This window comes from Methylobacterium sp. 092160098-2 (genome assembly GCF_028920805.1).
Taxonomy (GTDB): domain Bacteria; phylum Pseudomonadota; class Alphaproteobacteria; order Rhizobiales; family Beijerinckiaceae; genus Methylobacterium; species Methylobacterium fujisawaense.
This window is the reverse complement of record NZ_JAQPZJ010000004.1, coordinates 1-55,975: the sequence shown is the minus strand read 5'-3', so window position 1 is coordinate 55,975 and position 55,975 is coordinate 1. Positions and strand designations below refer to the sequence as shown.

The following is a 55,975-nucleotide window of genomic DNA, read 5'->3' as shown; positions in this document are numbered from 1 at the left end:
TGGGACGTCACCGTGTCGGGCGACATGGAGATCGACAGCTACGACGCCGAAGAGGCGACCTACCTGCTCGTCGTCGCGGACGGACGCGAAGTCGTCGGACACGTCCGGTTACTGCCGACGCTCGGCCCGAACATGCTCGCCGACACCTTCCCCTTCCTGGTCGCCGATGGCGCGGTGCCTTGCAGCCCCGCAATCGTCGAGAGCTCCCGCTTCTGCGTCGACACGAGCCGGGTGACGGATGTGACGGGAAGCGGAACGCGGCGCGCGACGACGCTCCTGTTTGCCGGCATCCTCGAGTGGTGCTTGTCTCACGGACAGCACACTCTCGCCACCGTCACCGACACGCGCATGGAGCGGATCCTGCGCCGGTCCGGATGGCCCCTGCAACGCCTCGGCTCGCCCCGCCGGATCGGCTCGACCGACGCAGTGGCCGGGCTGCTTCCAATCACGCGCGAGCATCTCAGCGCGTTTCGCGAAGTGGCACGTGAGCCGGTCCGTCCGGCCACGATCCCTGGGTCATTGAAGCTGGCTGCGTGAGATCGAGAAGGACGTGCGCCATGCTGGACGCCCTCGCCCTCAGCGCGCTTATCGGGCAATGCGCGCCCGGTCAGGTATCTGCTCCCCTCGTTGCGATCGTGCGCGAGGCGAGCGGGTTCGAACCGCTGGTCCTCTCAACGATCCAAAGCGGCCGCCTGCTCTCGGTTCAAGCCTTCTCGAAGGACGAAGCCGTTGCGCTGGCCATGGAAATGCGGGTCGCGGGCCAGCGCACGCGGCTCGGACTCGCCGGGCTCGACAGCCGTACGGTCGAGCGGCTCGGTCTGCCGCTCAGTGACGTCTTCGAGCCCTGCACCAACCTGCGCGTAGCGGCGCGCCTGTTGAAAGAGGACCCAGGCGCGCTCCAGCCTTTCGGCAGGAAGGCCGGCGTCCCCTCCCCGCCGGTGGGCGCGAAATTTCCACGTGAGGCGCAGCCGACCGCTCTGCCCTCCCCTCCACCGGATCCGGAGCCGACAGGAGACCAGCCTCCGGTCGCCAGGGCCTGGGACGTCTACGGACAGGGCAAGGCCAGCGCCACGCTCGTCTACCCGATGCCCGAGTAGCGGCGGCGACGCCGTGTCGCCACGGGCCCGAGCGCCCATTCACCCCCGACGAGGACTCCCATGACACACGCACATCGCCACGCCGTCTGCCTCGGACTCACCGCTGCCCTGCTCGTCCTGGCTTGGGCCGAACCTGCATCCGCGCAGTCGCTCGGCGGCGTCGAGAAGGTCTTGCAGAACATCGTCGACACGCTGACCGGCAATGTCGCCAAGCTGCTCGCGACGCTGGCCGTCATCGTCACCGGCATGGCCTGGATGTTCGGCTACCTCGACCTGCGCAAGGCCGGATACGTCGTCTTCGGGGTCGCGATCCTGTTCGGCGCGTCCGAGATCGTCTCGACCGTCACCGGCAAATAGACCGCTTCGCGCCGCGCGAGGCGGCGCTGCGATCGGATCCCCCGCCCTCCCCGAATCCGGAATCCGCCATGTCCGACGAACGCCTCGTCGAGGACACCCTGTTCCTCGCCTGCACGCGGCCCGCGATGCTGCTGGGGGTCACCATGGAAGCCATGGGCCTGAACATGATCTTCTCCTCGGTCCTGTTCATCCTCGCCGGCTCGCTGCTCTACGGCCTCGTGGCGCTGCCGATCCACTTCGCCTGCCGGCTCGTGTGCCGGCACGACCCGAACCAGTTCCGCATCCTGTTCGCCTGGTTCGAGACGCGCGGTCGACACCGCAACGCGGGCCTCTGGGGTGGCGCCTCTTGCACGCCGCTCCGACTCGTCCGCCGTTACCGGCTGGAGGAGCTCGCTCATGGGTAGCCTTGCCACACAGCGCCTGAAGCTGCGCGAGGTGGGCCCGGCAGCCCACCTCCCCTATCTGCGCCACGCGACCGAGCATGCGGTGACACTCGCGACGCGCGCCTTTATCACCTGCGTGCGGATCGAGGGCGTCTCGTTCGAAACGGCAGATGCGGCCGAGCTCAACGACCTGCATGCCAAGCTCAACCTGGCGCTGCGCAACGTCGCCGACGAGCGCCTCGCGCTCTGGACCCACGTCGTTCGCCGGCGCGCTCAGGACTATCCGACCGGGCGCTTTCGCTCGGGCTTCGCCCGCGATCTCGATTCGACCTACCGGGCGCGTCTCACCGCGCAGGATCTCTACCGCAACGAGCTGACGCTCACCCTCTGCTGGCATACTGGCCGGGATCGGGCCGAGCGCGCTGTGGGGCTGCTGTCCCGCCTCGGCCGCGCACAGGCCGCCAACAACGAACTCGACCATGGGGCGCTGAAGAAGCTCGAAGATGCGACGCGCGACGTCGTGGCGGCACTCGCTGCCTACGGACCCTCCCGGCTCGGTCTCTACGAGCGCGATGGCGTCGTCTTCTCGCAGGTCAGCGAGTTCCTGCACGAGCTCGTCTCCGGCGAACCCCTCCCCGTCCCGCTTGTTCACGGCCCGATCGGTCCGGCCCTCTACACCAACCGCCTGATTTTCGGCCGCGAGGCGGTGGAAATCCGCGGCGCCGGCAGGTCAAACTTCGCTGGGATGTTCGGCCTCAAGGAGTACCCGGCGACGACCAAGCCTGGCCTCCTCAACGGCCTGCTCGCAGCGCCGATGGAGCTCGTCGTCACCCACTCCTTCGCCTTCCTCTCGAAACACGAGGCGAAGGCGGTGATGACGCGCAAGCAGAACCAGTTGCTCTCCTCGAACGACCCGGCGGCCAGCCAGATCGTGGATCTCGACACGGCGCTCGACGATCTCGAATCCGGCCGCTTCGTCATGGGCGACCACCATGTCTCGGTGCTGGTCCGGGCCGACAGCCCGTCAACACTTCTCGAGACGATGGCGCGCAGCCGACGCATTCTCGCCGACGCCGGCGCCGTCGTCGCGCGCGAGGATCTCGGCCTTGAGGCGGCCTACTGGGCGCAATGCCCGGGGCTGTTCCGTTACCGCGCCCGGGCCGGCGCGATCACCTCGCGCAACTTCGCCGCCCTGTCTCCCTTCCACACCTACCCATCAGGACAGGCGGACGGGAACCACTGGGGTGCCGCGGTCGCCTGCCTCAAGACCGCATCGGGCGCGCCCTACCACTTCTCGTTCCATGTCGGTGATCTCGGCAACACCTTCGTCTGCGGCCCGTCGGGATCAGGCAAGACGGTGTTCATCGCCTTCGCCCTGGCGCAGGCCGAGAAGCTCGGCTGTCAGTTGGTCCTGTTCGACAAGGACCGCGGCGCCGAGATCGCGATCCGGGCGCTCGGCGGCACCTATCTTTCCCTTCGCAGCGGACGGTCGACCGGCTGCGCGCCCCTGAAGCGGCTCGAGCTGACGCCGGAGAACCTCGCCTTCCTCGGCCGGCTCGTTCGGCAGCTCGTCTCGGCCGAGGACCGGCCGCTCTCCACCGTCGACGAGAGCCGGATCGATGCGGGGCTCCTTGCGCTGCGCGACCTTCCACGCGAGGAGCGTTCCTTCTCGGCCCTGCGGGTCTTCCTCGGTCAGCGCGATCCCGAGGGAATCGGCGCACGCCTCGAGCGCTGGTGCCAGGGTGGTCCACTCGGCTGGGTCCTCGACAACGACACCGACGCGATCAGCCTCGATGCGGAAGCGCTCGGCTTCGACATGACGGAGGTGCTCGACGATCCCCAGGTCCGCACGCCGCTGATGATGGTGCTGTTTCACCGGGTCGAGGAACTCATCGACGGGCGCCGCATCCTGATCGCGATCGACGAGTTCTGGAAGGCGCTCGGCGACGAGGCCTTCCGGGCGCTCGCCAACGACGGTCTGAAAACCATTCGGAAGAAGAACGGCGCGATGCTGTTCGGCACGCAATCACCGCGTGACGCCCTGGCGAGCCCGATCGCGCACACCATCGTCGAGCAATGCCCGACGCAGGTTTTCTTCCCGAACCCCCGCGGCCAGGCGGCGGACTACGTCGACGGGTTTCACCTGAGCCGGCGCGAGTACCGCTTGATCAAGGAAGAGCTCTCCAACGAGAGCCGGCGCTTCCTGGTCAAGCAAGGGCGGCACGCCGTCGTCGCCGAGCTCGATCTCTCGGGAATGGCCGACCACCTCGCCGTACTGTCGGGCGCACAGTGACGGTCGAACTTCTCGACCGCCTTCGCGCCGAGATGGGCGATGACCCTGCAACCTGGCTTCCCGCCTTCCACGAGCAACGGAGGACCCTGCCATGACTCGTCTCGCGCGACTGGCGGTATCGCTGGCCCTAGTCTTCGTCGCTGGTCCAGCCCCGGCCTTCGACATCGTCTACGACCCGACCGCGGTCGCCAAGCTCGTCGACCAAGTCCAGCAGATGGAGAAGCAGCTTACCGCGCTGAACGATCAGCTCAATCAGGCCAAGCGCCTCTACGACAGCTTCAATAAGGTGACCAATGCCGGAGACGTGGCGGGCCTCCTGAACTCGACGCAGTTCCGCAAATACCTGCCTGCAGAGTTTTCACAGATCGAGAGCCTCGTGAACGGATCGGGCTCCGGATCCTTCGCGTCCTCGCTCGACAGCTACCTGACCCAGAACCGGGTTTACACGGCCAATCCCGGCAACGCCTTCTACGCCACCGAGCTCGATCGCATCGCGCGTCAGACCGGGACGAGCCACTCGATCGGCCAAGCCGTCTACGATACCGCGGCCAAGCGCGTCGACGAGCTCGACAAGCTGCGCCAGCAGATCGGGCAGGCGCGCGACGTCAAGGACGTCCTCGACCTCTCCGCCCGCGTGCAGGTCGAATCGACGCTCCTCCAGAACGACGTGCTGCGCATGCAGGGCCTTGCCATGGTCCAGCGGGCGCAAGGCGACATGAACGGCCAGCGCGAGCGGGAGCGCGGCCGCCAGCTCATCGACGAGATGAAGGCGGCGGTCCGATGATCCGCCCTGCCTTCGCCTTGACCCTGTTCGTCAGCCTCGCCGCCTGCAACGACGCCGGGCCGCCCGCTCAACCGACGGCCGGCGAGGCTAGCCAGAAGCCGAAGAGCCGAACCGTGCTGCAGTTTCTCGAAGATCCTGCAGCCCTCGACGAGGCCTGGGCGCGCTGCCGCAACGATCCAGGCGGGATCGGTGACACGCCCGATTGCCGCAATGCCGGCCACGCCAAGGAGCGGATCATGATGGTGGGGCGCGAGCACGCCATCGAAGTCCTGAAACGATAAGCGGGGAGGCCGTTGTGGCGATCCAGGTCTTCGACGAGTTCCTGCGCGAGTTCGAGCAGCCGATCACGCGCTTCGTCTCGGAATCCGTGACGAACCTGACTTCGGCGGTCAGCGGGCCGCTGCGGGTCGGGCTGATGCTCTACATCGTGCTCTACGGCATCGCAATCATCCGCGGCGGCGTGCGCGAGCCGGTCATGGACTTCGCTTGGCGCTCCGTGCGGCTGGTGGCCATCGTGATGCTCGCCACCAACGCCGGCACGTTCCAGCAATACGTCACCGACCTGTTCACTGACGCGCTGCCGCGCGAGATCGGCAACGCGATCGCGGGATCCGGCCTAAACATGAAGTCCGGCCAGCCCTTCGATCAGCTCCTGAACAAGGGCATCGAGGTCGCGACGAAAATCTACGATCAGGCGGGACTGACCAACATCGCCCCGGCGCTCGTCGCGGCCATCCTGATGGTGTTCACTGCCGCGGCTGGATTCCTGCAGTTCGCGATCATGCTCTACGCCAAGGTCGGCATGGCGCTGGTGATCGCGCTCGGACCGATCTTCATCGCGCTGGCCCTGTTCGAGGCGACGCGGCCCTTCGCCGAGGCCTGGACCCGCCAGCTCGCCAACTTCGTGGTGCTGCAGGTCATCGTCATCGCGCTGGTCGGGTTGATGCTGACCACCGTCGTGCAGTTCGTGGACAAATACGGCGCCAACGCCGCGACTGGCGGCCAGCTCATCGTCGGGGCCGTCGCGATCAGCGCGATTCTCGGGCTGGCCGCCTACGTCGCCCTGCAGCTCCCTGAGATCGCGGGAGCGCTCGCCGGTGGCGGGGCGTCGCTGGCCGGTCGCGCCATGAGCCGGAGCCTGACCGCGGCCGCGTTGACGGGCGCGACCGCTGCGGCGGCCGGCGCCTTTGCAGGCTCCCGGGCCGCCGCGAGGCAATCGACGGCGGCGATCCGGACCGCCCGATCCGGCGGCAGCATCGAACGGAGCCGGGCCGGGTAGCGAAGGAACTCGGCGTCGACCGCAAACCAGGAGCCCGCCGCAGAGCCGGGCCCGGCAACAGGGGACAATCTATGCATCGGATCATGATGGCGAGCTTGGTCGTGGTTGCGACCGGGCTGGGAGGATGCGCGAGCGTGATGGGGCCGACACCGGCGCCGAGTTGCGACGGCGGGGCCCGCCGCCCTCTCAACCGCTCCATGTGGGATTGGGAAGAGACGAGGCCGGTGGCACCGGTCGCGAGTGCAATCACGCCGGCCCCGAGCCAGGCACCGATATCGGCGCCGGCCGCTTCGGGGGAGCCTGTGGTTCGCAAGGGCGAAACGGGCACGCCCGAGCGCATCGGCGCAATTCCTAAGTGGCGACTGCCGGGCTTCGACGTCGCCGCTTCCCTGCAGCCCTGCACCAGTGAGGTCGGCCATGGTTGAGTCAGGCGATCTCAAGACCTACTTCGCGCGCGCCCGGCTCTGGGAACAGGATCAGCTCACGGCAGCCTACCGCTCGAAGCGCCTCGCCTGGGGCGTCGCCGCCGGCGCCTGCCTGCTCTCGGTCGTCTCCGTCGGCGCGGTCGCTGCGCTGAGTCCCCTCAAGAGCGTCGAGCCTTTCGTCGTGCGCGTCGACAATGCCACCGGCATCGTCGACGTCGTCTCGGGGCTGAATGCCGGACCGGCCTCCTACGACGAGGCCGTGATGAAATACTTCCTCGGCCAGTACGTACGGATGCGCGAGGGCTACAGCTTCATCGAGGCGCCGGTGAACTTCCGCACCGTCTCGTTGCTCTCCAACGGACCCGAGCAGGTCCGGTTCGCGACGCTCTACAAGGGCTCGAATCCGGAGAGTCCGCAGGTCGCCTTCGGCCGTTCCGGCATCGCCGAGATTCGGATCAAGGCGATCTCCCTGCTCGGGCCGCACCTGGCCTCGGTCCGTTACCTGCGTGAGAGCCGGCGCGGCGACGAGACCAAGGTCTCGCACTGGATCGCCACTCTCGCCTTCGGGTTCGAGCCCAGGGCGAAGATGTCGACGAGCGACCGCCTCGTGAACCCGCTCGGCTTCCTCGTCTCCGAGTATCGCTCCGACCCGGAGGTGGCGCCATGAACCGCCTCACCCTCCTCCCGATTGTGCTGCTTACCGGTACGACGCTGGCCGCGCTCACGGCCCCGGTCTCGGCCCTGCAACATCCGCAGGCCGGGAGCCATGACGCACGTGTGCGGAATGTCGTCTACGATCCGTCCAATGTCGTGAAGGTCAACGGCGTCATTCGTGCCTCGACGCAGGTGATGTTCGCAGAGGGCGAGGAGATTGCCCACGTCGCCATCGGCGACTCCGTCTCCTGGGAGATCGCGCCGGCCGGCAACATCCTGTTCCTGAAACCGCGGGAACGGCATCCGGCCACCAACCTGCAGGTGGTGACCACGCGGCGCGATGGGCGCAAGCGCTCCTACCAGTTCGAGCTCTCGATCAACGAGGGCTCACTCGCCGAGAGCTACTTCGTTGTCAGATTCTCTTATCCGGAGGACGAGGCGGAGGTCCGCCGCGCCGAGGCCTCGCTCCGCCGCTCGGCGGCAGAGGCCGGAGCCGTGGACCAGACCTTCGCACTCTCGGATGCGACTGGCCCGCGCAACTGGCGCTACTCGGCGCAGGGCGCCCCCGCGCTCGAGCCGGACGGCGTCTACGACGACGGACGCGAGACCTACCTGCGCTTCGAGGGCAACCGCGAGACACCGGCCGTCTACCTCGTCGCCAGCGACGGCACCGAGAGCTTGGTGCCCAAGGATGTCCGGGGAGAGCTCGTGGTCGTCCACGCGATCGGCCGCGAGCTGCGCCTGCGCCAGGGCGCGCAGGTCACCTGCCTGTTCAACGAGGCCTTCGACGCGATCGGGGTGAACTACGGCACCCGCACCACGAGCCCGGCCGTCACGCGCACGACACGGCGCCCGAACCGCAGCCAGGGAGCAGCCCGATGACCGATTCAAACGATGCGCAGTCCCTGGACGTCCTGGACCGGGCGATCACGCCCGTCGCCGGTGCCACCACCGCTCGTCCGGGAAGCAGTCGCAAGGTCGTCGGAACCGTAGCGCTCATTGCCTTGTGCGGCGGCCTGCTCTGGGCGAGCTGGAAGCGGGCACCCACGGAGGCCGAGGCCCGCACGAATCCGACGATTTCCGTCGGCAGCAGCTTCGAGCGCCTTCGCGATCCGCCGAGCGAGCCCGCGCAGACGGCAGCCCTCCCGGTCACCGTGCTGCCTCCTGCACAGCCGCAGCGGGTCGAACGCTCGCAGGCCGACGATCTCCTGGAGAGCAGCCGCCGCGCGCCGGTGCTGGTCTACAACCGGCCGCCGCAGGCAAGACCCGGATCGGCATCGACGGGCTATCCGAACGATCCGGCGGGGGCCCTGCCCTACGGACCGGGCTACGGCGCTCCGGAGCCGCGCAACGAGTTGTCCGACAAGCTCCGGCCCACCCCGATCGAGGGCGTCCGGGCGGCGCGCCTGCCGAATCGCAACCTCCTCGTTGCACAGGGCACCGCGATCCCCTGCGTGCTCGAGACGGCGATGTCCTCGGATGTGGCCGGCTTCGTCTCCTGCGTCATCAATCGCGATGTCATGAGCGACAACGGCCACGTCGTGCTCATGGAGAAAGGCACCCAGGTGGTCGGCGAGTATCGTGGCAATGTCCGCCGCGGCTCTTCTCGGATGTTCGTGCTCTGGAGCCGAGCGAAGACCCCGACCGGCGTCATCGTCAACCTGGCATCGCCGGCGACCGACGCGCTCGGCCGGGCGGGATTCGACGGCGAGATCGACAACCACTTCCTCGAACGGTTCGGGGGCGCCCTCCTCCTCTCCATCGTCGGCGATGCCGGCCAGATCGCCGGACGCCAGCTCTCGGAGGGCGGCCTGCAGATCAATACCGCCCAGAGCGGCAGCCAGTCCGCCGCTGCGATCGCCACGGAGAACTCGATCAACATCCCGCCGACGCTGAACAAGAACCAGGGCGAGCTGGTCTCGATCTTCGTCGCCCGCGATCTCGACTTCTCCTCGGTCTATTCGTTGCGGGTGACGGGAAGTCGGACGGACCTTCTGGATCGGGCCGCCGGCTTGGCCCCCGGTCGCCCGGTGTTCAAGCCATGACGGCCGATGTGAGCGACCTGTCGAAGTCCCCTCCCCTGCTGGGAGACCTCCTCGGTCCGGAGCTACAGGCCGAGGCGCTGACCCCGCAGCGGCGAGTGCTGGAGCGCTACCTCGATCCTTTACGGCCCTACCTCGCCGATGAACGACTGACCGAAGTGGTCGTGAACCGGCCCGGCGAGGTGTTCGTCGAGGGCGCCCACGGATGGTCCCGGCACGAGGCCCCTGCCCTCACGTCTCACCATCTCCGCAACCTCGCCCTCGCCGCCGCGGCCTACACCCGCCAGGACATCGCGCCCGATCATCCGATCGTCTCGACGACGCTGCCCGGCGGCGAGCGCTGCCAGGTCGTGGTGTCGCCCGCGGTCCCAGCAGGGACGGTCAGCCTCACGATCCGCAAGGTCGCCCGGCTCACGATGACCCTCGACGAGTTCGAACGGCGCGACCTCTTCCGTGAGGTCCGTGCCGCGACCGAGACGCTCTCGGCCGAGGAGCAGGAACTCGTGCGCTTACGCGACTCGGGGGCTTGGCGCGCCTTCTTCGAGCTCGCGGTGCGCGCCAAGCGCAACATCATCATCTCGGGCGCGACGGGCTCGGGCAAGACCACGCTCGCCAAGGGCCTCGTCGCCTGCATCCCGGCCGAGGAGCGCATCCTCACCATCGAGGACACCCCCGAGCTGAGCATCCCGCACGCCAATCACGTCCGGCTGCTCTATTCCAAGGACGGCCTCGGCATCGCGCGGATCGGCCCCCGCGAGCTGCTCGAATCCTCACTGCGGATGCGCCCCGACCGCATCCTGCTCCAGGAGCTGCGCGACGGCACCGCCTTCTACTACCTGCGCAATGTGAACTCTGGCCACCCCGGTTCGATCACCACGGTCCATGCCGATTCCGCCCGCCTCGCCTTCGAGCAGTTGACCCTTCTTGTGAAGGAGAGCGCCGAGGGTCGTGAGCTCGCCCGCGACGACATCCGTGACCTCCTGAAGCTGACCGTCGACGTCGTCGTGCAGATGACCCGTCACGAGGGTCGCTATCGAATCTCGGAGATCTACTATGAGCCTGACGCCAAAAGGCGATTGGCGGCTTAAGCTCGCCCTCACCCTGCTGGCCGCCGTTCTCGCGGTCGCGCTCTACCTGTTCATCGCTTCGAACGTGATGCTCCTGGGGCTTCGCCGGCACGATGGCGGCCTGCACCTCTGGTCGGTCGTCGAGTACGGCTGGTTCTACGGTCACGAGCCGAAGGTCGCGCGCTGGGTGCGCCTGAGCCTTGCCGGCACCGGACTCCTCCTCCTGTTCGGGATCGGCGCTATCGTGCGTGCGCGACCTCGTCCGCTGCACGGTCGGGCGCGCTTTGCAACCGACCGCGAGATTCAACGCGCTGATCTGCGCGCCAAAACCGGAATTCTGCTCGGCCGCAAAGGCGGCCATCTTCTGACCTTTCCGGGCTCCGAGCATGTCGTCGTCTACGCCCCCACCCGGTCCGGCAAGGGGGTCGCGGTCGTGATCCCGAACCTGCTGAATTGGCCGGGCTCGGTCGTGGTGCTCGACATCAAGAAGGAGAACTTCCTGCGCACCGCCGGCTTCCGGGCCGCGCACGGACAGGAGGTGTTCATCCTCGATCCGCTCGATGCTGATGGACGCACGGCCCGGTACAATCCCCTGACCTACGTGCGACGCAACCCGATCGACCTCTACGACGATCTCCAGCGGGTCGCTGCCATGCTCTATCCCGCGAGCGCGCAGGAAGATCCGTTCTGGGCAAAGTCGGCGCGTGCGGCCTTCGTCGGCATCGGCGGCTACATCGCCGAGACGGAAGCTCTGCCCTTCACCGTGGGTGAGATTTTGCGCCAGCTTACCGCGGAAGCCGACCCGAAGAAGCATTTCACGGAGCTAATCAAGAAGCGGAAGAACGGAGACGCGCCACTCTCCACATCGTGCGTGACGGCGCTCAACGACTTTCTCGCGACCTCCGACAACACCTTCTCGTCAATTCGAAAGAGTGTCACCGCCTCCCTCGAGATCTGGCTCAATCCCCGCATCGACCTCGCAACGGCCGAGAGCGACTTCGACCTGCGACAGCTCGGCAAACGGCCGATGTCGATCTATCTCGCCGTGACGCCGGACAATTTGGCGCGTCTTGCGCCGCTCCTGAATCTGTTCTTCCAACAGGTGATCGACCTTCATACCCGCGAGCTTCCGAAATCGGCCGTCCATGAGCGCGATCCTGCCCGGCAGCTCCTGCTCCTTCTCGACGAGTTCCCGGCGCTCGGAAACGTCGCTGTGCTGGCCAACGCTGTCCCCTTCCTCGCCGGCTACGGCATTCGTCTGCTCACCATCCTTCAGAGTCCGTCGCAGTTGCGGTCGATCTACGGCCCCGACGCGACCAAGACGCTGATGACGAACCACGCCGTCGAGATCGTCTTCCGGCCGAAGGAACAGGATGTCGCCGAGGAGCTCTCACGCCGTTTCGGGGTCGATACCGTCGAGGGCCGAACGCGCAGCCGCCCTTGGGGCTTGCACGGCGGCCGGCATGGCCGGAGCGAGACGCTGTCCGACCAGCCGCGACCGCTGATGCTCCCGCAGGAGCTCAAGCTCGCCGATGCGAACACGGCGTTCATCCTGATGGGCGGCCTCGCACCGATCCGGGCCGAGAAGATCGTGTACCACGCCGATCCCGCCTTCACGGCGCGCCTCCTGGCGCCGCCGGACGTGAAGCCCTTCGTCTCCGGTTCGGCACCCGAGATGATCCATCTTCATCGCCAGGTGCGCCGGCTCTCGGCGACGGTCGCCGAACTCTCGGCCACGATCCGGATGCGGCCGCTCACAGACGAGGAAATCTTCGATCCCGATCAGATCCCCGTGGAGGCGCTGACGATCGATTTCACGGAGGTCGCGATCGAGCGCGAGCACCTGTCCGACGCGGATCTCGAGGCCTTCGCACGGGGGCTGATCGATGGCGCTGTCGATCGACCTGCGGCGGCGTGAGTGGAAGGAGCCTGATCACATGTCGGACGACGTCGCAGAGTTCACGGTGGAACGTGGTGCGAGAACCAAGAGCGCGTCCGCTCAGCCCCGGTCAGAACGACAGGCCGAGGGCAGCTCTGGAATCGAGCAGGAGGATCGGAACGGCTTTCCCGACCGGGTCCGGCGCAAGTACTACGTCGTCGCGGCGAAGGCCGGACCCGACGGGGAAGCGATCCATGCTCGGGTCTACACCGACCGACAGGGCGAGTACCTCGCCTTCAAGGATGCGGGCGATCGTCTATCGACCCGGAATGGGGCGCCGGGGGTTATTCGCGACATGGTCGCGGTCGCGGAGCATCGCGGCTGGGAAGCGGTCAGCGTGCGCGGTCCGGTCGAGTTCCGACGCGAGGCATGGCTGGAGGCGGCGGCCCGTGGGCTCCCCGTGCGCGGCTTCGAGCCGGCGGAGCTCGACCATGAAACCTTGCGAAAGCGTCTTGCCGATCGGGTCCCCCAGAGGGGCGATGCAGCTCGCCCCGCGCCCGATCTCGATGCCCCGTCGACGACGAAAGGTGACGGGCCGTCACCGCGGGCGAATCTCGATGTCGGAGTGACGGGCCGTCTTGTCGAGGTTGGCCGAGCCCCCTATCCCGGTCGCGAGCGGGCGGAGCCGTCCGCCTATGTCGATCTGGCGCTGGCCGATGGGAGCTCCCGGCGGATCTGGGGAGCGGCCCTGCCGAAAGCCATCGAGGCTGCGAACATCGAAGTTGGAGACGGGGTACGGATCCAGCGCGATGGCGTGGAACGGGTGGCGAAGGAGGTCAGAGCCGTCGACGGCCGCACCGGTACGACCTCCGTTGAACGGCAAGATGTGGTGCGCAACCGTTGGACGGTCACGGCGGAACAGTTCCGGTCCTTGGATCGGCAAGATGCCATCCGCGATCCGGTGCTCGCCGCAGCGCATTCGAATGTTGCGATGCTGGAACGCGCTCTGAAGACGCGGTTCCCGCAGGATGAGCGAGCGCGGCAAATTATGCTGGACGCGGCCCGCCAGCGCGTCGCGGAGCATCTGGAACAGGGGCAGACCTTTCGCCGAGCCGAAATCCGAGTCTCCGAGCGTACGGCAGTGAGAGAAGCCGTCGAGCCAGCATTGCGCGCAAATCATCGACGGGAGGAACGCCTGCAGACTCGCGAGCGAGGCCGAGACCGCTGAACCCCGCCGAGAGATTACACCGTTGGCCGTTGATTGATTACCGCCTCGATCGCAAGAAGCGAGTCGTGAATGGCGTCGAATGTCGGCGGGGTCCCGAAGATCATGGCAACCGTGTTGTCGTAGTCTCGCCGCAACAGGTCGATCATTCCGGCCGATGGGACGAGCGCGAACGAACCTTGTCGGGCAGAGGCGAGATCGTAGTCCGGACGATCGAAGAACATGCGCGCGTGCCGGACGCAGTCGAGACCGAGTGACTGATCCGCCATGGCGGCACGCCCCATCTCCGAGCAGCCTAAACAATGCAGGTCGTAGTAGTGACGGGATACGCGCTGGCCCTCCTGCCGCAGGATGCCCCGTCGTTCGTGCCAGCGCCGCAGACCGTGGGCGATGACGACCTTGTCCCAGAAGGTTCGGCCGGGCTCGATCGTGACGACATCGGGAACGGAGAGTTCGAGGCCAGCGACGTCGTCGGCGACGTAGGGTCGTATGGTCGCGAGCCTGTTAGGATCGAGCGCGGATTTGGCACCCGACTCGATGCGAACGACCGGACGGACGTAGGTGTCGTCCCGCGGCTCCGCTTCCGGGTACCACAACAGCAAGGTCTGGCCGTCGGGGTCGGCCGCGTCCACCTCGACCCGTCCGGCCCCATCCGTCGCCTCGGCAACCAGCATGCTGAGCGCCTCCCGCAAGGGACCGACGATATAGGCCCGGCATGCATCTCGGATCGCGTCGAGCTTGGCCCTGCGCTTTTTGTTTGAGAGCGCTTCGAGTTCCTCGACCGAAGCTGCCTCATCGAGATCGTCGCGAAAGACCGTCACGTCGATATCTTCGGAGAAGCGCTGAATCAGACCGTAGGCTTTGGACAGCGACGTGCCGCCCTTGAACAGGAGGCGCGGCCCGCCTGGTGGAAGCCTGTGATAGAGAGCATCCAGAGTCCAGCAGACCCAGAAATCCTTCTCGATATTGCCCACCGGGGCTCCGAGCCGGTTCGCGGTGGCGAGGAACAGGTTGAGGCGCTCGCGGGACGGCGCACGGATCACCTGAGCGTAAGCGGTGTGGCTCACCGTGTCGCCTCGCTCTCGTCGATCAGGAGGGGACGCAGGAACTCTTGCATCCAGATCGGCAGCGCGGAGAGACCGGCTCGGAGATCGTCCCGGATGGCGATGCCGTGCTCCGGGTCGGCAAACAGGCGGCGTAGCGTGTCCGCCACCCGCCCCCGATCCTCGGGGGCGGTCAACATGTCCTGAAGCCAGTGGAGCGCCTGGACGACGCGCATGGCTGGACGGCCCGCCCAGAACAGGCGGCTCGGCGCCGCCGTCTTGAAGTGGACGACTTGATTGCCAAGCTTGATCGGCTTCAGCCGGGCGTCGACGAGCACCTCGATACGGGCTGGAACCGCCGTGGTCAGACCGAGGTCATTGGCGGCGGTCATACCGTCGATCACGAATCGAGCGTTGTCCCGCCGCGCCACGGCGCGGATGACGGCGCGGTAATCGGGAACGACGGGCCGCTTGGTCAAGCTGTTGATCGTTGGTCGGTCATAGAGGCCTCGGTCGATCCGCCGAACTTCGCCGGCGGCCTCGAGCCGCTGGAGCGTCTTGTCGACTGCAGCGCGGTTACCGAGATCGGCGAAGTCGCCGGGCGTCCAGACCGATTCGGGATCGCTGGCGATGCGGTCGAGCAAGCGGGTTCGCAGTTCGGGGGCGGTGGTCAGGACTGCGACGGTCATGTCCGAACGATGTCACATGATTCGGACATCAGGAAGGCTGTCCGAAGAGAGCTGCATTTTTCGGACAACGCCCGACTCGATCCTCGTGACCAGCTACAACTAGGTGTATGGTCCCGGGATGAGGTGTGACGGGTCGATCCTGAAGCGATTAGGCTCTTTCGTCCAGGCGTTCAGGATGAACTCGATGGGTGTCAGGCCCCGCAGGGTCTTGAGCCTACGAGCGTGATTGTAGGCATCGACGAACAGGTGCAGATGCGTTCGAAGCTGGTCGTGGCTGTCGTAGTGGTAGCGCTTGACCGTCGCATCCTTGATCGTGCGGTTCATTCGCTCGACCTGTCCGTTGGTCCAAGGATGGTTCACCTTGGTCAGCCGATGCTCGATGCCGTGCTCGTTGCAGACGCGGTCGAAGATGTGCTGGCTATCGTAGATGTCCTGCCGGCGTGATGTGAACTGAACGCCGTTGTCTGTGAGTACGGTGTGGATGCGGTAAGGCACCGCCTCGATGAAGTCGCGCAAAAACTGGGCAGCTTCCATCTTGCCAGCGCTCTCCACGAGCCGAACGAAGGCAAACTTACTGGTTCGATCAATGGCCACGAACAGCCTGAGCTTGCCTTCTGCCGTACTCACCTCGGCGATGTCGACGTGCACGTAGCCGATAGCGTAGGTCGCAAAGCGCTGCTTCTTGGGTTTGTCGCCGTCGATCTCGGGTAGTCGGCTGATGCCATGCCGTTCCAGGCAGCGATGCAGCGAGGATCGCGTTAGATGCGGGATCGTCGGCTGCAAGCCGTAGAGGCAGTCGTCTAGCGGCAGCAGGGTATGCCGGCGGAAGGCGACAACGATCGCTTCCTCCTCAACGGTGAGCACGGTGGAGCGCGGTTCCTTGGGGCCCATCCGGGCATCCGCTGTGCTCGTCCGTTTGCGCCACTTCTGCACCGTCGTCGGACTGACGCCGTAGCGCTTGGCCAGCGACCTTACGCTCTCTTCACGTAACTGGATCGCGCGACGGACTGCCTCCGTCGTGGTGGCGCTTCCATGGAGAACCTGGCCCATAGCGCATCTCTCGCAGCATGGTGGTCAACCGTACCACCACACCGCGAGATCAAACACCTAGTGTCCTGTCTCTGAAGTGTCTATGCTTGTGTGAGCATGCGTGTCGAGGGTGCGACGGCAGAACCGCTCGACGGCTTTGAGGATGTCGTCGGCGGACTTGGTCCAGCGGAAGGGTTTGGGATCAGCGTTGCGGGATTTGATGTAGGCGGTGATGGCCGCTTCCAGATCATCGGTGGACAGATGGACACCGCGACGGATCTGCTGTTGCATCAGTAGGGCGAAGAAGCGCTCGACCTGATTGATCCAGGAGGCCGAGGTCGGGGTAAAGTGCCGATGCCAGCGCGGTCTCTTGGCGAACCAGTCCTTGATGAGCTTCGTCTTGTGGCTCGAGGCGTTGTCCAGAACCACGTGAATGTCGAGGTCGACAGGGACTGCAGCCTCGACCGCGTCGAGGAACTTGCGGAACTCACCGGCCCGGTGCCGTGGCATGCAGCGCCCGATGAGGGTGCCAGCCTTCACGTCGAGGGCGGCAAACAGGCTCGTGGTGCCGTGGCGCTCGTAGTCGTGGGTGTGTCGCTCGGCCTGGCCCGGGCGCATCGGCAGCACGGGCTGCGTCCGGTCCAGCGCCTGGATCTGGGTTTTCTCATCGACGCACAACACCAGGGCCCTGTCGGGTGGGTCGAGGTAGAGGCCGACGATATCCCGCACCTTCTCGACGAAGAGCGGGTCGCTCGAGAGCTTGAAGGTCTCGCTCCTGTGTGGCTGCAGGGAGAAGGCGCGCCAGATCCGATGCACGGTCGAGGTCGAGACGCCCGTGGCCCGTGCCATCGAGCGCGTGCTCCAGTGCGTCGCATCCTGCGGCAGGCTCTCCAACGTCGTCGTCACGATCTCCGCGATCCGGTCGTCATCGATCTGGCGGGGTGCTCCCGAGCGCGGCTCGTCCGACAAGCCTTCCAAGCGCGCCTCGGCGAAGCGCCGCCGCCACAGCGCCACCGTCAGTCGGGTGACCCCGACGCGCTCGGCGATGGCGATGTTGCTCAACCCGTCGGCGGTGCCCAGGACGATCTGCGCCCGCATCGCATCGGCCCGACCGATCTTCCGGCGGCGCGAGCGCGTCTCAAGCTCGTGACGCTCAGCGTCCGTCAGGTCGATCCGGACCGCTTTTCCCCACGCCATCGCAGCCTCCGTCCGCACAACGGCTGGAGGGAATCACATCGCATCTATCGTGCATAGACACTTCAGAGACAGGACACTAGTCCAGGTGCTGCGGCCTCGGCCGCCGCCCACAGACCCCACACAGGCACGCTCCCGAGGCCACATCTCGAGGCCACATCTCTCAGCACTGCCGTCCCTCAGCGCGACCGATCCTCTCGTGATCCACGGTCTCCACGGCCTTCATCCCGCAGGAGCGGCTCACGCTGCGACCTTCGCAGCGCGCTCATCCGCGCGAGTTCCCCACGCAGGGCATGCCGGCGCGTTTCCAACGGCGGCATCTCCTCCACGAAGCCACGAATACGCACGCTCAAGGCCCTGTCGGCCGGGTCGTCTGAGCGGCCGATCTCTTCGGCGAAAGCGAGATAGCGGGTCCGGATGTCGGCCTGCCGCTCCCGGATCCGCGTCTCCCAGGGACGCTCGGCTATATCCCGGGACTGCACCCGCGCCACCTCCTCGCGGGCTTGGCGCTCCACCCGGGGCTGCTCGCCGCGTTCCTTGATCGCCCGGACATTTCCCCGATCGGCCTTGCGCACCTGGCCGCGCGTGCGCCGTGGGGTGGCCTCCGCTGCGACCCCGCGCGACCGGAGCTCTTGCGCAAACTGCTCGCGCCATTGGTGCAGGTCGGCTTTGCGCGGATTGAGCCGGCGACCGTCATAGCCGGCCGCGCGCACGGTCAGGTGGACATGCGGATGCACGTCGTCCTGATGAAGCACGAAGGCGTAATCGTGCCGGCCCTCGAAGGTGTCGATTGCGAAAGCCCGGACCGAGTCGCGCACCTTCGTTCCATCGGTTCCCGGCGGCATCGACAAGATCATGTTGACCGACAGCGTCCGGTTTGCCCGACGCGTGTCGAGGGCAACATCCTCGGACCATCTTTCCTGGAGATCGCGCAACCCCTCACGCCCCTCCATGACGACACCGGTCTCCGTCTCGGCTGCCAGATCGCCGTTGCGCGTGATGTAGGCCAGATGCGAACAAAGGTGCGCGATACCCTTTGTGCGTCCGGTGATCTTGACCATAACCTCGGGCACGCGCGCGACGATCCGCTCGAGACGGCCTCGCATCGCGGGGGTGACCGCCTTCCCGCCGGCGGGGTCCGGCATGTCCCAGGGTTGCCGCTTGGGACGACGGATCGGCGTCTGCCAGACATAGGTGATCGGCGGCAGGTCGCCCGACTTTCCTCCGTTCACGCTTCGGTATCCCAATAGCCGGCGCTACGCCCCAGCGCTTGGCGGAGCGCGTTCGCGAGGTCGTCTACCGCCGCACTCATCTCCGCCAGCAGACGAACATCGACCGAGACGGGCCGGTTCGATCGAGCATCAGTGTTCGCCGCGCGGGCGATCTGATTGACGTTGCCGCCGATGCGGTTGAGCTCGCGGGCGATCCCGCGCAAGACGACACGCTCGTCTCCGGTCTGCGGGTGCTCCACGCCGAGCCGAGCCCGTACCAAGGAGGTGATCCACTGGGTACGGCTCATCCCCCGCGCCTCGGCGAGCGCGATGATGCGGCCAACCTCCTCCGCGCGCAAACGCAACGTTACCTTGGTCGACGGTGTCAGTGCTGCCGTGACCGACGGCAGCGCCGAAGGGGCACCATCAACTTCTGCTGCTTGTCGCGCACCGACGGCCTCGTCCACCAGCCGCCGGAGAACGACCGACCTCCCGCCCTCACGTTTAGCGTGGGCCGCGAAGCGCGTGGCGACCTCGTCCGGCACCCGGAAGGTCAGCGTCGCCATGGGGCCTCGATGGTCGAACACCCCCGTAATACGATGCTGGCGGCAAGCCTATCCTGCACTAGACCTTGCACACCCCTCATAACTCCTTCCATCGAGGTGAGCGCGCTGCAGGTCCGATGAAGCTGACGGCGATGTCGAGAATGCGGGTCTCCGATACGGACACGGTTCGGGACGAGCCCCATCGCTCCGCAGGCTCCGCGAACGGAAGCCGCTTTACGCACAGCCTCCGGCCTCTCTACGGCGCTATGGGGAAGCGCGTTCGGCCTCCGGCTGCTCCGCGTTCCGCTCCGCCCTGAGGGTGGAAAAGCGGCTCGGATCCTGGATGGGAAGGCGGATGCGGCTAGGGAGCAGGCTCCAGACAGAGGAGCGGTGTTGCCCGGGCAAACATGCAGGAAGCGGCTCACGAGGACCGCCGATCGCGCACCGCCACGAGGCGAAGGTCGCTCACGGCAACCTCCGCAATCGCTCCATCGTCATAGTGGACACGGGCATGGTCGGCACCCAGGTCGGCCTGACGGTCGAGCAGGAGCCGTCCCTCCCGCTGGCCAACGCGGACGAGGACTGTGGCTCCCGCACCGGGTGCCTTCGGGATCGATGCAAGATCGCCAGAGCGATCGAGACCAGGTTTCGCGCCGGCTGCACGAGGATGCGCCGGGGGATGCTCGGCGCGAAGGTCCATCGGCGTAGGACACGGTCGCGCAGCGTCCGATGATGCAGCGCTCACCGGATCAACCCCTGAGGGATCTTTCAGGCTCTCGACGAAGGCGTTCGCCTCGGCGCGTGTGAACCGGTCCCGTGATCGACAGAAGGCGAGGACCGGCTCGGGATGGCTGCGCCAACATTGATAGAGCTCGTACACGCCGCGGATGGGCGAGGTCTCGAGCATGTTCCGTAGTGCGTCCGGCATGTGAGCCACGGCTGCATGCATGGCGACGAAGGCGCGATCCTTGCCCAGGCGACGCCCGATCTCGACCTGCTTCTCGCCGAGCGCGATACGGCGCGACACGAACGCCGCGATCTCCGCCGAGGTCAGATCGTCACGCTGGATGTTCTCGATCATCTGATCGTAGGCGTCGTCGGGCGACGATCTTCGAATGACGGCCGGAATCGTCGAGAGACCCGCGCGCTGCGCGGCCCGGAACCGGCGGGCACCATACAGGATGCGGTGACGACCCCCCTCCCCTCTCGGCGTGACGGTGATGGCCTGTCGGACGCCGCGCTCGACGATCGAGGCCGCGAGTTCGGTGAGTTCGAGTTCCGAGAAGCGGGTGCGGGGTTGGTTGGGGTCTTCCTCGATGGCGTCGAGCGCGATCTCGAGGGGTGCACCGGTCGCGGAGACGGCACCCGTGACGTCGTCGAGGCCCTCGAACAGGTTCGACAGGCCCTCGACCTTCCGGGCGTAACTCATGCCGTGATCTCCATCCGGGCCGCCACCTTCGCGAACACCGCCCGGATCTCGCGGCCGGCTTCCCGTGCCGAGGTCTTGGTCAGGGCCCAGACCGGCTTCTTCTCGGACAGGGCTTCGCCGAAGGCCGAGCGTTGCGGGATGACGCCGTCGAACAGGTAGCGGGGGCCGACGTTGCGCACGAGCGTTTCGAGATTCGCGCGCTGGCGCGGCGAGGTCGCCTGCAGTCGGTTCGGCATCAATCCGAGGAAGATGAGTTCGGGATTGAAGCGCTGTCTTACGCCGGTGACGTTCTTGAGGAGCGCTTCGATGCCATCGATCGCGTATTCGTCGAGGTCGATCGGAGCGAGGACGTAGTGGGCGCCGATGAGCGCCGCGAGGTTGCGCACGCTGAAGGTTGGCGGGGTATCGATCACCGCCACGTCGAAGCCGCCGGCGGCCGCGATCAGATTCGCCTTGTACCGGTTGATGACCTTGGCCTCGACATCGTTGATGCCTTGAAGTTTTGGGTCGGCTGGGAGGACGCGAATGCTCGGTTCCGAGAGTGGCTCGATCTGCACCGTGTCGAGGAACAGTGCGGAGGCCGGCAGCGCTCCGGCATGGGCATCGAGGGTCGAGGTGCCGTTGCGCTGGGGGTCGAGGTCCACGAACAGCACCCGCTGGCCGAGCTCTGCGAAATACCAGGCGAGGTGAACGGCGATCGTGCTTTTGCCGACCCCGCCCTTCTGGTTGTTGACGACAAGCACTTTCATGGCACGGTCCGGCTTGCGTCGTCGTTCCTGTGGTCAACCATCGCTAGGCTCACGATCGTCGGCGGCTCGAAGCGAATCTATCGGCGGCTGCGCACGCGAGACAGGCTGGTAAAAATCGCAGGTGTTTGTCCGGGCAAGCACGGACCGGCCGGTCGGAACGTGCTCAGGCGTGGCCCGCACACGGCACACGTATCGGGCCGATCACGCAGGAGGCCAGGAGGCGGACGCACCGCCCCCTGTATCGACGCTCAAAAGCGTGCGGCGCCGTCGAGCTCTGTGCGTGGCATGGATGGTGTCGGGATCCGCCCGTCGCTCGAAGCCCGAGCCGCCAGAGCCTTCCTCAACTCCGCTTCGAGTTGGGCGCGCTCGCGCTTGGTCAGCAGGCAGTGGGCGAGTTCGGCGCGCAGTTCCGCGATGTGGTCGACGTGCGACATCTCGTGTTCCTCTCGTCATGTGAAGACGAGAGCGCGCACGGGGTCGTGTCGGGCCGGGTCAAGGAGCGCGGCAGCGACCGGCGGAGCCGGCGAGTTGGGGGAGCCGAAATGCGCGAGCATTTTGGGGGAACCGCTCGTCCTTGAGGCGGATCGATCCGGGCCGGTATCCTGGGCGGACTGAGCAGACCCCCCGGTTCAGGATGTGGCTCCCGCGCGAAGGATCGTAACCGCGTGAGCGGCCGAAACGCGACGCGGTTCGGGGAGGGGCGCAGGCCCCGAGTAGAGCCTGACCGCCTGGCCGAAGGCCAGACGGACGCGCTCCCACGACTTCTTGCAGCCTCGCTCACCGCCACAGTGCTGAAAGGGGCGCTGCCACCATTCGATCGCCGAACGGTAGAAGCCGGCCGCCGTCGTAGAGGACGACGCCACGCCGAAAGCGGTCTCCCAGATGGGCCTGCAGCCGGCGCAGGCCCCTGAAGTCGCTGTCCCAAACGGTGGCGGTCGCCTTGACCTCGATTCCGACGACGCCTCTCCGCGCATCCTCCAGCACGAAGTCGACCTCCACCTGATCCTTGTCGCGGTAGTGGTAGATCGCGGGCCGCACCTCGCTCCAGCTGGAGAGCTTCGTCAGCTCCCCGAAGACGAAAGCCTCGAGCACGGGTCCGAGCGGCTGCCGATCGACACGCAACCGACCGGCCTCGAGGCCAAGAAGCCCGGCGAGCAGGCCCGAATCCAGGAAGTGCAGCTTCGGTGTCGAGACCACGCGCTTGAGGTCGTTGCCGCTGTAGGCGCGCACACGGCGCACAAGAAACAGGTGTTCGAGCAACGTGACGTAGCGCTGCACGGTCGCGGCATCGAGGGCGAGCTTTCCGCCCAGACTCGCCCAGTTCACGAGGTCCCCAGCATGATGGGCCAACACCTCGACGAGGTTCGGTACACGGTTGATCTTGTCGAGCGCGGCGAGATCGGTGAGATCGCGCGTCAGGATCGCGGAAACGTAGGCGCGATACCAATCCGCCCTTCGGCGCTCGCTGCGGCGCGCGACGGCGTCGGGATAGCCGCCGGCGAGAACCGCTGCGACTGCATCATCGGCGCCGTTTCGATCGAAGCTCTCGGCGTCGAGAGGATGAAAGACGTCTCCGCCGAAGACCGCATCGATGAAGCGGGGCGGGTGCAATCGTCCGCGGATTTCCGCCTGTGCCAGGGGAAGGAGCGGCACCACCTCGATGCGTCCGGCCAGCGAGTCCTGCGTGCGCGGGATCGCCTGGAGGTCGGCCGAACCCGTGATGAGGAAGCGTCCGGGACGGGGATCTTCATCGACCGACAGCTTGATGGCGAGGAGCAGCTCGGGCGCGCGCTGGATCTCGTCGATGACCGCCGTGTCGAGACTCCGCACGAGTCCATTCGGATCTCGGCGGGCGGATGCCAGCACCGCAGCATCGTCGAGGGTGAGGAATGTCCGTTCTCGCCCAGCGATCTTGCGCGCCAGGGTGGTCTTGCCGGCCTGACGTGGTCCACTGATCGCCACCACTCGAGTGTCGGCCAAGGCCTCGCGGATTGCGCCTTCGGCGTAACGGGGAAACATCGAACCTGCCGAGGTGTGAGCTGTCTCACCAGCATACCGTCCAATCGCGAATCGACAATCGTCTAATCGGGATTTTGTTACCGTCTGATCCTGAGCGAGGCGCGGATAAAATGGGTCGAATGCTAGGAGAATAGACCCGCGAGCTCGCTCGGCCGACAGACGTTCGTCATTCTCGCTTCGCGAGACCCTGGCTGACACGCCACAGTGCCATCACCATGGGCCAGGCTGAAAACTTGCCGCCCTTCGCTTTACCGGTCAGGTTTCGCAGATAGCCGCAGGCCGAGTTGATCATCGATCCGCGCTGGAGAATCGCGGCGATCACCACCGAAGCTTCTTGCTCACCCATGGCATCGATCGCTGCCTCCCAAGCACTTGATGAGATGCCGAGCGATCCGCTCCCGAGTGCCGTGACTGTCAGAAACTCACGCCAACTCCCAATGTCGCTGCGAGCAAACATCCTGATGTCGGGACAAGCCTCCAGCACTATTTTCAGAGGGAATGCTTTTGGCGATCGCTCCGATTACGAAAGAGGCAGGCCGGTCTTGCACTGGCTTCCTTGGAAGCTCGGCTCAAGATTCTCAGGACTATCTGGTTTTAATTCTGATGGTGGCGCCCATCCTGAGACTCATTGCCAGCCATATTTCGAGAATTGAGCGTTTCCCAAAGATGCTTATCGACATCGAGCCGAAGCCGTTGACCTGACCGGTCTTTTGGACCGAGCCGAGTGAGCGACTGTCTTGCCGGTCAAGCGGTTTGCCATGGCGTTCCGTCCCTTAGGATGGCGTTGAGGATGGTGATCAGCTTCCGAGCAGTGGCAATCAGAGAAACGAGCTTGGGCTTGCCGGCCGCGATGAGCCGGTCACGGAAGGTTTTCAGCGCGGCGTTGTGACGGCTGGCCACGAGGGCGCCCATGAATAGCGCCGTGCGGACAGGCGCGCGACCGCCCGCGATAAAGCTCCTTGAACCGCGCCGAGTTTCCCGGAGGCCCCAACTCTTGCGAGGATGGAGCCATGACGAAGCGAACCCCAGCGTTTTCCCCTGAGGTCCGCGAGCGTGCGGTGCGGATGGTGCTGGAACACCAGGATGAGCACGACTCACAGTACGGCGCGATCCGCTCGATCGCGGCCAAGATCGGTTTCTCGGGCGAGACGCTGCGCAACTGGGTCCGACAGGCCGAGCGCGACAAAGGCGGTCGGGCCGGGCCGACCACGGACGAGCGCGAGCGGATCAAGGCCCTGGAGCGGGAGGTGCGCGAACTCCGGCAAGCCAACGAGATCCTGAGAAAGGCGTCGGCGTATTTTGCCCAGGCGGAGCTCGACCGCCGGTTCCGGTCAGATCACCCTCGAGCCGGACGATCATGTGCCGCATCGCGATTTTGAGATCGGCGACGCCTGACGGAGCAGCGCGAGCATCATCGGCCAGGGCGAGAACTGCCCTGCTCTGCTCTTCTCCGTCAGGCCGCGCAGGTAGCCGCCGGGGCTTTTGATTGCCTCGGCCCGTTGCAATATTCCGGCGACGACGGCCGCCGCGTTCTCCGGCCCCATGGCGTCCTTGGCGTCCTCCCACGCCGACGCGCTGACCCCGAGCATCCCCCGGACCAGCCCGGCGGTCGAGATCAGCTCGCGCCAGGTCACGACGCCGCCGCGATCGTACATGACGATGTCGGGACAAGCCTGCCGCACCAGCGCCAGTGGCAGGTCGCGCACTACCTTGCCCGGTCCCTCCTGCTCGAAGGATGGTTCAGGATCAATAATGGTATCTGGATTTGAACTCTCGAAATGCGCGCCGGATTGGCTGTCATTGCCGTCCAGAATTTGTGTTTCGAGCAATCCTTCCAGTGCTTTCCTCAGCTCACCCGCGAGGCTGTGGAGATCTGCCAGCAGCGGGGCGACGCTCGTCGACGTGACCCTCCTTGGCAGGCGGTAGCATAGCGCGGCGAACGCCTCCCGGTACGACCGCCAGTCGGCGCCAGCCGCTGACCCGGCCTCAATCATCTTGGCGATATCGCGACGGTATATCGTTACTCGGCCCCGGGCGAGCGTGGATGCCCGCCGTTCCGCTGCTGCCTCGGCCGCCAGCCGCTCAAACTCTTCGGCACGCGCCAGCACCGGTGAGAGATCAAAGCCGTAGGCCTCCTCGACTCCCTCCCCTCCCCTCAGCGCGTACCGCTTGCCGTTCGGGCTATCCCGCCGGACGATCAGCCCGGCCTGCACCAGCGCGCCGAGATGGCGGCGCAGGGTTGTCTCCGCCATGCCGTGGGCGCGCAGCGCAAGGGCTCGGTTCGACGGGAAGACGACAAGCTCGCGCGCCGTCATGGCCGTCTCCGGCAGGCACGTCAGCAGCGCATTCAGCACCACCAGCGACCGGTCCGAGACGCCAAGCGCCTCCTTGGCCTCCGCGATCGCGCGGAAGGTCTTCCATTTATGCGCGACCTTGCCCTCGGTCGCTCGCGCGCCGATCTGCGTTGCCACCATGCCAAGCGACAGCGTTCGCCGCCCGAAGGGCGTCGTTATGTGATCCATCTTCCCTGCCTTCGTCAGGGCAAAGGAAATCCGCTCACCAAAACGGCGTCCGAGCGTTGACAGCGATGTGCGGAAGTGCGATTTCTCAGCTCGCCAAAGACAGAGAAGGGCTTCCGGGACGGTGACGTTCTGGGGGCCTTTTTCTTTTGCCGGTTGCTCCGCGTTAAGGGGTAGTGGCGATCAAGACCGGGTGGCCTCGAATTCCTGGTAGAGATCGCGCAGCCGGGTCAGGACGAAGTCCGCGAACTCAGGCGACTTCTTCCGGTCGATCGACAGCGCGACCTTGTTCCCGCCAAGGGTGACCTTGGCGAGCGGTTTGCCCTTCGACATCCAGACCTCGGTGCTCGCCTTGTCGGGCGCGGCCTTGGTCGCGGTCAGGACGGCCTTGAAGCGGCTGTCACTGTCCATGTTGACGAAGTCGGCATTCTGGATGGCTCGGTTGATCGCGACGGTGTGGTCGTCGACGAGACCGGCCAATTCGATCCACCCGCGCCGGCCTGTGCCGGGCGCCGGGCCTATCGCCTCGATGATCCCGTCCGGGATCTTGGCGACGGAAAGCATGGTTGAGAGGTCGCTCTTATGGAGCGACAGGGCGGATATGATCGTCGCCCGCGTGAACCCGCGCTGCTCGAGACGGGCCGCGAACACGCACTTCTCGATGTAGGAAAGGTCTTCGCGCTCGTGGTTCTCCTGTCCCTGCGCGATGACCAGCTCCTCGTCCGTCATCTCGCGGACGACGGCGCGGACCGGGCGGCCGATCTCCTTCACCGCGCGCAGACGGCGATGGCCGAACGCGACCTGGTACCGGCCCGGCGTCTCGGGGTGCGGCCGGACCAGGATGGGATTGAGCTGGCCGTTGGCTTCGATCTTCTCGCGCAGGCTTTGCAGCGCCTCGGGCGCAATGGCCATGCGGTCCGATACGAAGGACGGGTCGATGAGGTCGGCGTCGAGGTCGACGATGACTTGCCCTTGCGTCAGCTTGCGCTCGATCTCCTCGGCGCGCTTGGCCCGGTCGGACATCTCGTTGAGCGACTTTCCGACGGCCCCGACCGGCTTCGCGTCCGGGATCAAGCCGGGCGCACCCATCAACGGGCGGGTGCGGCTCGGCGGCTGCGCGGGAGCCGCGGGCTGCGCGGGAGGTATCGTGGTGAAGAGTGCCTTCCTGCTCAAACCGCTCTCCCCCATGCCTTTCTGATCTGAGTTTCGATTTCAGCGTTCACGTTGTTCACCGACTCCAAGGCGCGGTCGTAGGTCGACCGGGTGAACTGCCCGCGCTCGACCTCGAAGATGGTTTGGTTTGTCAGCCCGGCGTCCGAGATCGCGGTGCTCTTCAGCATCGGGTGAATCAGGACATGCTCACCGAAGATCGACCGCAGGAAGGCGACCATCTGGTTCTGCGGGCCGTCGCCGGGCTCGAACCGGGTCACGAGGTAGCGCATCCAGTCGTAGTTGGTGGACGCGCCGTGGCGGGAGACCTCGTCGAGAAGGTCGCCCGTCATCTGGAGAAACTGGGACATCGACATGACGTCGAGCATCTGCGGATGCACGGTAATCAGGACCGCCGTCGCGGCCGTCAGCGCCGACAGGGTCAGGTAGCCGAGCTGCGGCGGGCAATCGATGACGACGACGTCGTACATATTCTCGACCTGGCCAAGGGCCTGACCGATGCGCGCGAAGAAGAGAGTGTCGCCCGCCTGCCGGTTCTGGAGCGCGCGCGGCGTGTCATGCTCGAACTCCATCAGCTCCAAATTGCCGGGGATCAGGTGAAGGTCGGGGATGTACGTCCCCCGCACGATCTCCGCGATCGGCTTCGGATCCTCGTAACGGATTGACCCGTAGAGCGTTTCATCCGGTCCGACATGCGTTTCCGGCTGATGGCCGAACAGAGCTGACAGGCTGGCCTGCGGATCGAGGTCGATGGCAAGGACGCGATAACCGTGCAGGGCAAGGTACTGGGCAAGATGGGCGGAGGTCGTCGTCTTCCCCGACCCGCCCTTGAAGTTCATGACCGTGATGACCTGCATGTGCTCCTTCTCGGAGCGGTGCGGCAGGTAGCGACGGGCGCTACGCGGTCCGTGGTCGAGCGTGCGGCGGAGGTCCGCGATGTCCTGGACGGAATAGGTCCGGCGGCCGTTCTTGATAGTCGCGGCCTGCGCGTCGGTCGCGACTTGCCGGAGATACGATTCGTGGATGCCGAGCAGCTTCGCCGTTTCCGCCGGGCTGAACGGGCGAATGGTTTTTTCAGCTTCTGGTGGGAAGGTGTTACGGTGATGGGCGAGCAGCTGCGCCGACAGTTCAGCTCCGTGCTGCTGAACGAGCGCCTTCAGCTCCGGCGGAGAATCGCTCTTTTTCGCCGTATCGCCCGCCACTGCCAGCCTCGGTTTTCGGCGCAGAATCGGGTGATTTGCGCTTCTCACCCTATAGAAGCGATTCTCGGGTGGCTGGCAAGGGCTAGGCCGCAAGCGGGCAGAAGATGGCCTAGGAATTTAGGCGTTCGCCGCGGCGAACTTTTCGCCTACGCACGAGTTAGAGGCGCCCGCCCGGCCCCGGACCCAAAAAGTTCGCCGCGGCGAACTCGGTCCCGCCATCCATAAACGCAACTTCGTTGCGCCGAAATCCGTAGGGCCGGTCCAGCCGCTGCGGTACATTGGCGGCCGATGGATCAGAAGCGCATATCAGAGGTGTTCTACAGGGCGGCGTCCGGGGCCGAGCCGGTCCGGGACTGGCTGCTCGAAATGAGCGGCGCCGACCAGCGAATCATTGGCTACGACATCGCGACTGCGGAGTTCGGCTGGCCGACAGGGATGCCGACCTGCAAGGCGATGGGAGGGGTCTCTTCGAGATCCGCTCCGACCTGCCCGGCAACCGGATCAGCCGGGTGTTCTTCTGCGTGTCTGGGAGCAGGATGGTCCTGCTCCATGGTATGATCAAAAAGACTCAGACGACGCCGAAGGCGGACCTCGACCTCGCCTGGAAACGAATGAAGGACGTGGCCATGAGCGCCGAACCAAATCCCCACATCGGCTCTAGCTTCGACGACTTCCTCGTCGAGCAGGGCATCCGTGAAGAAATGGTCGAGATCGCTCCGAAGCGCGTGCTGGCGTTCCAGCTTGCCCAGATCATGGCGAGCGAACACCTCGGACCGGACGAGATGGCGGCCCGCATGGGCACAACGGCGGAACAGGTCCAAAAGCTGCTGGACCCAACCGACGACGCCGTCGAGCTTGGCACGCTTCGCCGCGCCGCCGCCGCCGTTGGCCGCAAAGTCAGGCTCGAACTGACATGAGGGGGACCGCTGGCGTTCCTCACGACGGGGGTTCCGGCCGCCGCGTTCCCGGCGTTCGTCCTGCGTTGCCATCACGGCGACACTTGCATCCTAGCATTACAGTTGCGTTTTAGAGTGCTTTCGCCTGCTGTTTGTCGCGTTGGGCTCACGCCGTCGACGTCCCCTGTCGGCTGACGCACGGCGTTTGAGATGAGCGTTTCGGGCGGCCGCCTGATGCGCCCGTCGCCAGAGCGACCATGCGATGACGTGAGCGGGCTGGATGCGCCGCTGCGCCAGCCGCATCACGATGCGGCGGATCTCCTGGACGGACCAGCGGATCAGCGCATGGGCGGTCTCGGTCGCTCCCGTCTTTTTGGGGGCAGCGCGTTGGCGTGATGGCGGATCACCGCCAGCAGGGCGAAGGCCATCATCACCAAGCTGACGTGCCGGTGCCAGCCGTGCCAGGAGCGGGTCTCATTGTGAGCGAGCCCGAGTTCGGTCTTGGCCGTCTCGAACGCGTCCTCGATCGCCCAACGCTGGCCCTCGACTGCTGCCAGGGTCGCGACCGGCGTGCCAGCCGAGCACCAGGTCGTGAAGTACGCCCGCTCGCCATCAGTCAGGCTACGGCGGATCAGCAGGCCGCGCGTCCACAGGCCGGCCTGATCGTAGTCGGCACCGTCGAGGTCGGCCAACTCGCAGTAGGCCCAGTCGTACAGCCGCGCGCCCTTCGTGCCCTCGCCAGCCGACAGGCGCGTCCAGGCCGTCGGAGCGAGGCCGTTCGCGATGGCCTCGGCGGTACCGGCCACCGGCGGCTTGCCGACCCAGGAATTGAACAGGTGGTCGGACTTGACCCCGAGCACGTAGCCCTTGCCTGCGCGGCGTAGAGCCATCTCGATGTCGCCGACCCCATAGACGGTGTCGGCCGCGACCCAGGAGAACGGCACGTCGGCGGCCATCGCCCGCTCGATCATCGCCAGAGCCAATCCCGGCTTGGTCGAAAAGTTCGTCCTCTCCGGTACATGGGCGGCCGCCAATCGGGCTGGATCCGAGGTCCAGGTCTTGGGCATGTACAAGGCCCGATCGATGAACGCATGACCGTGCCGTGAGGCGTAAGCCGCGAACACGCCGATCTGACAGTTCGTGATCTTGCCGGCCGAGCCGGTGTACTGGCGATGCACCCCGCATGAGGCTTTACCCTGCTTGAGAAAGCCGGTCTCGTCGAGAACCAGAACCGCGTCCGGGTCGGCCAGGGTCTCCAGGGCATAGTCCCGCACGACGTCGCGCAGGGCGTCGGCGTCCCAACGTCCGCGACCGAGCACGGCCTGCTGACGCCAGGGCCCAGGATCGCCCGCAGCTTCCGCCCGCATCCAACCGGTCTTGCGCCGCTCCGCGCCGAGCAGTCCGTCGAGGAATGCTCCCGCCGAGGCCGCCACCCTCTCCTGAGAAAACAGCGGACGCATGCGTTCCTTCACCTCCCGCAGCGAAGAGGCCCAGAGCTCCAGCGTCGCCTCAATCGAGGCCCCCGAGGTCCATGATGCGCGAATCATGGTGCCGCAGAGAGTCAGAACCTCGCTAAAAATGCAACTGTAATGCTAAGCGATGGCCAGCGTATCCGTGTTGCTGAGATCGACGCTCCGGAAATCTATCAGCCCTTTGGCACCCAGGCGCGAGACGTCATGTGCTCGATGGTGTGTGGGAAGCCGTCCGACGTCGAGCCGCTCGGCCGCAGCTATGATCGTCTGGTCGGCCTCATTGGGGTCGGCGGCTTGGACACCAGCGAGGCGATGGTCGCGGCGGTTGCAGCTTGGGACTATGCCCGGTACGATCGAGATCCAGCGATGCCCGGCTTAGAGGCCGCCGCCCGACGGCAGGGCAGGTGGCTATGGGCCGACCCGCAAGCCATTCCGCCGTGGGAGTGGCGACGCAATCACCGTCAAAGCTGGATGACCAAATCCGGCTGGTGATCCCGGCCTTCGTATCCAGCTGGATTGCAGACGACCCTCGTCTCGCCGATCCGATAATCGCTGCGCGAATGAATGTGTCCGTGAACCCATAGGGCAGGGCGCTTCCGCGGGATCAAGTCTTCCAAGTCCGTCGCGTAGTCGCCGTTGACCTCGCTGGTGACGTAGGCAGGCGCGATCGAGCGCCAGGACGGTGAGAAATGCGTCATGACGATTCCACCGGGCTGGATCGCGCCCCTCAAGAACGCAAGGTGCTCGCGGTGGCGTTTCTTCACCTTCTCGACCGTGATGCCATCGATCTGGCGAAGGTCGTTCATCCCAACCCGACATACCTGCTCCACCACCGGGTTGCCGCGCTGGAAATCCGCCCAGAGCGTTGCCGCGGCTAACTCGCCGTCCTGCAGCGTTTTCCCAAACCGGTAGTTCGGGAGCAGGGCAGGGGCCTCGACCAAGTCCAACGACGTGTCGCCATAGGCGTAATGATTGCCGGGGATGTCGTAGACGGCCGCGAACCGCTCCGCATAACGCTCGACCACCCAGCGGTAGACGTTCCGGCGGCGTTGGGAGCCGGTATCGCCAGCCAACAGCAAGATCGTTCCGCGGTCACGAGGAAAGGGGAGGCAGCCGGATGTCGGCGAGACGACGCGCCTTATCTTGGCTCTCTGGCCAGAACTCGGAATGGATGTCGGAGATGATGCGGTAGAGCATCAATGAAATTGACACGCAATCAAATACCCGATCAATATTTTCGATGCATTCGCGCCGTCCTTTACCGAAGCCCGACATCCTGACGGTTGCCCAGAACCATATCGGTACCTGCGACCAGGCCACGGTGTTCACCGTACTGCTCGACGGCGCGATCCGCTCCATGCACACAATGCTGCCGGAGGACGTGCGCCGGATGAAGGCGCTCAGCGATGGCGTGGACAAGCTCCTATCAGAGCTGAACCGATCCGCGCCGGTCCAGAACCAACCGCGGCAAGTCGGCGGGGTCGGGATGAAGGAATGGCCTCAACCCGAGCCTAAGTTCACACTGTGAAACGTCATAACATTGCGTGGACGGCTGTGGTCAGCAAGATCACTATTGGGTTGCGCCATTTCGGCTGTTTCTGGTATTTTGACGACTGGAGAGCTACACGGATCATAAGTCGGTTATGCTTATGACCGCTGGTCCCGACGGTAATATTGAGACAATGCTTTGACTGGTATCGCCTCTCCCGACGGGTTCAGGGACTCGCGACCGGGGCGCTACCACTGAGGGCGGACGGACAAGGCTATGGCCGGTGACATCCGGGCGCGATGTGGTTCGCCACTCAGGCGGGGTGAAGCCGGGATGGGAAGCGAGTGGTCCAGTTCTCAACGAGGACGGCGGCGTGGATGGACACGCAGTAAGGTGATCATGGGTCGGGCGTAGGATAACCTACGACGCGAAAGCGGATTGGCGCACCAGAGACCCCAACGGGTAGCAGCCGACGAACCCAGCCGGTATCGACTCCGGCCCGCCCTCGCTCCTGCTCTGCTCCGGCATCAGGGTCTAAGTCCCGACACCTTGTGTGAAGGGCCGCCCAAGTTGATCGCCGGGTGCATCCGCTACGCCCGTAGGCGGGCCGTCAGGTCGGTTGGAGTGATCCAGCCGGCCTTTCTATTGGCAGGGCAGGGGGCATCCCGGCTAAGATATGCCGGGTCACCGCCTTCACGCCGTGCCGCCGCGCCAAGTCGTTCCAGTCCGTTCCATTCTCGCCCGCCGGAAACGTCGGAAACAGCACCCGCGCGACGGACACTGATCCAGCTGCCTCGGTCGCCTTCTCTCTGCCGACGTTCTTGAGGGGAGGGGACCTCAGCGGTAGGAAGCGGTCATCGTCCCCCATGATCCATAGTGGGCTTGTCGGATATGCGCGGCGCAGCGCGCGCGACGGGCATCAGGTCTTCCGCGCTGAACGTCACCGCGACTGGCCAGCTGGTAGCCTCGCGCACCGTTGCGCACGTTGCGAGACCTTCGCCGATCCCGACAGGCTGCCCCGGCCGGACCTCGCCGAGCATATTCCAGAGGCCATGCACTGGCCCTTTCAGATACCCTTTACGCCCGTCCGCGAAGATCCTCTGCACGTTCCGCAGCACGCCGGTGGCGTCCTGCATCGGCACGACGATCCCGAGCCGGGTCTGGTAGAGCCCCTCAGTCCGGATGTCTTTGCGCAGGATGTACGGGTTCCACCATGCGCGATCAGCCCGCGCTCAACCTGCAACCGGACAGACGACAGGCTGACAACGATCTCCTTGTCGAATTCCTCCTCGAGCAAGGGGAGGGCGGTCTCATAGGCGGCGCGGAGGCGGTCCGCCGGCAGGGGCGGGGGCGGCGCGACAACGCTATTGTGCTGCCAGCCGATCGCGGCGGCCTGGCCGAAACATGCCTTGAAGTTGGAGAGGTCGTCGGTCTTGTACTTCCGGCTCGCCTTGGCACCGGCCTTCAGGAATTTCACGTTCGCGTCCGGGTCCATCGTGTCCCAGTCCAGACCGCGCTCGGCCGCCGCGGTCCGGGCGGCTTCGTTAGCGTCCCGCGTACGCTTCGAAAACTCCTCGCAGACCTCGTCCGGTATGCCGGGTAGCTTGGCCATCTTCGTCGTTGGGCAAAGCTCCGCCGCGATGCCGGCGTCCCGGAGGCGGCGGACGAGCCGGGCTTGATAGAACCCGCCGAACTCGTGGACGCGCCCCGCCATGAGACGATGCGGAATTGCCGCCACACGCCCGGATTCGGTGACGACGACGTTCGGCACGATGTTGTGGGAATAATCTGCGGGTCGCCCGGCATGCGTGGGTTCAAGGTGTGAAGCTCGGTCCCCATCGCGCCGGTTTCCGGATCGACGCGCTTCACCGTCACCTTAGGCCGCGACGTGAAGTGGTCGATCGTGACCCACGCCATCCGCGCGCGCTCGAAGCCGCCTTTCCCTCCCTTGCCCAACGTGGTGAACGCGATCTCTTCCTCAATGTAACGCAGGGTGTCGTCGCGGGCGTCGCGGTACGCCTGTAGAAGTACGTTGCGCTCGGCCGCCGTCTTCGAGAATGCCCTACTGCCAGGCGATCGAGGCTGAGGCACATCGACATCTCCGGAAGAGCCGGGATTGGGCGGAGCGCGGCACGGAGTGGTTCAGGCTCCGTCGCGCGCGGGATGCGGAGATCGCCGTCATAAAATCGGCGCGCACGGTGCGGAGGATCGCGCGGCTGCGTCGTCGCTGGAGCAGGGAGGCCGATTCAGATGCGCGGCTGATCGGTGAGGCGGGGACCGAGAAACGCTTGTGGTGACGAAGCGAGGCCCCCATCTGCCCTCGGTCCTAATTTGGGCTGAGGGAGGCTTTCTGTGCCAATCCCGTTGGTTCTCGCAGGCGTCATCGCAGCTGTCGGCGGCGGTGGGGTAGGGGTTGGCGTCTGGATCGGACGGCGGTTGGAGCGGTCGCTCAATCCCCAGCCATCGAACTGCGGCGCCATCTTCTACGGCAACCCGCAGTCGCAGCCCGACAGGCTCCCGATCCCGAAGGCCAACACCGATTACCCGGATGGCCGGACGCCCGACATTCCTACTTCCGACCTAGGCCACGGTGTGCGTGCGCGGCCCACGTGCGACGACGACCGCGGATCCTTGCTGCCGCCAATCGTGCCGGGAGAGCAGGGGGCGCCGGGCGGGCTGCTCCGTTTCTTTAGCGGCAGCGCGGGATGGCGTCAGGCGGGGTAGTTTGGCCGCTAAGTTGATGGCAGCGCGGTGATTTCCCATATTCGCATAAGATATCTTATGGAACTATAGCCTGTCTTATCAATCCACCAAAGCCCAGGATAGGAATTACCATTATGGAACATTGGGCTTTGCCCCAGGGGGTAATCTGTCTTGTGCGGCTGCCGATGCAGAAGGGCAGGGCGCTTTCGTCGGATTTATGCAGCGCCCTCCCCTCCCCCGGCGGCCTTTAAACGATCGTCGGGCAAGCGTGTGTCGGTCATGCGCTCCAACGCTGTCACGAGACTCTGCGCCACGGGCGACCATCGGTTGAACGCGGCACGGGAGCGCGTCGAATGTTCGAACGTCTCGTTGACTCGCGCGAGGTCGCCCAGGTTTCGCGCCAGGATTGGAAGCTCCGCATCGCCAACCGTCGCGGTCGCCTCGATGTAAGCGGCAAGCGTGAGAAGCCCTTCGATCGCGACGGGAATGCCATCGGAATTGAACCCATTGGTCGCCGTACGCAGCTCTGCCAGCGAGCGCCGCCATTCGCGAACGGCGCTCGCCTGGGCGTCGCCCCGCACGGCCTTGTGCACGAGGGCGTCCGCAAGGAGGTGAAGCCGCTCCGGAGCTTGGTCGAGCCATCGATCGACGATCGGCATCGCGACCTGCGTGGGCGATCGGGATATCGTTCGCGCGTCGGCGGCGATGGTGGTGATCCGACCTGGCCGATAGCCGAGCTCTTCACAAATCTCTCGTTGCAGGAAGCGCAACTCGGCGATGTTGATCGGCCACCAGCGCTCGAATTCCTGCGCCCGGTAGAAGGCGATCGCATCGACGGCGATGCGGCCGGCGTCTGCGTCCCTTCGACGAAACTCGATGAGGCAGAAGGATGCAAACTCCTCGCCCGCGCCGTTCGGCGCGAAGTCACGGAACGGGTCGACGAGAACGGCGATTGCCCTGGTGCTCGGCTTCGTCCTGAGGAGCGCGATGATGCGCGCGATCTGGTCGATCTTGCCGCCGTATCGCCGCAGACGTGCGCCGTGGAGGTAGGGGATGCGCGGTTCCAGCTGCGATCGGTCCAGTTGCCACCACTCGACCAATTCGCGCAGCCACGCTTGTCGCTCGTCACCTTGCAGGTCGTCCGGAACGGCATAGGCGCTGGGCAACGGCAACGTCTTGCCGTCGTCGTCGGGCAGATCGAGGTGGACGATCAGGATGCCCCGCTTCGCGTTCGTCCCGGCGATGGCAAGAGCGCGCGCGTAGACCTCGTCGAGGTCCGTTCCCTCGACGATCACAGGCGCGCCGGGCGAGACAAGGACGGTCTCAGCGGGGCGGACGCCCGTCGTCCAGAGCCGGCGGATGGTTGGTGCCGGCCGCAGGTCTTCGGCACCCGATCGCGGAAGCGGGATCGCTTCGATCTTCACCTCGGGCGTGTGGGGGAGGCCGTCGAGCGTGATGAGCCGGACCGCGTCCGTCTCGCGTCCGACCTCGAAGGTCGCGCCGGAGATGACGAGGACGCGATGCATGTCATCGGCATCGCCGGCGTAGATGTGGTCGAAATAGGTGGCATGCTCGTGCTTGTGCCCGTGGATGACCAAGCCGATGCCGCTACCGCGCAGGAAAGCGCGAACCTGTTCGAGGTTCGACATATCTGCGAAAGGCTTCAACTCCTCCCGCAGGCTGGGCGAGCGGAGATGGTGGTGCATCACCGCGATACGCAACTGGCGGCCGCGATCCGGCTGAGGCGTCGAGGCGACGAGCGCCCGCAAGGCCTCAAGTTGGTGTTCCGATACGCGGGCCATGTCGTACCGAGCCAGAGCCTGGAGCTGTGACCGCAACTGCGCCGCCACGGTCGCATCGCCCGGCTCAAGCGTCTCGGGAATCGTGTTCCAATGGCTCCGCAGCGGCTCGGGCAGAACTGAGCTGACGTGCGACCAGTTGCTGGTGTTGATCGGGAACACCGCCCAGCTACGGTCGGCGGCGACCAGCCGATGCCGTCCCGGCTCCGCGATCGCCGGCCAGCCGTCGATGCCGTCGAGCCACGGCACGACGCAGCCCGCAGCGCTCCAGACGCGGACGAAATCCTCGTAGCGTTCGGCGGTGCCGGGATCGGCGTCGCGCGGCACGTCGTGATTGCCTGGGACAGAGACGATGTGGTCGGACGCAACGCCGAGATGTTCTGCGATCAGCTTTAAGACGAGCTCATGGCCACCCGCTGCGCCTTTGCTCTGCGCGTCACCCGAGAAGAACACGCCGTCGAGCGTGCGGCTGTCTCTGGTCAACCGTTCGGCCAAGCGTCGGAACAGAAGCTCGAGCGGCCCTTCGCGGGTAGCGGCAAGGAGGCCCCCGACGTCGACCTTCCGGTCATCCCGTTCGAACGGAGCGCCGGATGCGGACACATGAGCATCGGTGATGTGAAGGAAGGTCGCGCGGTCAGCCATATCCTTGTTTAGCCAGCCGCGCCGCTGCTGAACACACTCAACCGGTGACCGTGTCGAGGGAGGGGACCAGCCAGAAGCACCAAAGCAAGTGGCTTGCCGTTATGCCCTTGCATGTCGGCAAATCCGACATTACGTTGGTTGCAAGTGCTTGAAAGGGACGCCATGACCACCGCTACGCTCGCGCCACCCATTTCGGCTCCGACCGTAGCACCCTTCCCTTCGGCAGCGGTCGCGAAGGATTTGCGCAGCGAGTTAATCGAGGTGGTCAAGGGCGAGGCCTCGATCAAAGGTGTCGCTTTGCCGCCAACATTGGCGGCGATCGGGAGCACTTCGTTCCAGATCGACTCTTTAGTGGTGGTGTCGATCCTGTGCGTCGTCGAGCCGATCCTCGGCATCGAGCTCCCGGACAGCGTGGTGCGGACAGGCGGCTATGGCTCGGTCGATCAAGCGCTGGCGCATCTGCTGCCGAAGATCGAGGCCTGTTGGAAGAAGCGCACAGGAGGCAAGTGATGACCCGAGCCGCGATCCAGCAAGACGATGACGACGCCGAGCGTCGCCGGCTTGGCGAAAGGCTTCGCGAAGCCCGCAAATATCTTGGCCTGAAGCAGGAGGAGGTCGCGACTTATCTCAAGATCCCGCGCACCGCGCTGACCGACATCGAGAATGGCCAGCGGCGGGTGGAAGCGATCGAGCTGACGCGCTTGGCTAAGCTCTATCGGCAGCCGGCCGCATTCTTCACGGGAGAGGACGAGGCGGCGGCCTTGCCCGTCGATGTCGCGCATCTTGCCCGTCGGGCCGCCGCGCTGTCGATGCAGGATCGTGACGAGCTCGGCCGCTTCGCGGATTATCTGCGGACGCGCGCGCAAACCGCTCGGGGCTGACGCGCATGGCCGCCGCCGATTATGCCGGCGCAGTGCGGGCCGGGACCATGGCGGCCGCGCGCCTCCATCAAACGCTCGACATGCGTGGCATGGTTGAGGCGCGTGGAGGATCCGTCGATATTTTCGGCGCGATCCAGGCGCTCGATCTGCCGCTGCTGCTGCGCCCTCTGCAAGGGTTGCTCGGCGCCTATCTCAGCGATCCCGCGCCGGGCATTCTCGTCACGACGCAGCGATCGATGGCAATCCAGCGGTTCACCGCCGCGCACGAACTCGGCCACTACGCCATGAAGCATCTGCCGAGCCTCGACGACGAGAGCATCCTGCGGCGCATGCCGATGACAGGTGCACCAGCGGAAGACTTCCAGGAAGTCGAGGCCGACGCCTTCGCGGTCGGATTCATGATGCCGCGCTGGCTGATCCAATGGCACGCCGCGCGCCAGGGCTGGACGGTGGACGACTTTCGGCGACCGAACCAGGTGTATCAGCTCGCTCTGCGGCTCGGTGCCAGCTACGAGGCTACATGCTGGACGCTCGTGCGCCACCGGATGATTGCGGCGGCCTTGGCACGCGAGCTTCAGCAGACGCAGCCGCGCGAGCTGAAGGTCGCGTTGCTGCAGGACTATCGACCCCAGGATTATCGGGGCGATGTCTGGCTGCTGACCGAGCGCGACGCCGGCACTCGCATCGATGGGAGCCGAAACGACCTCTTCGTGCTTCGTCTCAAGGAGCATAGCGGGGGCGGCTATCTCTGGAACATCGAGCAGCTTGCGGCGAGCGGTTTTGCGGTCGTTCGCGATGCAACGGAAGCCATTGACAGCGATGGTATCGGCGGCCCTGTCATCCGTTGCGTGACCGCGGCGCCCGAGGACGGCGGCCGCGGATCGCTGCAGCTCGACGAGCGCCGGCCCTGGGAACCCGATCCGCCGCTGTCCCGGTTGCAGCTCGACTTCGATCTGACGGGACCGGAGGAGGAAGGCCTCTCGCGGGCCGAGCGGCGGAGGCTGCTCGAAGCCGCATGACCTCCGTGACCATCCTCAAGGACTTGCGGTCCGAATTCGGAGCGGCCCGCAACCAGGGATCGCGCCCGACCTGCCTCGCCTTCGCGGCGAGCGACGCGCACGCCGCGTTGCGGCCGGGGTGGTCGCCGCTATCGTGCGAGTTCGCCTTCTACCACGCGCAGCAGCGCGCAGGACGATCGCCTGACCAGGGCGCAACGCTGTCGGCGATGCTGGCGACGCTGCGTCAGGAGGGGCAGCCGGAGGAGATTGGGTGGCCGTATCTCGGGGCGCCCCCTACCGATCCCGCTCTGTGGTCACCGCCTGCGGCGGTCGGCCCGCGCTTTGGACGGGCCGGCGCACCTCATGCTCACGCCGTCGATGCGATCGTTGCCGAGCTCGACGCGGAGCGTCCGGTTATCCTACTGCTGAAGCTGTCGCGATCCTTCTACATGCCGACGCCTGAAGGGGTGATTCAGCCAGCGCCTGGCGAAACGCCTGAGCCCGCGCGGCGGCACGCCGTGGTCGCGGTCGGTCACGGCACGGTTCAGGGGGCGCGGGCGATCCTCGTGCGCAACAGCTGGGGACCAGGATGGGGCATCGGCGGCCATGGCTGGTTGACCGAAGGGTTCATCGCGCCGCGCCTGTTCGCGGCCGCGCTGCTTACGGAGGATGTCGATGTATCTGCCCGTCCCCTCGCAGCCTGACTGCGCGAGCGCCTGGCGCGAAGCGGTGCGCGCCGTCGACGCCCTACGCGACCACGAAGCCTATAACGTGATCCTCGACATTGACGATCCGACGGCGGCGTCGACGATCGCGCATCCGGGCGTGGCGGCCGTGAACGGCTTCCTCACCGACCGCGCAAAACCGATCGACACGGTCGCGAACACGATCTTTCCGACTTCGCTGTACCTGCGGCACGGCGCGCCGGCATTCTTCGACGTGTTCAATGAGCGGGTCTTGCCGAAAGTGCGCCGCGGCGGTCGGTGGTCCGGCTACTATTTCGAGCGGATGACCGCCTACCAGGGAACCGCGGGCGCTCCGCCCAACCAGCTCTGGGACATCGTCGAGCGGATGAACGACGACAGCGTGCGGGCGCTCAACAAGTTCGAGCTCTCGCTGTTCGATCCCATCCGCGACGTCGACAACTCCGTCTACGGCGGTCAGTGCCTGAGCTTCATGAGCTTCAAGATCGTTCCTGGTTCACCGCGCAAGGTGACGCTCACGGCTCAGTACCGGAACCACTATTATGTCGAGAAGCTGCTCGGAAATTTGATCGGCTTGGGCCGCCTCATGGCCTTCGTTGCCCGCGAGACCGGGCTGGAGGTCGGTCCACTGACCGTGGTGTCGACCCACGCGAAGATCGACCAGCCTGGCGGCGCCACGCGCGGGGAGATCAAGGCTCTCCTCGCGCAGTTCGATCAGGCCATCGCCCCGCTTGCGGCCTGAGATGCCAGAAAGGGTAGCTCCGGAGCGGGATCGTCTTTATCCAACCCGTAGATCGCATGCACGCCAGCGATGAACTCCGATTGCCCGCCATAGCTCGGGTGGCGGACCGTCATCACCGGGATTTCGATCCCGGAAAGTGCCAAGCCGGCATCGCGCCCGATCGCCACGATCCGACGCGGCGCGATCATCGCGATGAGCGCGGTCAGAAAGGGCCAAGTGGCGTCTCGCTCGGCGCGAGTGTGGCAACGGTTGGAAAGAGGATCGTCCGGCTCGTGTGGATGCAGCGGGAAGATGTTCCAGAGGACGGCCGGCGCCTCGATGTGCGAGAGAACCCGCCAGACCGCCGCGGCCGTGCGCTCGGCGACGACGGGGCCGCGCGTCGCGCGGTCGAGCGCGATCCCGCCGAGGAGCGCGCTCGCGGACGTCAGGTGAACCTCGTCGGTGAGTGGCACGCCGGTTCGGCGACCACCGCGATAGCCGAGATCACGGGCGATCCAGATCGTGTCGACCTTCGACTCGATCGACGCTTCCAGGCAATGAACCAGATTGCGCTTGCGGATGTGCGCACCGTCATCACGGTCGTGGAGGATGCAGTGATCGCGATAGGGGTTGAACACCGACTTGAGCGCCGTGTCGGCGAGAGCGTCGGCAAAGGTGCGAGGCGTCTTCACGAAAGCGGCTCGATCGTCATTTGATGCTTGTCCAGGTCGAGAATGAGACGTCCGCGCCGGTGCTCGCGCAGAAAGCGGAACGCCGCGTAGCCTTGAAGGATGGCTTCTTCCCAAAGCCATAACGGGCATCGCTCGGCCTCGTAGCCCGCCACGAACTGACGGACGTGCTTCAGGAGGTCGAACGGCAGGTCGCCCGGCTTCATACCGGCAAACAGGTCGAGTTCAATTGCTTGGCCGAAGATCCAGGTGGTGATCCCCTCCTCGATCAGCGTCGCGCGGGCGCCATCCTGCGCCTCATCGACCTTCGGGGCGGATTTCCGTTTCAGGCGGAAGAGCGCGCGGGTGACGGGCGACCAGCCCAGCACGGCGACGTAGGCGTAGTGGAAGGCATCGTGGAACCGGTAGTCGTCGGCGGCCATCGCGTTGTCGGTCAGCCGATCGCCGATGTTGATGCCGTTGCAGCGCTGGAAGACGAAGGTGCGCCCTCGAACCTGCCGCTCGAAGATCTCGATGGTGACCTTGCGTGGCAGGCGCTCCTCCGGCTCCGCGTTCGCGTCGAGAGGTGCCGGATATTGCCGCTCACGCGGCCAGCGGTCGGCGATCTTGGCGAGGTTCTTGACCGCCGCCGCCTCGAGTGTGACACCGGCCTCGTTGGCCGCTTGGATCAGCGTCCGTGCGATGATCGCCAAACGGCTACTCGGAAGGTTATCGCGCTCCTCCGTGCCACGCTCCTGGAGATCCATCACGAGGAGCCCAATTTCGCCCGCCAGCTTCAGCAGCGTGCGCTCGAAAGCGATCGTCGGCTCATTCGCCCGGGGCATGATGTCGGGCTGCAAGGCCGCCAGCGTGATCGTGCCGCTGGCGCCGATCATGGATGCAGCCTCGATGAAGACGTCGGACAAACGAACGTTCACACGGGACGCCACCGCCGCCAGATACCAGAGGACATCGCCGAGCTCCTCGACGACGGCGCCCGCGTAGCCACGGTAAGAGGCACGATCGCGCTGCTTTTTCTTGACCTCGCTAAGGAGGCTCCCTGTCTCGCCGAAGAGACCGATGAGCGGGAAGGCTAGGGAACCGCCGTCACTGTGCTGGTCGGTGAGCGCCGCCTGAGCCGCGTAGTCCGCGATGGTGAGGGGAGCGAAGGCCTCATCGGTCATGCAACAAACGCTCGCTTGGTTACGGTTTCTCCGGCTCCGACATCGCCGACGCTGTTACCTATTCGCCCCTGGCAACCGTTGCCTTCGCCAGCCTCGACGTTTGCAGACACATCGGCCGGGCGTCAACGTCTGGTCTCCTGCCGGTCCAGTTCGACGCAACCTGTGGCAATCAGGTGATGCCGCCGGGCATGGCACACCTTTGCCCTCACTAGTCAGACGAAGGGATCTGATTCCAGGAAAATGCTGGCGGGATCGCCGTCGAACTCGATCCCCTGATGACGTTCCGGATCGCCGGACGGACGGTTCAGAGATCAATGTGTCATGCTGAGACGCTGTGCAAGGCTACCATCACCGCGGCGTTTACCCAGCCTGCTTGGCCTGCGGTGTCTGGCGTCGGTGGAGCCCGATGGTGCCGCGATGCCGCGGGAGGGTCGTCACCGGGATGGGACGAAACCGCGCTAGCGGGTTCGGTGCGCGCGAGCGCATAGAGCCATCCGCTCGGAACGAGCGGCCCGCCCGAACCCTCCATCGCACAGGCGCGCCCTCAATCGCACCGATGCATCGTAGCCTTGAGCCGGAGACTCCTCGGAACTGCAGCCCGCCATCGCTAAGCAAGATCCGTCTCGCGGGCGCACCTCCGGCAATTTTAAAAACTCCCCTTGCGCGGACGTTGACCCCGGCGAATACTCCGGACAAGGCTCGACAGAAGCCGTCGTCGGAGGGTCCGATCCATGGACGAGCTGACTTTCGGCCTGCCCGACGTCGAGCGGCAGATCGATGTCTGATCCTCCCTTGTTTCAGTGGACACGGAGGTTACGTTGCCCAGCGCTGCTCAGCTTGCTCAGGCGTACGGTAGCCGAGGGCGGAGTGGAGTCGCTGTCGGTTGTAGTAGCCCTCGATATAGGCGAACAGGTCGCGACGTGCCTCGTCGCGGGTTGCCCACCGGCGCTGATGGACGAGTTCGACCTTGAGTGTGTGGAAGAAGCTTTCCATCGGGGCATTGTCGAAGCAGCATCCTGTCCGGCTCATCGAGGCGACCGCCCCTACGACGGCGAGTTGCTCGCCGTAAGCTGCCGCAGCGTATTGGCTCCCGCGATCCGAATGACAGATGAGCCCGGCAGCCGGCCGTTGCCGCTGGGTGGCCATCATCAGCGCGGCCAGGGTCAACTCGGTGCGCATGTGCTCGCGCATGGCCCATCCCACGAGCTTGCGGGTGGCCAGATCCAGCACGGCCGCGAGGTAGAGCCAGCCCTCGCCAGTCGCCAGGTAGGTGATGTCGGCCAGCCAGACGCGGTTGGGGGCTGCCGCCACGAAGGTCTGCTGCAGGAGGTTGGGAGCGACCGGCAGGGGATGATTGCTGTCGGTGGTGCTCGGGCGATAGCGGCGGCCTGCCAGAGCCCGGATGCCATGTCGGCGCATCAGCCGCTCGATGCGGCCTCGGCTGACGCCGCGTCCCTCCGCGCGCAGAGCGGCATGCATCCGCGGTGAGCCGTAGCGGCTCTTATGCTGTTCCTGCAGGCGTCGCACGTCCGCCAGCAAGGCACGGTTCTCCCGGGCGCGGCGGCTCTCAGGCCGGGAGCGCCAGGCATAGTACCCACTGGCCGAGACCCCGAGCACGTGGCACATGAGACGCACCGGCCAGGTGCTTCCATGCTGCTCGATGAAGCGAAACCTCATCTCGGCACCTCCGCGAAGATGCCGATGGCTTATGGGATGGCCCGCCCCTCACGGAGCCGTCGGTGGCATGCTGCCGCCAGGGACACCCGGAGGGATCTGGAATGGCGAAGAGTTCAGTCGCGGTGCTGGGCATCGACCTCGGCAAGAACAGCTGCAGTCTCGTCGGCCTCGACGCGACCGGGGCGGTGGTGTTGCGACGGCGTGCGCGGCGAGAGACGGTTGTCGGCCTGACGGCCAAGCTGCCGGCCTGCGTGGTGGCGATGGAGGCCTGCTGCGGCGCCCACCACCTCGGCCGGCTGCTCGCCGTGCAGGGGCACGCCGTCCGGCTGATGTCGCCCGAGTACGTCCGCCCCTACGTCAAGGCGCAGAAGAACGACGACCGCGATGCCGAGGCGATCGCCGAGGCGGCCACGCGCCCGACCATGCGCTTCGTGCCTCTGAAGGCGCAGGAGCAACTCGACATGCAGAGCCTGCACAGGGTCCGGTCGCGGCTGGTCGGCATGCGCACCATGCTGATGAACCAGTTGCGCGCGATCCTGCTGGAGCGCGGCCTCGCCTTTCCCCCAGGGCCGGCGCAAGTTCGAGACGGCGGTCGGAGGCCTCCTGGAAGATCCCGAAGCACGGGTCGGCGCGCGCATCCGGTCCCTCGTCGCTGAGATCCGCGAGGAATGGGCGGGTCTCGACCGCCGCATCGACGCGCTCGACCGAGAGTTCATCGCGCACGCCCACGCCGACGAGGCGGCGCGCCGCTTGGTGTCGATCCCCGGCGTCGGGCCGATGACGGCCACGGCCCTGCGCGCGGCCGTCGACGACGGCAGCGCCTTCGCGTCTGCGCGCGACCTGCCCGCCTGGCTCGGCCTCGTGCCGCGCCAGCACACGACCGGCGGCAAGCCGAAGCTGCTCGGCATCAGCAAGCGGGGCAACGCCTACCTGCGCGGCCTTTTCATCCACGGAGCGCGCGCGGCCCTGGCCTCGCTGTCGAAAGCCGAGGACGCGACCGGACGGTGGCTGCGCGGTCTTCTGGCGCGAGCCCACTACAACGTCGTGGTCGTCGCGTTGGCGGCCAAGCTGGCGCGGATCGCCTGGGCGACTTTGCGCAAGGGGGTGAGCTTCGAGCGACGTCCGGAGCCGGCCGTGGCCTGAGGCATCGCGAGAGGTCGACCCGAGTCCGAGCTCGGCCGCTCGGCGCGGGTCCACGAGGTCTGCGGGAGGATGCTGAAGATGGCCTGACGGTCGAGCGGCGTCGCGGAAGCCTGGCAAAAAAAGCGGCCCGTCGAGGTCGATTCGCTTATGAGGCCCGGGACGTGCGGCTCTCCATCTTGGCGGCGGCCACAGTGCCGACATGCCGGATACGTTTGTGCAGACCGGTCACAGGCGCCTTCATCGACCACCTTGCGGACGGGGCGGGCCATACGTTTTTTTAGTATGTCGCGCTCCATGCGCGTGCGATCGAGTTCGCGCCGCAGGCGAGCGATCTCGGCGGCCTGATCGGCCGGTGAGGTCAGAGGCGAAACCGCCACAGGCGTAGGCCCACTGCCGACCGTACGTGGCGGGCTGTCCTGTAGGCTCGCGCGCCAGGCCCGCAGCATCGAGGGCTGGATGCCAAGCTCGGCTGCGATCTGCATCTGCGGCCGGCCGCTACTCTCCAGAAGGGCCACGGCCTCACGCTTGAACTCAGGCGTGAACGTTCGTTTCGTTGTCCCCATCAGACACCTTCCAGCCCCCGTAGGAGCGTAGCAGAGGTGTCCACTCATTCAGAGGAAGATCATTCTGCATCTTCCTCGACTTCAACGACGGGCGTCATCCAGGCCTGAACAAGGATCGGTTCGAGAGGGCGCTTGGCATGGTCGAGGCTTGCTACCTCAGCCTGTTCGCCCTGCGCGACCGGATCGTGCCAGGGGTGCTGATCTTCGGTCACTGCTACGACTTCCCGATCCCGAACGGCGCGCATCCGCCCTGCGCCGGCCCCTGGCTCAAGCCGTCGCTCGATTTCTGTAACTGGTCGGTCGCCGACGGCACGACCATCGTCCACGACGCGCTGGCGGCCTTCCGCACGATGGTGAAGCGGCTCGCGGACAAGCCGGCCAACCGCTTTCACCTCGTCGATACCCAGGGGACTTTGGCGCCGGCCGACTGGGCGAACGAACTCCACCCCTATCCCGACGGCTTCAGGAAAATTGCGCAGAAATTCGCGGATGCGCTCGCGGCTGAACTCGGGCCTCTCTCACAGATCGCTCTCGCCGAGGCGCCGAAGTCGCTCGGGCGGGGGAGGGGACCCAAGAAGGGGTGAGAGCACGGTGCTGAACTCCCGAGGAATAGCCGCTTCCGTCGGATCTCCGGCTGCGCGATCTCACCGATCATCCGCGAGCCGCCTCGGCGCGGGTCGTTAAACCAGCCCAGCACAAAGATGCGGGATCGGACAGGCATGCCGATGCCCGATCTTGGGCGCTTCCCCCCTACCTGTCGGGCTCCCTCCCGTCCGTGCTATCCCCCCTATCCGGCCGAACCTCCCGTCACCTTGTCCGATGCTCGGCTCCTCGACCTGACGATCCCGACATCGAAGAAGAGGGCTCAGTCTGAGAGCTACCTGCTCTCGAAGCACAACGTGCTGAAGGCCTTCGACAGCGTCGAGTATCTTGCCACGGACGAACAGACGCCGACCGAGAAGGATCGGGACGCTGTCCAACACCACCTCCAGTTTCGCTCGGCGGTCGCGCGTCTTACGGAAAGCCGGCCTCTACACCGGGAACTCAATCTTCGACGACTTCGTGTTGGAGGTTACCAAATCCGGACAGCCCGACATCTGCGGTCGCGTTATCGACCGTCTGCCGCAGGCAGGCGTCGAACGGCCCGGTTCGTGCTCCATCCGGTCACCGAGTTCGGGATGGAGGTCCCGTTCTTCGGGTCCGAGCTCGATCTCAGGAACTTTGCGGTGTTGCGAGAAGCCGATTTCGAGGTGATGGCCCAGACCGGCAGCATCGAAGGCGCCTATGCCAGGCTGAACGAGATGGCAGCGGCACTCGGCATCACGGCCGTTCCCGACCAGTCGAGCTACGAACATCACGTGTGGGCCGGGAACATGAGGTGGATGACGCACAATCCACTCCTGCTTGTCCGGCTCTCCTCGCACACAGGTGCCTATTACGAGAACCAGTTCATATACCCCCTGAAGATCCGGGTCGCGGCCGCGCTGGTGGTGATGCTGCACGCCCTGAGCGTCGATGCCGGCATCACGGTCGACAAAATCAAATCGTCCGCCGAGGTCAGCAACAACGAGACGCTCGACATCCGGCACTACCTCATCGGCGAGGCGACGCTGGCGGACAAGCCGCTCAGTCTCAGCCGTGTGCCGATGAACGTCGCGGCGCTCGAGCTTGCCCGGCTGTCTGATCTCGCCGTGACGCTGAACACGCGAACCTTGGCCCGTTCCGAACTTCGCGCGCTCGAACAGAGATTGACGCCGACACTGCGCGCCGTCGAGCAAGGCTATCTGCGGTACGTCAATTTGACGTCGGGGGAGAGGGTGCATAGCCAGGTCTTTCGCCGGCTCGTAACCGCCATCGACTGATACAGGCAATCCTTAGGGTCACGGACGAATGAAGCGGAAGCGATCTTTGCGCTGGCCGTCGCCTTCGAGACCGTGCTGACCGATCACTATGCACCCGGGAGCGTCGCGCGCCTCGAGCGCCGCGTCGGGATCTGCCTCGCGACGCGGCCGAACGTCCGCCAGTACCAAGACATCGTCGTTGCCGTTCACAAGGCCCGCAGCGAGATCGTTCACACGGGCGATGGTGGTCGAGAGACGGACATCCGCCGCCCGCAAGCTGCGTTCGCGTTGTGCTTCCTCGAGGTCGCGTCGCGTCGCGGCTCGGCAGGCTTGATCGGACCATGTCCGATCCCATTCGCGAACTCCTCGGCGATCGCCTCACACCGGAGAAAATTAAGGCTACAGGCGACGCCGGAACGACGTAGTGCGTGTGCTGCTACGTCCTGGTCGCTGCGCTCTCCGGTGAAAAAGTCGTTCTGGGTGCCGACCCGGCCGATCGCATTCGGGCGGGTTGCATCGCACCGCGTCGGAAAGGCATGAGGAGGTTCGGAACACGCCACAGGGTGTCACTTGACACCCTCACCAGAAACCACATATTGTCGAGGCTACGGGATGGCGCGCAAACCGCATCCGAAGAAGGAGGTGGAGGACGCGCTCCGGCATGCGGAGGATCACGGCTGGCGCGTCAGCGTCGGGGGTAGTCATGCCTGGGGCGAGATCTACTGCCCCTACGATGACGAGACATGCCGCTGCGGCGAGTTCTGCATCACGAGCATCTGGAGCACACCCAAAAACGTCGGCAACGAGGCGAGGAAGATTAAGCGGGTCGTCGACAATTGCACGACCCGCAAGGCGGAGACGGAGGCGCGTGCAGAAGCCGAGAGGGCCGAGGCGCAGGAGCGAGAGCCATGACCGAATACAGCTTCATCCTGAAATATCGTCTCTCTGATGAGGACCGCGATGCCGATGCACTGGTGGAGCGCCTTGGTGAGGCCGGCTGCACCGATGCGCTCGTAGGCGTCGGGATTGCCGGACGGCTCGCCCTGGACTTCACCCGGGAGGCGGGCAGCGCGCGGGAGGCTGTGCGCAGCGCGCTCACCGACATCAAGGTTGCGATCCCGACCGCAACGCTGGTGGAAGCGGCCCCCGATCTTGTGGGGCTGACGGACGTCGCCGACCTAATGGGCGTGGCGCGCCAAAGCATGCGCAAGCTGATGCTCGGCCACGACGACTTTCCCCTGCCGGTGCATGACGGCAGCGTGGTGCTCTGGCACTTGGCGGACGTGCTGGAGTGGCTGGACGGGCGCAAGGGCTACGAGCCCGACCCGGTCGTGCGTGAGACTGCAGCAGCGGCCCGCGCGGTCAACATCGCGCGAGAGTCGCACCGTTACATGACGGACGCGCCCGAGAACCTCAAGCGCCTGGTGGCCTGAGGGCAGGCGGGGGCTGACGAGTAAGTGAGGGAGCAAGATGACGGCTCACCACCCTACATGGGCTTTCGGTGCTTCGTCTCATTTGGGTAAACCCCGATAAGCCGCCTGGTTGAGGTCGTAGCGCGCACCGTGCGTCCACACGATTGACCGCAAGTGATTGAAATGTGGTGAGCGCGCTGGGGCTCGAACCCAAGACCTTCGGGTTGAAAGCCCGTCGCTCGCGCTAAGCTCGATTTTGTAGCGTCGCGAGCTTCCGAGCCGCTCCCCGCTGCGCGCGCAGGCGCTCGCCGTAGCGAGCCGGCATCGCTGGGGTCTTCCACGAACCGGCCTGCATGACCTCGAGCAGCTCGAACCCGGCCGCGAACATGTCCTGCGTCGCCCCGACCCGGGTCGAGTGCCCGGAGGGGAGGCGGGGGAGCTTCAGCCCGGCCGTGACCGCGAGATCCCGGAACACCCGCGCCACCTCCCCATCGCCGAGCGCTCCACTGCCGACCCGGCCGCCCTTCGTCAGCGGCCGGAACAGCGGCCCGCTCGCTAGCCCCGCCGCGGCGAGCCACGCATCGATGTGAGCCATGGTGTCGGGGGCGAGATACTTGATCGCGCCCTCACCTTCCTGATCCGCCTTCGAGCGCCGCACCAGCACCGTGCCGGCCCCGTCGGCGCCCTTGTGCAGGTCCCCTATATATAATGAGACGAGTTCGGAGCGGCGCAGCAGCGTGTCATAGGCGACGGCGACCAGCGCCGCGTTGCGCAAGGCGATCAGCGGCGTCTCGCGCTCGCCCTCCAAGACCCGCCGGTGCAGGCGCCCGGGCGTCTTCACCGCGAGCATGCGCTCGACGCTGGTGCGATTGAGCGGCTCGGCCTGCTTTTGGCGCCGGCCTTTGGTACGGCTCATTCGTTTCACCGCCAGCCGCACGATCTCGTCGGCGCAAGGGTTCGGCAGTCCGGCTGCGCGATGCAGCGCGGCGATGGACGAGCGGTATCGCTCGACCGTAGCGCGGGATTTCATCTCGGCCTGGGCGTCGATGAAGGCGACGATCGTTTCCGGCGACGCCGGTAGCATCGTCCGGCCGGCGGCGCCGCACCAAGCCGAAAAGATCCGGCTGTCGGCGGCGAGGGCGCGGAGCGTGTTGTCGGCGAAGGCGCCCTTGGCCGCGCGCGCGTAGTCCTCCAGCCGCTCGGCGAGGATCTCGAGGCCGGGGGGCAGCGCGGCCGCGAAAGGCGCCGGAAGCGCGCCCGACGATTCGGCGGGAAGCAATCGAGATGGGACGGCGGCGTCAAGCGTCATGGGCCGAGCTTAGCCGTTCAAATCGTTAACAATCCACAAAGATCTGCGATAAGTGCCATTATCGGAGGTAATCGTAGCTCGGCGACCAATCTTGCTTTTCCTGACCCCGATCTGACCGATCGTTCCGTCCTTACCTCTCTTCGACCTTCCCACCACCGATGCCGGGGCGCCTTGATCGTGCGATCAAGCCACGGCCGGCACCGGAACCTTGAAGTTCTCGTTCTTCGTCAGCATCGCCCAGGCCGCGCGTGCCATCTTGTTGGCCAGCGCGATGGCGACGACCAGACGCGGCTTGCGCACCAGCATCCTGGCCAGCCAGGAGCCGACCGGTGCGCCCTTGCGGATCGACCACCGGACAACTGTCATCGCGCCGATGATCAGAAGACGCCGGATGTCGCGCTGGCCCATCTTGGAGACGCGACCCAGGACCGGCTTTCCGCCCGAGGAGAACTGCCGCGGCACGAGGCCAAGCCACGCAGCGAAATCACGCCCGCGCTTGAACGTCTCCATCGGCGGCGCGAACGTCTCGATCGCCATTGCGGTGATCGGTCCGATTCCGGGCATCGTCATGAGGCGTGACGTCACGCCGGTTCGCTTGGCCTCCTGGGAGACCCGCTTCTCCAAATCCGAAATCCGGGTGTCGAGGTCCTGGATCTGGTCGAGATAGAGGCGGCTCAGATCGACGACGAGCGGATCGAGCGATGTCGCAACATCGTCGATCGCCAAGGCGAGCTGGTGCACGTTGGTCGCCCCCTTCAACGACACCGTGCTCGGCAAGATGGCCGCGTAGCGCGTTGATCAGCTGGGTTCGCTGGCGCACCAGAAGGTCACGTGTTCGGAAGATCATCGCACGAGCCTGCTGGCTCTCGCTCTTGACCGCGACGAAGCGCATCGTTGGGCGCGCGGCAGCTTCGGCAATGGCCTCGGCGTCGGCCGCATCGTTCTTCTGGCGTTTGATGAACGGCTTGACGTAGGCGGGCGGGATCAGGCGGACCTCGTGACCCAGTTTGCGGATCGCGCGTCCCCACTCGTGCGCCGAGGCGCAGGCCTCCATGGCGACGACACAGGGCGGCAGCTGAGCAAAGAACGTAAGAACCTGTGCGCGCGACAGCTTCTTGCGCAGGATGACGCTGCCGTCGGCGCGAGCGCCGTGAACTTGGAAGACACGCTTGGCCAGGTCGAGGCCGACGATTGCGATCGGATCCATGCTGGGCACTCCGGCAGATACTGAGCCCCTCGATGGAGCTTACCGGCTGCGGCCGGGTGGGGGCATCCAGTCCATCAATCACCGCCGCCTGCTCGAACCGATCGGCAACGTACCTCCCGCCGAGGCCGAAGCCCGCTATGATGCACAGGCCAAGGTGCAAGCCTTGGCTGCCTGACCCAAACCAAAAGACCTCCGGGAAACCCGGCGCGGTTCAGCCACCTTCGAGGTCGAGCACACGACCAGCATCTACTCGGGCATCGTGCGCATGGTCGACCTCGCGCTCGGCGTCGAGGGCGCCACCGCCCGAAACTTCTTCCTGGTGGCGCCCGACGACCGCGAGGGCGATGTCCGTGCGGCCCGCGTTCTCCCGGGTCGCAGAACTGGATCTCCGCTATCTCCCCTACAGCGAGCTCCGCTGCCACCGCGAGACGATCGCCCGCTTCGGCAGCGGCCTGAAGGGCGTGCTCGCCATCGCCAAGCCAATCGCGCCGCAACACCACCGGAATTAAAGCCGTTCCCAACCTGATTGCATCGGGTCGGCGTCTCTAAGTCTTTGATTTGATGCGCCCCCTACGCCGAACCGGCGTCCAATTCGGCGGGGAGCGCTCTAGGAACAGGCGGCCGGGCCCGGCCGCGGATCCGACTTCGGCACTGTCGGCACCCGCCGCGTCGCCGTCGTCCTTGCCGGTCGGCCGGACGGTCGCGCGACCCGGGACCGAAGCTAGTCCGCCTGTCGCGGGGCGCCCGGCTTCGCGACGCCGGTTTCCACGTCGGAGGGATGCCCGAGGGCTCGCGTGACCTCCGCGAAACGCACGCCTGCGTCGGACCAATCCTGGGCGAAGTCGAACAGCTCTCGCAGCGCGGGGGCGATCTCCTTGTAGGCCGCGAGCGCCGCGACCAGCGCCCCGACGGTGAGACGTCCCTGGACGACCAGGTAGCCGCCGATCACGAAGAAGAAGAACGGCGTGAGGTTGGAAGTGTAGTTGTACAGGGTCTTGATGCCGCCCTTCATGTCATTGATCGCGACGCGGACATGTTCGAGTTCCTCGATGTGCATCATCCCCCGCCGCAGATCCGATACGGCCGGCACGGGCACCGCGGCACGTGGGGCACGGACCGACGGCCCGCCGCGCATCGGCGCGGTGACGAGGGCGCCCAGCGTTCGCGTCGCGAGGACGCGTTGCCGGACATTCAGGTTTACGCGCTTCTGGAGGCGCGGCAGGACGGTCAGCTGAACCGGCAGCATGATGAGCGCGGCGAGGCCGAGGGCGACGTTCTGGAGCAGGAGGAAGGCGACGCTCGTGAGGAGCACGCCGCCCTGCACGATGGGGACGGCGACGAGGCTGCCCCCGAAGTAGCCGATGGGCTCAACCTCCTGGACCGCCACGGCCGCTAGGAAGGTGCGGCGGTCGGCCGCTCCCTCCGTGCGCGCGCGGCGTAGGACGGCCAGACGCAGGCGGCGCACGATGCGCTCGTTGACGCGACCGCGCACCCGGTTTGCGGCGTACTTCACGAGCCCGTTGAAGGTGACAACGGCGAGATAGCTGGCGCAGAGCGCGAACAGGAGTTCCGTGCGGCCGAGAGGGAGCCCTAGGAACGTCATGCCGGGATATTCGTCGTCCCGGGTGCCGGCGAGCGCATGGTTGATGATGTGCTTGGGTATCTCAAGGATGAGCCAAGCCGCCGGCAGCGTCGCGGCCGAGAGGAGGAGCAGGCGGACCTGGATGCCCAGGGTGGCACCGAGCACGTACGCCTCCAGGCGACGGCCCGTGGGACTCCCCCCGCCCCGGAGCCGGTGCCCGAGCGACGGGACGGCTCGGAAGGGCTTCGCGGATCCCGCCACCCCAAACCCGGCCGCTACCGGCTTGCCGTACCGCCGCAGCACACCGCGGGCCGCCAGCCATGCGGTCCAGACGGGCGCGACGATGAAGACGAGCACGGCATTGGCCACGACCCACCAATGGCCGTGCGGGTAGTCGAGTCCCGTGATCCTGTGTGTCAGCCCGTGGATAGTGTCGATCGCCGTCACGAAACAGCTCGGCCTGTGTCTTGAGGGGTCGATCGGCGGACGTCGCGCCGAACGGCCGTGACGGGTTCGAACGACCGCCGGCGGCCGCGGGCGAGCCCGCCCCTTCGCGTAGCGGGCACCTTCCCGGTCCCCGGCCCTTCCAGCCTCGCCCCCTGCACCGGACGGACGCCTGAACCCGCGGTCGCCGCGATAGGGGCGAACCGAACGGTGCGGAGGAGCCCGAAGCCGAACTGCCGCCTCGTGCGGATCGACCAAGGCGTGAGGCCCGCCCGTTCCACACCCTTGAGGGAAGCGAGATTGTCCATGTCGACGAAAGCCAGGAGATATCGCTTTCCGAGGGCTGACGCGCGTTCGGCGATCAGGTGCACGGCGACCGCCATGATGCCCAGGCCGCGGTACTCCACGGGCGTGAAGGCGTTCTCCAGCAGGGCTTCTTCGGCGGTCAAAGCCGGCAGGGCGCCGGCCCGCCGGATCGCGTCCCCATAACCTGGCGCCTCGGCGAGGTATGCCACGCTGTAACGGGCGTCGGTGGCGGGGTTCAGGAGTTCGACGGCCGGTCCCCGATGACCGAGCATCGCGGCCGTCGCCGGCCGAACCTGCATCAGCCCAAGTTCGCCGACCGATCCCACCGCCCTGGCGTCGTAGCCGCTCTCGACGAAGGCGGCGTCGCCCGGTGCGCGCGGTCGTACCGGCGTGTCCCGGCGCGGTCATCGTGCGTCCCATGTGGGGTAGTCCGGGGGGCGCACCCGTTTGGTTACATCGACGGGCCATCACCGCCCCCCTGAATCGCGCTTGCCGCCCATGCCGGGCCTACCGTCCATGCCGGCATGCCCTCCATCCCCCCGGACCCCGCCTTGGGTGCGACCTGGCGGTTGAGATCGCGCCAATCCTTCGGCTCGACGACGCCGAAATCCTTCACGCCCCGCGTCACCTTTCCGTAGCGCGGCGTCCGGACCGGTACGTCGGGGTCTGAGGGTAGGATGAGCCCGGCGGGCACGGCGGCGGGCATGCAGCCGGCAAGCGGCAAGACCGCCGCGAGCGCGGCCTGTCTCGGCAACTTGAACATAGTGATTTTCCCGAACAGAGGCGGACGGCCGAGGGCGAGTCCAGGCGTGGCGTCGTCCGCACGTCCAGCGGCGGCGACGGCGTCGCCCCCGCCAAAGGTGTCGGCTCGTTGCGAGGTATGCGTGGCCGTCCCGCCGGAGCGGCCTAGGGTGGGCGTTAGATCCGCCTGCGCGTCAGGCGCCGCGCCTTGGCGGTCGCTCGATCCGGAGCGGATGCGCGTCGACGACCCCGTCTTCCTGGACGATCAGGACCTAGTCGGACGGACGGTAGTCCAGAGGGACGCCTGCCCATGGCAGGGAGGGCAGCGCGGCCTGGCACGCGAGCGGGCAGCAGGTCGCCGGGCAGAGAGGGTCCTTCGAGCGATGCCGATGGCCGGGGCAGCCTTCGTCGGCGGGCCGGCCCATCGAGTGAAGTCGCGTGTCTCCCGGCCTCACCTGGCTCGTCTTCGTTGCGCCGGGCGCCGTCGGGGTGCGCGTGAGGCGTCGTCGCTGCCACGCCGCCCGCCATGTGGCGGTGCGCCGCTGTGTGCGGGCCCATCGTGCACGGCGCGGCCGAGGCGATGGCCAAGGCTAAGACTAAGGCCAAGGCGAGTACGAAAAACAGCAGTGCGCGCACGACGTTCAATGATCAGAAGCCCTGCCTACTCCCATTGGGAGTTCCCCGGCTTTACCGGAGTAGCAGTAGTAGTTTGACATTCTCATAAGTATTTTCGAGATGACGCTGCCGTGGCCACCAAACACGCCGCCAGACCGGGGAAACGGATTGATCCTATCAGCTTTATGCGGGCTGTCCGATCTCGGCATACATGCACAATAGACGCGGTCTTTTATAAAGGCGCACCTCTGAAGTTCCATGTTCTCGACGTATCAGGGGCAGGGCTGTTCAACGCTCTCTACAAGCCTTTGTAGGCGAGGATGACGTCCGGATCGATCGCGGCGGTCCAGAAGGCGTGTGCGATGTTTGTGACACCGCTGGCCCGCGCGATGTTGAGGGCCTGACTGCGCAGTCGTGCCATGATGCCCGGGTTGACCCGGATCCGGCTGGCATCCTCGGCGAGGGTGACGTCTCGCACCCAGTGGTTCCGGTTCTCGATCGCCCAATGGTTTCGGATGGCGCTCGCGAAGGTCTGGGCGGGCAGCATCACGGACGCGGCGTACAGCGTGGTCTCCCGGCGTCTCGTTCATTGCCCGGTCGCGACGGAGCGGAGCAGGGTGTTGCGTTCGACGCGTACGATGGCAGCGATCAGCGGGCATCATTGCGTGCCATCGAGGGCCGATCCCGCCGGGTA

At 66.0% G+C, this 55,975-nt stretch carries 51 protein-coding genes and 11 pseudogenes (1 of these 62 cut by a window edge); 30 read left to right on the top strand and 32 right to left on the bottom strand.

The genetic code is table 11. From position 1 onward, the window contains the following. The 14 genes and pseudogenes from PQI07_RS35810 to PQI07_RS35745 all read left to right on the top strand — a co-directional run. Positions 1-537, top strand: partial view of an acyl-homoserine-lactone synthase gene (locus PQI07_RS35810; RefSeq protein WP_274929202.1) — the 3' portion only. The gene continues 108 nt to the left of window position 1, outside the view; 537 of the gene's 645 nt are visible here — the last part of the coding sequence; the start codon falls outside the window, past its left edge; it ends in the stop codon at positions 535-537. Positions 538-557: 20 nt separating this feature from the next. After that, positions 558-1,097 carry a lysozyme family protein gene (locus tag PQI07_RS35805; protein ID WP_274929201.1) on the top strand — a complete coding sequence of 180 codons (540 nt, stop codon included), beginning with the start codon at positions 558-560 and terminating at the stop codon, positions 1,095-1,097. Positions 1,098-1,157: 60 nt separating this feature from the next. Then, entirely contained in the window at positions 1,158-1,454 is a 297-nt protein-coding gene (locus tag PQI07_RS35800; protein ID WP_274929200.1) for a TrbC/VirB2 family protein, read from the top strand. A gap of 68 nt (positions 1,455-1,522) precedes the next feature. Beyond that, positions 1,523-1,858: a VirB3 family type IV secretion system protein gene (locus PQI07_RS35795; protein ID WP_274929199.1), complete on the top strand. Its 336-nt coding sequence runs from the start codon at positions 1,523-1,525 to the stop codon at positions 1,856-1,858. Then, positions 1,851-4,225, top strand: a pseudogene (locus PQI07_RS35790) (VirB4 family type IV secretion/conjugal transfer ATPase). Before PQI07_RS35795 ends, PQI07_RS35790 begins: the two are co-directional and overlap by 8 nt. Further along, entirely contained in the window at positions 4,222-4,914 is a 693-nt protein-coding gene (gene virB5, locus PQI07_RS35785) for a P-type DNA transfer protein VirB5 (protein WP_274929198.1), read from the top strand. Before PQI07_RS35790 ends, virB5 begins: the two are co-directional and overlap by 4 nt. Continuing rightward, a complete protein-coding gene (locus PQI07_RS35780; RefSeq protein WP_274929197.1) occupies positions 4,911-5,195 on the top strand; it encodes an EexN family lipoprotein in 285 nt (94 codons plus the stop codon). Before virB5 ends, PQI07_RS35780 begins: the two co-directional genes overlap by 4 nt. A 14-nt stretch (positions 5,196-5,209) precedes the next feature. After that, positions 5,210-6,193, top strand: coding sequence for a TrbL/VirB6 family protein (locus tag PQI07_RS35775; protein WP_274929196.1), 984 nt, complete (start codon positions 5,210-5,212; stop codon positions 6,191-6,193). 417 nt (positions 6,194-6,610) lie between these two features. Beyond that, positions 6,611-7,285, top strand: coding sequence for a VirB8 family type IV secretion system protein (locus PQI07_RS35770; RefSeq protein ID WP_274929195.1), 675 nt, complete (start codon positions 6,611-6,613; stop codon positions 7,283-7,285). Continuing rightward, positions 7,282-8,154 (top strand): P-type conjugative transfer protein VirB9, encoded by an 873-nt coding sequence (gene virB9, locus PQI07_RS35765; RefSeq protein ID WP_274929194.1) that lies wholly within the window; start codon positions 7,282-7,284, stop codon positions 8,152-8,154. Before PQI07_RS35770 ends, virB9 begins: the two co-directional genes overlap by 4 nt. Then, positions 8,151-9,317, top strand: a complete 1,167-nt coding sequence (gene virB10, locus PQI07_RS35760) for a type IV secretion system protein VirB10 (protein ID WP_274929193.1) — start codon at positions 8,151-8,153, stop codon at positions 9,315-9,317. The genes virB9 and virB10 overlap by 4 nt, the downstream gene beginning before the upstream one ends. Next, a complete protein-coding gene (virB11, locus tag PQI07_RS35755) occupies positions 9,314-10,402 on the top strand; it encodes a P-type DNA transfer ATPase VirB11 (protein ID WP_274929192.1) in 1,089 nt (362 codons plus the stop codon). Before virB10 ends, virB11 begins: the two co-directional genes overlap by 4 nt. Then, complete coding sequence (locus tag PQI07_RS35750; RefSeq protein ID WP_274929191.1) at positions 10,368-12,299, top strand: type IV secretory system conjugative DNA transfer family protein; 1,932 nt, start codon at positions 10,368-10,370, stop codon at positions 12,297-12,299. The genes virB11 and PQI07_RS35750 overlap by 35 nt, the downstream gene beginning before the upstream one ends. After that, positions 12,268-13,488, top strand: coding sequence for an LPD7 domain-containing protein (locus tag PQI07_RS35745; protein ID WP_274929190.1), 1,221 nt, complete (start codon positions 12,268-12,270; stop codon positions 13,486-13,488). The genes PQI07_RS35750 and PQI07_RS35745 overlap by 32 nt, the downstream gene beginning before the upstream one ends. Positions 13,489-13,502: 14 nt before the next feature. Here the strand turns inward: PQI07_RS35745 and PQI07_RS35740 are convergent, their stop codons facing one another. From PQI07_RS35740 to PQI07_RS35685, 12 genes and pseudogenes are all read right to left on the bottom strand, one after another. Then, positions 13,503-14,552, bottom strand: coding sequence for a nucleotidyl transferase AbiEii/AbiGii toxin family protein (locus PQI07_RS35740; RefSeq protein ID WP_274929189.1), 1,050 nt, complete (start codon positions 14,550-14,552; stop codon positions 13,503-13,505). Continuing rightward, positions 14,549-15,217 (bottom strand): DUF6088 family protein, encoded by a 669-nt coding sequence (locus PQI07_RS35735; RefSeq protein WP_274929188.1) that lies wholly within the window; start codon positions 15,215-15,217, stop codon positions 14,549-14,551. Before PQI07_RS35735 ends, PQI07_RS35740 begins: the two co-directional genes overlap by 4 nt. 99 nt (positions 15,218-15,316) lie before the next feature. After that, the gene (locus tag PQI07_RS35730) at positions 15,317-16,267 is read right to left on the bottom strand and encodes an IS481-like element ISMdi8 family transposase (protein ID WP_274929187.1); all 951 of its coding nucleotides are present in this window, start codon (positions 16,265-16,267) and stop codon (positions 15,317-15,319) included. 57 nt (positions 16,268-16,324) lie between these two features. Then, positions 16,325-17,443, bottom strand: coding sequence for an IS630 family transposase (locus PQI07_RS35725; protein WP_274929186.1), 1,119 nt, complete (start codon positions 17,441-17,443; stop codon positions 16,325-16,327). 176 nt (positions 17,444-17,619) lie between these two features. Beyond that, complete coding sequence (locus tag PQI07_RS35720; RefSeq protein WP_274929185.1) at positions 17,620-18,585, bottom strand: relaxase/mobilization nuclease domain-containing protein; 966 nt, start codon at positions 18,583-18,585, stop codon at positions 17,620-17,622. Positions 18,586-18,668: 83 nt separating this feature from the next. Next, positions 18,669-19,217: a plasmid mobilization protein gene (locus tag PQI07_RS35715; protein WP_274929184.1), complete on the bottom strand. Its 549-nt coding sequence runs from the start codon at positions 19,215-19,217 to the stop codon at positions 18,669-18,671. A 400-nt stretch (positions 19,218-19,617) separates the two neighbouring features. Further along, the gene (locus tag PQI07_RS35710; RefSeq protein ID WP_274929183.1) at positions 19,618-20,625 is read right to left on the bottom strand and encodes a ParB/RepB/Spo0J family partition protein; all 1,008 of its coding nucleotides are present in this window, start codon (positions 20,623-20,625) and stop codon (positions 19,618-19,620) included. Further along, positions 20,622-21,374 (bottom strand): ParA family protein, encoded by a 753-nt coding sequence (locus PQI07_RS35705; protein WP_274929182.1) that lies wholly within the window; start codon positions 21,372-21,374, stop codon positions 20,622-20,624. Before PQI07_RS35705 ends, PQI07_RS35710 begins: the two co-directional genes overlap by 4 nt. A 248-nt stretch (positions 21,375-21,622) precedes the next feature. Continuing rightward, positions 21,623-21,808 (bottom strand): hypothetical protein, encoded by a 186-nt coding sequence (locus tag PQI07_RS35700; RefSeq protein WP_053611042.1) that lies wholly within the window; start codon positions 21,806-21,808, stop codon positions 21,623-21,625. A 343-nt stretch (positions 21,809-22,151) separates the two neighbouring features. Further along, a complete protein-coding gene (locus PQI07_RS35695) occupies positions 22,152-23,393 on the bottom strand; it encodes an ATP-binding protein (RefSeq protein WP_274929267.1) in 1,242 nt (413 codons plus the stop codon). 166 nt (positions 23,394-23,559) lie between these two features. Then, complete coding sequence (gene repC / locus PQI07_RS35690; protein ID WP_342462685.1) at positions 23,560-23,877, bottom strand: replication initiation protein RepC; 318 nt, start codon at positions 23,875-23,877, stop codon at positions 23,560-23,562. A gap of 260 nt (positions 23,878-24,137) precedes the next feature. Continuing rightward, a pseudogene (locus PQI07_RS35685) lies at positions 24,138-24,356 on the bottom strand (IS110-like element ISMex17 family transposase); the annotation flags it as partial. Positions 24,357-24,403: 47 nt separating this feature from the next. Between PQI07_RS35685 and PQI07_RS35680 the strand changes: the two are divergent. Then, positions 24,404-24,720: pseudogene (locus tag PQI07_RS35680) on the top strand (transposase); the annotation flags it as partial. Positions 24,721-24,748: 28 nt separating this feature from the next. On the opposite strand, the gene repC (PQI07_RS35675) reads toward PQI07_RS35680, so the two are convergent. The 3 genes from repC (PQI07_RS35675) to repA form a co-directional block, all read right to left on the bottom strand. After that, a complete protein-coding gene (repC, locus tag PQI07_RS35675) occupies positions 24,749-25,915 on the bottom strand; it encodes a plasmid replication protein RepC (protein ID WP_274929180.1) in 1,167 nt (388 codons plus the stop codon). Between the two features lie 180 nt (positions 25,916-26,095). Next, complete coding sequence (gene repB / locus PQI07_RS35670) at positions 26,096-27,085, bottom strand: plasmid partitioning protein RepB (protein ID WP_274929179.1); 990 nt, start codon at positions 27,083-27,085, stop codon at positions 26,096-26,098. Further along, entirely contained in the window at positions 27,082-28,284 is a 1,203-nt protein-coding gene (gene repA, locus PQI07_RS35665) for a plasmid partitioning protein RepA (RefSeq protein ID WP_274929178.1), read from the bottom strand. Before repA ends, repB begins: the two co-directional genes overlap by 4 nt. A 509-nt stretch (positions 28,285-28,793) precedes the next feature. On the opposite strand from repA, the gene PQI07_RS37815 reads away from it, so the two are divergent. Further along, the gene (locus PQI07_RS37815; RefSeq protein WP_342462684.1) at positions 28,794-29,201 is read left to right on the top strand and encodes a type II toxin-antitoxin system RelE/ParE family toxin; all 408 of its coding nucleotides are present in this window, start codon (positions 28,794-28,796) and stop codon (positions 29,199-29,201) included. A 317-nt stretch (positions 29,202-29,518) separates the two neighbouring features. Here the strand turns inward: PQI07_RS37815 and PQI07_RS35655 are convergent, their stop codons facing one another. Further along, entirely contained in the window at positions 29,519-30,727 is a 1,209-nt protein-coding gene (locus tag PQI07_RS35655; RefSeq protein ID WP_274929177.1) for an IS701 family transposase, read from the bottom strand. A 42-nt stretch (positions 30,728-30,769) separates the two neighbouring features. Here PQI07_RS35655 and PQI07_RS35650 point away from each other — a divergent pair, with 42 nt between their 5' ends. Then, complete coding sequence (locus PQI07_RS35650) at positions 30,770-31,144, top strand: thermonuclease family protein (protein ID WP_274929176.1); 375 nt, start codon at positions 30,770-30,772, stop codon at positions 31,142-31,144. Here PQI07_RS35650 and PQI07_RS35645 read toward each other — a convergent pair. Continuing rightward, entirely contained in the window at positions 31,114-31,734 is a 621-nt protein-coding gene (locus tag PQI07_RS35645) for a metallophosphoesterase (protein ID WP_342462689.1), read from the bottom strand. The two genes, PQI07_RS35650 and PQI07_RS35645, sit on opposite strands and share 31 nt — an antisense overlap. A 158-nt stretch (positions 31,735-31,892) precedes the next feature. Between PQI07_RS35645 and PQI07_RS35640 the strand changes: the two genes are divergently transcribed. After that, positions 31,893-32,180: a hypothetical protein gene (locus tag PQI07_RS35640; RefSeq protein WP_274929174.1), complete on the top strand. Its 288-nt coding sequence runs from the start codon at positions 31,893-31,895 to the stop codon at positions 32,178-32,180. An 815-nt stretch (positions 32,181-32,995) separates the two neighbouring features. On the opposite strand, the gene PQI07_RS38050 is transcribed toward PQI07_RS35640, so the two are convergent. The 4 genes and pseudogenes from PQI07_RS38050 to PQI07_RS35630 form a co-directional block, all read right to left on the bottom strand. Further along, entirely contained in the window at positions 32,996-33,277 is a 282-nt protein-coding gene (locus PQI07_RS38050; RefSeq protein ID WP_446721015.1) for a hypothetical protein, read from the bottom strand. Continuing rightward, a pseudogene (locus PQI07_RS35635) lies at positions 33,208-33,927 on the bottom strand (relaxase domain-containing protein); the annotation flags it as partial. The pseudogene PQI07_RS35635 and the gene PQI07_RS38050, both read right to left, overlap by 70 nt. A gap of 83 nt (positions 33,928-34,010) precedes the next feature. After that, positions 34,011-34,232: pseudogene (locus tag PQI07_RS38045) on the bottom strand (relaxase domain-containing protein); the annotation flags it as partial. Positions 34,233-35,059: 827 nt separating this feature from the next. After that, positions 35,060-37,285, bottom strand: a complete 2,226-nt coding sequence (locus tag PQI07_RS35630; RefSeq protein WP_274929173.1) for a metallophosphoesterase — start codon at positions 37,283-37,285, stop codon at positions 35,060-35,062. Positions 37,286-37,447: 162 nt separating this feature from the next. Here PQI07_RS35630 and PQI07_RS35625 point away from each other — a divergent pair, with 162 nt between their 5' ends. The 5 genes from PQI07_RS35625 to PQI07_RS35605 are packed head-to-tail and all read left to right on the top strand — an operon-like array spanning position 37,448 to position 40,610. Continuing rightward, positions 37,448-37,795: a hypothetical protein gene (locus PQI07_RS35625; protein WP_274929172.1), complete on the top strand. Its 348-nt coding sequence runs from the start codon at positions 37,448-37,450 to the stop codon at positions 37,793-37,795. Continuing rightward, positions 37,795-38,166 carry a helix-turn-helix domain-containing protein gene (locus tag PQI07_RS35620; RefSeq protein WP_274929171.1) on the top strand — a complete coding sequence of 124 codons (372 nt, stop codon included), beginning with the start codon at positions 37,795-37,797 and terminating at the stop codon, positions 38,164-38,166. The genes PQI07_RS35625 and PQI07_RS35620 overlap by 1 nt, the downstream gene beginning before the upstream one ends. A 5-nt stretch (positions 38,167-38,171) precedes the next feature. Next, complete coding sequence (locus PQI07_RS35615) at positions 38,172-39,185, top strand: ImmA/IrrE family metallo-endopeptidase (RefSeq protein WP_274929170.1); 1,014 nt, start codon at positions 38,172-38,174, stop codon at positions 39,183-39,185. Beyond that, positions 39,182-39,868: a C1 family peptidase gene (locus PQI07_RS35610; protein WP_274929169.1), complete on the top strand. Its 687-nt coding sequence runs from the start codon at positions 39,182-39,184 to the stop codon at positions 39,866-39,868. Before PQI07_RS35615 ends, PQI07_RS35610 begins: the two co-directional genes overlap by 4 nt. Continuing rightward, a complete protein-coding gene (locus tag PQI07_RS35605; RefSeq protein WP_274929168.1) occupies positions 39,840-40,610 on the top strand; it encodes a thymidylate synthase family protein in 771 nt (256 codons plus the stop codon). The genes PQI07_RS35610 and PQI07_RS35605 overlap by 29 nt, the downstream gene beginning before the upstream one ends. On the opposite strand, the gene PQI07_RS35600 is transcribed toward PQI07_RS35605, so the two are convergent. The 3 genes and pseudogenes from PQI07_RS35600 to PQI07_RS35590 all read right to left on the bottom strand — a co-directional run. Continuing rightward, a complete protein-coding gene (locus PQI07_RS35600) occupies positions 40,583-41,281 on the bottom strand; it encodes a uracil-DNA glycosylase (protein ID WP_274929167.1) in 699 nt (232 codons plus the stop codon). The genes PQI07_RS35605 and PQI07_RS35600 overlap by 28 nt on opposite strands. Further along, complete coding sequence (locus tag PQI07_RS35595) at positions 41,278-42,441, bottom strand: nucleoside triphosphate pyrophosphohydrolase family protein (protein ID WP_274929166.1); 1,164 nt, start codon at positions 42,439-42,441, stop codon at positions 41,278-41,280. The genes PQI07_RS35600 and PQI07_RS35595 overlap by 4 nt, the downstream gene beginning before the upstream one ends. Positions 42,442-43,254: 813 nt before the next feature. Then, positions 43,255-44,148, bottom strand: a pseudogene (locus PQI07_RS35590) (IS3 family transposase); the annotation flags it as partial. 92 nt (positions 44,149-44,240) lie between these two features. On the opposite strand from PQI07_RS35590, the pseudogene PQI07_RS35585 reads away from it, so the two are divergent. Further along, positions 44,241-45,261: pseudogene (locus tag PQI07_RS35585) on the top strand (IS110 family RNA-guided transposase). Positions 45,262-45,533: 272 nt separating this feature from the next. On the opposite strand, the pseudogene PQI07_RS35580 reads toward PQI07_RS35585, so the two are convergent. Continuing rightward, positions 45,534-45,824, bottom strand: a pseudogene (locus PQI07_RS35580) (transposase); the annotation flags it as partial. A gap of 137 nt (positions 45,825-45,961) precedes the next feature. Between PQI07_RS35580 and PQI07_RS35575 the strand changes: the two are divergent. Together PQI07_RS35575 and PQI07_RS35570 are read left to right on the top strand one after the other, a co-directional pair. Then, on the top strand, positions 45,962-46,408 hold the full coding sequence (locus PQI07_RS35575) for an SGNH/GDSL hydrolase family protein (protein WP_274929165.1): 447 nt from the start codon (positions 45,962-45,964) through the stop codon (positions 46,406-46,408). Between the two features lie 228 nt (positions 46,409-46,636). Further along, a complete protein-coding gene (locus PQI07_RS35570) occupies positions 46,637-47,686 on the top strand; it encodes a hypothetical protein (protein WP_274929164.1) in 1,050 nt (349 codons plus the stop codon). 18 nt (positions 47,687-47,704) lie between these two features. Here the strand turns inward: PQI07_RS35570 and PQI07_RS35565 are convergent, their stop codons facing one another. Further along, positions 47,705-47,941 (bottom strand): hypothetical protein, encoded by a 237-nt coding sequence (locus PQI07_RS35565; RefSeq protein WP_274929163.1) that lies wholly within the window; start codon positions 47,939-47,941, stop codon positions 47,705-47,707. 336 nt (positions 47,942-48,277) lie between these two features. Between PQI07_RS35565 and PQI07_RS35560 the strand changes: the two genes are divergently transcribed. Together PQI07_RS35560 and PQI07_RS35555 are read left to right on the top strand one after the other, a co-directional pair. Further along, positions 48,278-48,577 (top strand): hypothetical protein, encoded by a 300-nt coding sequence (locus tag PQI07_RS35560; protein WP_274929162.1) that lies wholly within the window; start codon positions 48,278-48,280, stop codon positions 48,575-48,577. After that, on the top strand, positions 48,574-49,098 hold the full coding sequence (locus tag PQI07_RS35555) for a helix-turn-helix transcriptional regulator (RefSeq protein WP_274929161.1): 525 nt from the start codon (positions 48,574-48,576) through the stop codon (positions 49,096-49,098). Before PQI07_RS35560 ends, PQI07_RS35555 begins: the two co-directional genes overlap by 4 nt. Positions 49,099-49,321: 223 nt before the next feature. Here PQI07_RS35555 and PQI07_RS35550 read toward each other — a convergent pair whose 3' ends face one another. Together PQI07_RS35550 and PQI07_RS35545 are read right to left on the bottom strand one after the other, a co-directional pair. Continuing rightward, entirely contained in the window at positions 49,322-50,386 is a 1,065-nt protein-coding gene (locus tag PQI07_RS35550; protein ID WP_274929160.1) for a site-specific integrase, read from the bottom strand. 183 nt (positions 50,387-50,569) lie between these two features. Continuing rightward, a pseudogene (locus PQI07_RS35545) lies at positions 50,570-51,593 on the bottom strand (IS110 family RNA-guided transposase). Here PQI07_RS35545 and PQI07_RS35540 point away from each other — a divergent pair. After that, a complete protein-coding gene (locus PQI07_RS35540) occupies positions 51,592-51,768 on the top strand; it encodes a hypothetical protein (protein ID WP_274929272.1) in 177 nt (58 codons plus the stop codon). The pseudogene PQI07_RS35545 and the gene PQI07_RS35540 sit on opposite strands and share 2 nt — an antisense overlap. 39 nt (positions 51,769-51,807) lie before the next feature. After that, positions 51,808-52,102, top strand: a pseudogene (locus PQI07_RS35535) (type II restriction endonuclease); the annotation flags it as partial. Between the two features lie 212 nt (positions 52,103-52,314). Here PQI07_RS35535 and PQI07_RS35530 read toward each other — a convergent pair. The 4 genes and pseudogenes from PQI07_RS35530 to PQI07_RS35515 all read right to left on the bottom strand — a co-directional run bounded on the left by PQI07_RS35530 (position 52,315) and on the right by PQI07_RS35515 (position 55,828). Beyond that, positions 52,315-53,622: an ABC transporter ATP-binding protein gene (locus tag PQI07_RS35530; RefSeq protein WP_274929159.1), complete on the bottom strand. Its 1,308-nt coding sequence runs from the start codon at positions 53,620-53,622 to the stop codon at positions 52,315-52,317. Positions 53,623-54,113: 491 nt separating this feature from the next. Beyond that, positions 54,114-54,305 (bottom strand): annotated as a pseudogene (locus tag PQI07_RS38040) (lytic transglycosylase domain-containing protein); the annotation flags it as partial. A 71-nt stretch (positions 54,306-54,376) separates the two neighbouring features. Beyond that, positions 54,377-54,688, bottom strand: coding sequence for a hypothetical protein (locus PQI07_RS35520; protein WP_274929158.1), 312 nt, complete (start codon positions 54,686-54,688; stop codon positions 54,377-54,379). A gap of 891 nt (positions 54,689-55,579) precedes the next feature. Next, the gene (locus PQI07_RS35515) at positions 55,580-55,828 is read right to left on the bottom strand and encodes a hypothetical protein (RefSeq protein WP_274929271.1); all 249 of its coding nucleotides are present in this window, start codon (positions 55,826-55,828) and stop codon (positions 55,580-55,582) included. Positions 55,829-55,975: the final 147 nt, after the last annotated feature.

Bases quoted from the DNA above. Each gene is read 5' to 3' on its own strand.
- PQI07_RS35805 (WP_274929201.1), top strand. From the start codon at position 558: ATGCTGGACGCCCTCGCCCTCAGCGCGCTTATCGGGCAATGCGCGCCC.
- PQI07_RS35800 (WP_274929200.1), top strand. From the start codon at position 1,158: ATGACACACGCACATCGCCACGCCGTCTGCCTCGGACTCACCGCTGCC.
- PQI07_RS35795 (WP_274929199.1), top strand. From the start codon at position 1,523: ATGTCCGACGAACGCCTCGTCGAGGACACCCTGTTCCTCGCCTGCACG.
- virB5 (WP_274929198.1), top strand. From the start codon at position 4,222: ATGACTCGTCTCGCGCGACTGGCGGTATCGCTGGCCCTAGTCTTCGTC.
- PQI07_RS35780 (WP_274929197.1), top strand. From the start codon at position 4,911: ATGATCCGCCCTGCCTTCGCCTTGACCCTGTTCGTCAGCCTCGCCGCC.
- PQI07_RS35770 (WP_274929195.1), top strand. From the start codon at position 6,611: ATGGTTGAGTCAGGCGATCTCAAGACCTACTTCGCGCGCGCCCGGCTC.
- virB9 (WP_274929194.1), top strand. From the start codon at position 7,282: ATGAACCGCCTCACCCTCCTCCCGATTGTGCTGCTTACCGGTACGACG.
- virB10 (WP_274929193.1), top strand. From the start codon at position 8,151: ATGACCGATTCAAACGATGCGCAGTCCCTGGACGTCCTGGACCGGGCG.
- virB11 (WP_274929192.1), top strand. From the start codon at position 9,314: ATGACGGCCGATGTGAGCGACCTGTCGAAGTCCCCTCCCCTGCTGGGA.
- PQI07_RS35750 (WP_274929191.1), top strand. From the start codon at position 10,368: ATGAGCCTGACGCCAAAAGGCGATTGGCGGCTTAAGCTCGCCCTCACC.
- PQI07_RS35745 (WP_274929190.1), top strand. From the start codon at position 12,268: ATGGCGCTGTCGATCGACCTGCGGCGGCGTGAGTGGAAGGAGCCTGAT.
- PQI07_RS35735 (WP_274929188.1), bottom strand. From the start codon at position 15,217: ATGACCGTCGCAGTCCTGACCACCGCCCCCGAACTGCGAACCCGCTTG.
- PQI07_RS35730 (WP_274929187.1), bottom strand. From the start codon at position 16,267: ATGGGCCAGGTTCTCCATGGAAGCGCCACCACGACGGAGGCAGTCCGT.
- PQI07_RS35725 (WP_274929186.1), bottom strand. From the start codon at position 17,443: ATGGCGTGGGGAAAAGCGGTCCGGATCGACCTGACGGACGCTGAGCGT.
- PQI07_RS35720 (WP_274929185.1), bottom strand. From the start codon at position 18,585: ATGCCGGACCCCGCCGGCGGGAAGGCGGTCACCCCCGCGATGCGAGGC.
- PQI07_RS35715 (WP_274929184.1), bottom strand. From the start codon at position 19,217: ATGGCGACGCTGACCTTCCGGGTGCCGGACGAGGTCGCCACGCGCTTC.
- PQI07_RS35710 (WP_274929183.1), bottom strand. From the start codon at position 20,625: ATGAGTTACGCCCGGAAGGTCGAGGGCCTGTCGAACCTGTTCGAGGGC.
- PQI07_RS35705 (WP_274929182.1), bottom strand. From the start codon at position 21,374: ATGAAAGTGCTTGTCGTCAACAACCAGAAGGGCGGGGTCGGCAAAAGC.
- PQI07_RS35700 (WP_053611042.1), bottom strand. From the start codon at position 21,808: ATGTCGCACGTCGACCACATCGCGGAACTGCGCGCCGAACTCGCCCAC.
- PQI07_RS35695 (WP_274929267.1), bottom strand. From the start codon at position 23,393: ATGTTTCCCCGTTACGCCGAAGGCGCAATCCGCGAGGCCTTGGCCGAC.
- repC (WP_274929180.1), bottom strand. From the start codon at position 25,915: ATGGATCACATAACGACGCCCTTCGGGCGGCGAACGCTGTCGCTTGGC.
- PQI07_RS35655 (WP_274929177.1), bottom strand. From the start codon at position 30,727: ATGATTCGCGCATCATGGACCTCGGGGGCCTCGATTGAGGCGACGCTG.
- PQI07_RS35650 (WP_274929176.1), top strand. From the start codon at position 30,770: ATGCTAAGCGATGGCCAGCGTATCCGTGTTGCTGAGATCGACGCTCCG.
- PQI07_RS35640 (WP_274929174.1), top strand. From the start codon at position 31,893: ATGCATTCGCGCCGTCCTTTACCGAAGCCCGACATCCTGACGGTTGCC.
- PQI07_RS38050 (WP_446721015.1), bottom strand. From the start codon at position 33,277: ATGCAGGACGCCACCGGCGTGCTGCGGAACGTGCAGAGGATCTTCGCG.
- PQI07_RS35630 (WP_274929173.1), bottom strand. From the start codon at position 37,285: ATGGCTGACCGCGCGACCTTCCTTCACATCACCGATGCTCATGTGTCC.
- PQI07_RS35625 (WP_274929172.1), top strand. From the start codon at position 37,448: ATGACCACCGCTACGCTCGCGCCACCCATTTCGGCTCCGACCGTAGCA.
- PQI07_RS35620 (WP_274929171.1), top strand. From the start codon at position 37,795: ATGACCCGAGCCGCGATCCAGCAAGACGATGACGACGCCGAGCGTCGC.
- PQI07_RS35615 (WP_274929170.1), top strand. From the start codon at position 38,172: ATGGCCGCCGCCGATTATGCCGGCGCAGTGCGGGCCGGGACCATGGCG.
- PQI07_RS35610 (WP_274929169.1), top strand. From the start codon at position 39,182: ATGACCTCCGTGACCATCCTCAAGGACTTGCGGTCCGAATTCGGAGCG.
- PQI07_RS35605 (WP_274929168.1), top strand. From the start codon at position 39,840: ATGTATCTGCCCGTCCCCTCGCAGCCTGACTGCGCGAGCGCCTGGCGC.
- PQI07_RS35595 (WP_274929166.1), bottom strand. From the start codon at position 42,441: ATGACCGATGAGGCCTTCGCTCCCCTCACCATCGCGGACTACGCGGCT.
- PQI07_RS35575 (WP_274929165.1), top strand. From the start codon at position 45,962: ATGGTCGAGGCTTGCTACCTCAGCCTGTTCGCCCTGCGCGACCGGATC.
- PQI07_RS35560 (WP_274929162.1), top strand. From the start codon at position 48,278: ATGGCGCGCAAACCGCATCCGAAGAAGGAGGTGGAGGACGCGCTCCGG.
- PQI07_RS35555 (WP_274929161.1), top strand. From the start codon at position 48,574: ATGACCGAATACAGCTTCATCCTGAAATATCGTCTCTCTGATGAGGAC.
- PQI07_RS35550 (WP_274929160.1), bottom strand. From the start codon at position 50,386: ATGACGCTTGACGCCGCCGTCCCATCTCGATTGCTTCCCGCCGAATCG.
- PQI07_RS35540 (WP_274929272.1), top strand. From the start codon at position 51,592: ATGCTGGGCACTCCGGCAGATACTGAGCCCCTCGATGGAGCTTACCGG.
- PQI07_RS35520 (WP_274929158.1), bottom strand. From the start codon at position 54,688: ATGTTCAAGTTGCCGAGACAGGCCGCGCTCGCGGCGGTCTTGCCGCTT.
- PQI07_RS35515 (WP_274929271.1), bottom strand. From the start codon at position 55,828: ATGCTGCCCGCCCAGACCTTCGCGAGCGCCATCCGAAACCATTGGGCG.